The organism is Pedobacter xixiisoli, assembly GCF_900215335.1.
Classification (GTDB): Bacteria; Bacteroidota; Bacteroidia; order Sphingobacteriales; family Sphingobacteriaceae; genus Pedobacter; species Pedobacter xixiisoli.
In genome coordinates this window covers 230,687-288,357 of sequence record NZ_OCMT01000005.1, presented here as the reverse complement: position 1 = coordinate 288,357, position 57,671 = coordinate 230,687, and the positions used below count along the sequence as shown (strand labels likewise).

Below are 57,671 nucleotides of genomic sequence, written 5' to 3'. Positions count from 1 at the left end.
TTTAACTGGGCTATCTTCTGTTACAGGTAATTGATCTGGCTGACCATAAACCGTACAAGAGGAAGAAAAAACAAAGTTGGTTTTTGGATAAGCCGTCAATAAGTTAATCAAGCTATAGAAGTTGTTTTTGTAATACTTCAATGGTTGCTCTACAGACTCGCCTACCGCTTTATAAGCTGCAAAATGAATAATTCCAGAAAGATCTTGGTTCTGTTTTGCAAAACCTTCTACTGCAGTTTCATCCTGTAAATCTAACTCAACAAAGTCAAAACGCTTACCTGTAATTTGCTCTAACTGATCTAAAATCTTAATATTAGAGTTAGAAAGGTTATCAACAATGATCACTTCGTAGCCTGCATTATGTAATTCTACAACAGTGTGGGAACCGATATACCCCGTTCCTCCGGTAACTAAAATTTTAGACATGCTTATTTATTATAGGTAGTGAAATCTTTATGGTCTATTTTCGCTAGCGCTTCTGGCGATAACGATTTAAAATATTCGTAAGTAATTTTCAAGCCTTCTGCCCTATTCACTTTAGGTTCCCATTTCAGCAATTCTCTTGCTTTCGTGATATCAGGTCTACGTTGCTTAGGATCATCTTGCGGTAATGGTTTGTAAACAATTTTTTGGTCTGTGCCGGTCAACTTGATGATCTCTTCGCAGAATTGCTTGATCGTAATTTCATCAGGGTTACCAATATTTACAGGACTAGCATAGTCTGACTGTAACAAGCGATAAATACCTTCAATCAAATCATCTACATAACAGAAAGAACGAGTTTGGCTACCATCACCAAAAACGGTTAAATCTTCGCCTCTCAAAGCTTGACCAATGAATGCAGGCAAAACACGTCCGTCATTTAGTCGCATACGAGGCCCATAGGTGTTGAAAATACGCACAATACGGGTTTCAACTCCATGAAAAGTATGATAAGCCATGGTAATTGCTTCTTGGAAACGCTTTGCTTCATCGTAAACACCACGAGGACCTACTGGATTTACATTACCCCAATATTCTTCTGGCTGAGGGTTCACATTCGGATCTCCATACACCTCAGAAGTAGATGCAATTAACATTCTAGCTCCTTTAGCCTTTGCTAATCCAAGTAAATTATGCGTACCTAAAGAACCTACTTTTAAGGTTTGAATTGGGATTTTAAGGTAATCGATTGGACTTGCAGGCGACGCAAAATGTAGGATATAATCTAAATTTCCAGGAACGTGAACGAACTTAGAAACATCGTGATTATAAAACTCGAAATTCTCCAATTTAAAAAGATGTTCGATATTGGCCAAATCTCCAGTAATCAGGTTGTCCATACCAATCACATGGCATCCTTCTTTAATGAATCTATCGCAAAGGTGTGATCCTAAAAATCCAGCAGCACCTGTTATTAATACTCTTTTACGTTCCATCTAGCTTACAATTTTACGACCTATGCTGTTATAATAATATCCTAAATCAATCATTTTTTGGAGATCAAAAAGGTTACGTCCATCAAATACAACTTTATTCTTTAACACTTCTTCCATTTTCTCGAAATCAGGGTTACGGAATACAGACCATTCTGTAGCAATCAATAATGCATCTGCACCTTCTAATGCCTCATACTGATCTTTAGCATAGCCGATTTTATCTCCCAGCAAGGCTCTAACGTTCCCCATAGCCTCAGGATCAAAAACAGTTACTTCTGCGCCGCCTGCTAACAAATCATTAATGATATACAAAGCAGGTGCTTCTCTAATGTCGTCAGTTTCTGGCTTAAAAGCTAAACCCCAAAGAGCAAATTTCTTTCCCTTTACGTCGCCTTTATAATATTTTAAAACTTTATCTGTTAAAACGGTTTTTTGTTTTTCGTTTACATCCATTACGGCTTTCAAGATTTTGAAGTCATATTTATGTTCTACTGCTGCTTTTTCTAAAGCCTGTACATCTTTAGGGAAACAACTGCCTCCGTAGCCAATACCTGGGAACAAAAATCTTTTACCAATTCTGTCATCAGAGCCAATTCCTTTACGCACCGCATCTACATCTGCTCCTACAATTTCGCAAAGATTTGCTACTTCATTCATAAAAGTAATTTTAGTTGCTAAGAATGAGTTGGCAGCATATTTAGTCAATTCAGAAGAGCGCTCGTCCATGTAATAAATTGGATTTCCTTGACGCACGTAAGGAGCGTACAGCTCACCCATTAACTTCTTCGCTTTTTCGCTTCCAGTGCCAATCACCACACGGTCTGGCTTCATGAAATCATCCACCGCTACTCCTTCACGTAAAAACTCTGGATTAGAAACTACATCAACCTCTATATTGGTATGCTCTTTGAAAACCGCAGCTACTTTATCTGCTGTACCAACCGGCACCGTAGATTTATTTACGATTACTTTATATTCCGTGATTAATTTAGAAATATCTTTTGCAGCACCTAAAATGTAAGACAGGTCTGCAGCACCGTCGCCTCCTGGAGGGGTAGGCAATGCCATGAAAATGATTTGTGCATCTTCAATTCCTTCTGCCAAGTTAGTGGTGAAAGATAAGCGGCCTTGCGCTATATTACGGTGAAAAAGTACATCTAGACCTGGCTCATAAATCGGCAGTTGACCTGCTTTCATTTTATTAACCTTTTCTTCAACGATATCTACGCAGATTACGTTATTGCCTGTTTCGGCCAAACACGTACCTGTTACCAAACCTACGTAACCTGTACCAATTACAGCTATCTTCATATATTATGGAATGTTTTTAACATTAATATTTATCTTCGACGAAGATAATAAATTATGCAGCAAATATGTATTGGCTTTACAACATTAGTATTTTAATTTACGAGCTATTGGTTAGGTTAGCATCGTTGTTTAATGCGAAGGCCAAGCTACTTATTGGGGGCAGAAGAAAAATTTTTGACCAGATCGCAATTAAAACGCAAAACTTGGAACATCCCATTTGGTTTCATTTTGCCTCATTAGGAGAATTTGAGCAAGGGAGGCCAGTATTAGAAAAAATCAAGTCCCTAAACGCCGAAGAGAAAATCATAATCACTTTTTTTTCTCCATCCGGATACGAAATTAGAAAAAATTACACTTTGGCTGAAGGGATTTTCTACATGCCTCTAGACACTACTGCTAACGCTAAAAAATTTATTGAACTTGTAAATCCTAAGATAGCAATCTTCACCAAATATGAATTTTGGCCCAATTATTTTACAGAACTAGCTTTAAAACAAATACCATTATACATCATATCTGGCATTTTTAGGCCGAATCAAGTTTTTTTCAAATGGTACGGTGGATTTTATAGAAACTTGTTGAAATCTGTTGATTATTTCTTTGTACAGAACGAAGAAAGTGCTGCCCTACTCAAAAGCATTGGTATCAACAATATCAATATTAGTGGCGACACTAGGTTTGATCGAGTTTTCGAAAATGCACAACAACCAAAACAGCTACCTATTATTAAGCAATTTTGTGCAAATGCACCAGTTTTAATTGCAGGAAGCACTTGGCCAGATGACGAAAAATTATTGGTTGATTTAGCTACAAAATATCCTAATTGGAAAATAATTATCGCCCCACATGAAATTCATGAATCTCATATCTCAGAAATTGAAAAACTATTTCCCCAGGCAACAAAGTTTTCAGAACTAAATCCAATGAAACCAGATCATCAGGTTCTGATTATAGATAACATTGGAATGCTGTCTTCGCTATATCAATATGGGAAAATTGCTTATATAGGTGGAGGATTTGGGATTGGTATTCACAACACATTAGAAGCAGCAGCTTTTGGCTTGCCGGTAATTTTTGGACCTAACTACCATAAATTTCAAGAAGCTAAAGACTTGATTAATATCAGAGCTGCCAAAAGTATCTGCAATACAGGAGAGCTAGTTTCCGCATTTGAGTATTTTAACAAAAATGAAAATGGAAAAATTGCTTCAAGCTATGTCGCTGAGAAAAAAGGTGCTACAGATATAATTATCGAAAAAATTTCAAGTTAGATCTTATCTACTCTTACCCAGTCCATGCCAGCGGCGATAGCTCCTTGAACACCCAAATCTGCATCTTCAAATACGATACATTTATTGGGATCTATCCCCAAAGCGTCTGCAGCAGCTAAAAATGGATCTGGAGCAGGTTTTCCTTTTGGAGTTTCGCCAGCACAAACCATCACATCGATTAAATCAATTAAACCTAAAACAGTTAAAGTTTTAGTAACTGTTTTTCTGCTTCCACCAGATACTACTGCTATTTTAACCTTGCCAACATGATTTTTAAGATGCTCGGCAACGTAGGCAATAGGCTGCGTTTTTTCTATGTATTTATCGATGAAGATTTGAGATTTTTCGCTCGCAAAAGTATCTGGTAATGCCACGCCGTACCTCTTAGTGATTTCTTTTGCGAAGATTGCAGTTGGCATCCCTGCAAATTCATCAATCATGTTTAAATCTAGGGCGATGCCATAATTAGCCGCAACTTCCTCATAAGCCAATTTGTGCGCCATCATGTTATCTGCCAAAGTACCATCGCAATCATACAAAAAAGCTTGATAGTCACCTTCTGTTCTTTTGGTTAAAAGTTCTAGTTTTTCTAAGTGATCTTCCATTTATATAGACATTTCGGCTAGTGCATCAATAAATCTAGGATCATCATTTAAGCTTTCTACCAACTGTACGTGCTCCCCTCCTAGTTCCTTAAATTCTTCGTGGTACTCTACCGTGATTTCATATAGCGTTTCTAAGCAGTCAGCCACAAAAGCAGGGCTAAAAACCAACAATCTCTTTTTACCTTCCGATGCTAATTTTTTAAGAGTATCAGTAGTATATGGTTGTATCCAAGGCTCTTTCCCTAGGCGAGATTGATAACAAACAGAGTAATCTTCACGAGTAATACCAAGTTTTGCTGCTAAAAGTTTTGCTGTATTATGGCATTGCGCTGAGTAGCAGAACTTATTAGCATCGTTATAGTTATCGCAGCAGTTATTCACTTTCAGACAATATTTCCCCGTATGGTCAGATTTAGTCATCTGTCTTTGCGGCAATCCGTGGAAGCTAAATAAGACATGGTCATAATTTTCTAATCCGTGCTTTCTTGCATTGTCTGCAAAAATTTCCAGCATTAAATCATTATCATGAAAAGAATTCACAAAAGATACTGGTGGAATTGTTGGCCATTTGCTAATTAATTCCATTACCAACTGTAGTACCGAACCAGTACTTGCAGATGCATATTGAGGAAAAAGTGGAATAACTTTGATGCTGCTTACCAAACCCTTTTTCAACTTTTCTAACGCATTTTCGATAGATGGACTTTGGTATCGCATTGCCAACTCTACTTGATATTCTTTACCTAGTTTATCTTGTAGCATTTGAGCTTGCAATTCACTATAATATAATAATGGCGACCCGTTTTCACTCCAGATTTCTTTATACAACTTCGAAGTTTTCGGGCTACGAAAAGGAACAATTATACCTTTCACCAATAAGGTTCTATTTAGCTTAGGGATGTCGATTACTCGCTCATCCATTAAAAATTGGTCAAGATATTTTCTTACGTCTTTTACTTCTGGACTATCTGGTGTGCCCAGATTAACTAACAGTATACCTTTTTTAGCCATTATTTATTATTTGCCGCAAATATAGCTTGATTTACGATTTTAGATGTATGATTTTAGATTTTAAGACATGAAGGAGACACAAAACAGTTCTCGATTGGCAGTTTCCAATCAAAGTGCCTAGAAACAATTAAAAACTCTCCAATTGTGCTTTCACCTGTTCCATTAACCACATAGGTGTTGATGTTGCACCACAAATACCAATTTTGTCATTGGTTTGAAACCAAGTGTAGTCTAATTCTTCTACATTAGAAATGAAGTAGGAATTATCATTGTATTTTTTGCACACATCGTAAAGCACTTTACCGTTTGATGATTTTTTGCCCGACACAAAAACAATTTTATCGAAGTCACTTACAAATTTTTCTAATTCATCATAACGATTAGAAACTTGTCTGCAAATGGTATCATTAGCTTTTACTTCGTAACCCCTACTAATTAATTCTTCTTTAATTTGGTAAAATTTATCTACGCTTTTAGTCGTTTGGCTGTATAGGGTAAATTTATTGGGAAGCTCCACATTATCCAGCTCAGCAATATCCATAAACACTAAAGCTTCACCATCAGTTTGACCTTGCAAACCAATTACCTCTGCGTGTCCATGTTTTCCAAAAATGAGAATTTTCTCGCCATCATCATGTGTGTTCTTGATACGATTCTGCAGTTTTAGCACTACAGGGCAAGAAGCATCAATAAGGGTTAGGTTATTTGTTAAAGCCAATTCATAAGTTGAAGGAGCTTCACCATGTGCTCTAATTAGCACCTTTTCGTTGTGTAATTGCTGAAGTTTTTCGTGATCGATAATCCTCAATCCTTTTACCTTCAATCGCTCTACTTCTTCATCATTATGCACAATATCACCCAAACAATAAAGATATTCTTCATTATCCAAGATATCTTCTGCCATATCTATAGCGTAAACTACACCAAAACAAAAACCTGAAGACTTATCTATTGTAACCTTTAAATTATAGCTCATCATAACCTCTTACCTAACAAAGGTACACAGAAGAAGTTTAATTTAAGGAAAATTTTTAACATCGGATAAAATTAATATATTTGTTAACGATATTAAAAGAGATGTGGGAATTTAATTTAGAAGACTTAGTAGAACTACAACCACACATAGATAGGCTGTACGAAAAAAAAGCGAAGATTAATCAATCAAGACCTTTGCCCAACGCTGTATTGCACAAAATAAAGGAACAACTTAACTTAGAATGGACTTACAACTCCAATAGCATTGAAGGAAACACGCTCAATCTTCGTGAAACACAGTTAATTTTAGAAGAGGGCATTACTGTTGGCGGGAAATCACTAAGAGAACATTTTGAAGTGGTAAACCACGAAAAAGCAATAGATTACCTATACAATTTAGTTAATCCAGATTATACCTTAAGGAGCATTGATATTTTAAATCTGCATAGCTACATTTTAAAAAATATTGAAGATGAATACGCTGGCAGATTGAGAAACGGGGGTGTTCGTATTGTTGGCGCTAATTTTACGCCACCAAGCGCTAAAAAAGTTCCAGATTTACTTGACGAACTAGTTTCTTTCACCAATGAAAACCCAATTGGTGCAGATGATTTAGTGTTGGCAACGTTATTTCATCATAAGTTAGCCTGGATACATCCATTTTTTGACGGAAACGGGCGCACAGTTCGTTTAGCGATGAATTTATTGTTAATGAGAAAAGGATTTCCACCCGCTATTATCCTTAAAAATGACAGAAAGAAATACTACGATGCACTTAATCAAGCTAACAATGGCAGCTATCATAAACTCTGCCTATTAATGTTACAGGCTACAGAGCGTTCGTTAAATATGTATATCAACGCAATGCCTGGCAATAGCTACGATGATTATGAACCAATCTCTAGCATCGTATCAGAGCCTGATTTTCCTTATGGACAAGAATATGTTAGCCTATTAGCACGAACGGGCAAAATAGATGCATATAAAGAGGGCAAAAATTGGCTTACCACAAAAGAAGCCATAGAGGAATATGTAGTTAATAGAAAAAGAAAAAGGTAGAATCATCAGACGGGCTAGTGCTACACAGAAATAGTACTAGCTCAAATAAACCCTGTCTTCTTCACCTTCTACATCCATAATTACATCTACATGTTCCTTAAGTACCGTAGCCAGCTCTAAACCAACAAAATCTGTTGCAATTGGAAAAATTTTATGGCTTCTATCCACCAAAACCACTGTTCTGATTTTCTTGTGGGGAGTATTCAAAAACACACCCAAACCATAAGCAAGGGTTTTACCACTGTTCAGTACATCATCTACCAAAATAATGACTTTGTTTTTCCAGTTGCTTTCTGGCAAATCGGTTTTGGCGATTAACTTGCTGCTTTGTTTTTCTAAATCTACACGCAATAAGGTGGTTTTAAATTCAGAAATTTCTTTTAGTGTTTTTTCTAAACGAACAGCCAATTTATAACCTCTATCCCATATTCCAGCAAGTACAATTTCTTTCTCATCCATATTATCTTCTAATATCTGATAAGCAATTCTATTGATTTTTTGCTGGATTTGCTTCTTATCTAAAATGAGTAATTGATTTTGGGGCATCTTGCTGAGATTTATTATACAAAAGAACGATTTTAAGCTTCAATATCAAATATCGATTTTTTTTTAGTTATTGGTGCAACGTTTGGCAGTTAACGTGCGTCTAATGATTAAACCAATTTTCGAAACATCATGAGAAATTCTTTTCTTTTAAAAATTAGCGGTCTATTTATTGCCTGCTTCATCACGTTAAATGTATCGGCGCAAAGCTCTAAAACTGTAAGTGTCAAAAATTTCAACAGTATTGGCGTAAGCAGTGGCATCGACTTGTTTTTAACCCAAGGCAGTACCGAATCCTTAGTTATTAAAGGTTTAGAAGATGTAATTAAAGATGTAGTTATTGAACAAGAAGGGAATAATCTAACCATTAAATATAAAGAAGGCATTAATTGGGGACGTTTATTTAAAGGTACCTCTATACAAGTTCACGTTACCTTCAAGAAGTTGAACAGTATTTCTGCTTCTGGTGGTAGCGATGTAGAAACTCAAAACACCATCAACACCGATAAAATAAGCATTAAATCTTCTGGAGGTGCTGACATGGATTTAAGTATTGTTTGCAAAGACATCACTATTGCTTCTAGCGGCGGTAGCGACATCAACCTAAAAGGTTCGGCAGAAAACATGGTTTTAAACACTAGCGGCGGTAGTGATGTAGATGCTTTTGAGTTTAAAGTGAACTACGCAAAGGTAAATACCAGTGGAGGTTCGGATGCTAACGTTTTCGTAAATAAAGGATTGACAGCAAATGCTACTGGCGGTAGCGATATACATTATAAAGGCAGTGCTGCATTAAAGAAAGTATCAAACTCTAAGAGTGCTGATATTATACACGTAAATTAATCACTAGCGGATACCAAATAGGAAAATTTAGTTTAGTTAATAGTTAAGTGCCAATACCGCGGATGCAGTATTGGCCTTTTTTATTTCTATATAATTTACTTATGATTTGACTAAGAACCCCTGTAGAAACGGGATAAGTATAGTGTTATTAGTTTTTTGAATAAGGATAGTAAATAAAATTAGCTCCTTCAGGTACAATTACAAAAACGCACATAAAATCTTCTGGCTTTTTGTAGTTTTTAAGAAAATGTTCTTTCTTTTCAGGCTTGATAATTCCTTTTTCTATAAATTCTTCTAAAGTAGAAGCCTGTATTGTCCAGTTGGTATTTAACTCTTCTCTGTTTAAAATCATTTCTCCCAACTTCACCTCGTGTTGATGCGCTATGAAAATTGGTGCAGCTGATATGCCTTCTACCATAATTTCTACGGCCACCTCTTTGATGGAGTCAACATAGAACTCTAAATCCTTTTCTAAACTTAATAAAGGACTTTGCTTTTTTTCTTCTTTTTGTTCCCCATTAGGATTTCCACCTCCTAACAATTCTTCCGATTCCATATCTTAAAACTTGATTTCGTTTTTATTAATTATAAATTGATCATCTGCCAAACTATCAGTAAGCAGGTAATATTTATTGTTTTTTTCTTCTATACGCTTAGCTAAAGGATATTCATCGGCACAAAAGTACATGCTACCCTTTTTGAGCATTTTCCAAGTATTGTCTTTCATGCTAAATAGATTGATACTTGCCCAACAACTGCTAAACCATTCTGGTCTAAGTAATAACTCAGGTTGATTATCGCCATCTAAATCCTTAACTAAATAAATATCTGCACCAATGGCCTGCTTAAAATTTAAGGCTGGCCATTTTTTGTTACTAAAGAGTACATTGATTTCGAACACTTTCTTTTCTTGCAACGTAGGATCTTGCGCTACTTTCGGTTTAATGACAAAGGCTGTATCTTTTTCGCTAAGCAGCAACGTATCCACCAAAGTCGTATCTGCATCCATCCTAAAAGTTTTGGTGCTCACCTCCACTTCTTTCGTTTCTCCGTTTCTACAGGCAAACATTACCCCTACCAACAGTAGCAAAAAACAATATCTTTTCATCTGCATCATAAAAGCTATTTGATATTCAATTCACTCTGTAACAGAAGGAAATTATTTAAGTTTTAGCAAAACCACATTTTCTACGTGTTGCGTATGCGGAAACATATCCACAGGTTTAATACGAACCACTTCATATTTTTCGGTAAGCAAAGCTAAATCTCTAGCCTGCGTTGCCGCATTACAACTTACGTAAACAATCTTCTCTGCTTCCATCTCTAACAAACGGTCTACCACATCTTGGTGCATTCCAGCTCTGGGCGGGTCGGTTATTACCACATCTGGCTTGCCATGTTCTGCTATAAAATCTCTTGTCAGGATGTCTTTCATATCACCGGCATAAAAGATAGTATTATCAATTCCGTTAAGTTGAGAATTGAACTTCGCATCTTCAATTGCAGACGGCACATATTCTACACCAACCACTTGTTTTGCACTATGCGCTACAAAATTAGCGATGGTTCCCGCTCCGGTGTATAAGTCGTAAACCAGTTCATCGCCTTTTAAGTCAGCAAATTCTTTAGTAATGCGATACAGCTCGTAAGCCTGCTCAGAGTTAGTTTGATAGAAGGATTTGATACCGATTTTGTATTTCACACTTTTTCCATTACCTAGAGGCATTTCCTCGAAAATATGGTCACGACCAGCGTAAGTGATTACCTCTTGATCAAAAATTGTATCGTTCTTTTTATGATTTACAATGTACTGCAACGATGTAATTTCTGGGAAAGTGGCTTTCAGGTATTCCATTAAGCCATCAATCTTTGCTTGTTCAGCATAAGCGAAAACCACACCGACCATTACTTCTCCAGTGCTAGAGGTACGGATAATTAGGTTACGCATTTCTCCTTCGTGATTACGTAAATCGTAAAAACTTAAGTTGTGTGCCAACGCATAATCACGAACCTTTAAACGAATTTGATTGCTTGGGTCTGCTTGTAAATAGCAATGCTCAACTCCTAAAATTTTGTCAAACCTGCCAGGAACGTGAAAACCCAAAGCATTCATTTCTCTTCCTTCAGGTTGGTCAGCCATATCCGCAGCATCTAGCCAACGTTTATTAGAGAAAGTATATTCTAACTTATTACGATAATATTGATTTTCAGTAGAACCTAAAATTGGTTCGATATTACTTACATCTATTTTACCTAAACGTTGTAAAGCAGACTCTACACTTTTCTGTTTGTAAGTCAATTGCGCATCGTACTGCATGTGCTGCCATTTACAACCGCCGCAAGTACCAAAATGGCTACAAAAAGCATCTTGTCGCAAAGCGGATGGCGTATGTAAAGTTTCAATTACCGCTTCTGCAAAGTTTTTCTTTTTCTTTACCAAACGTACATCAACTACATCGCCAGGAACGGCCTTATCAACGAAGATTACCAATTCATCGGCTTTGCCCACCCCTTTGCCTTCTTCGGCAATATCAATAATACTTAAACCAGAAATCCTGATAGGTTCAGTATTTTTTCTTTTTCTGCTCATTGGCGCAAATATACGACGTTTATTTAATGATTGAATTTTGAATGATTAAATGACTAAATACGTAAAGTTGGGACAAAGTAATAGCTAACAGACCAATTGCCTGAAAATTAAAATAGAAAATCAGCTGTGCAAATTAACCTTCAAAAATGCTTAGAATTAAACCTAAAACACCATCGCTAAGATTAAAGTTCACATCAAACTGCTCGTCAACTCTTACAGAAATTTCTAATATTTCTTGACTCATAATTATAATGCTATTATTACAAATTTAATAAAAAATGAACCAAAAACCAAATCGGTATATGTTATAATTTTGTTAATTATAAGTAATCAGAAGATGTACAGATTTTATACATGGGCAAAGATGTAAAGGTTTAAGGGAATAATGTAACGTACACCTGATTCTGTGTAGCTAATTTTGTTTCATTAAAGAAAACCATGAAAACGGAAAACCCTATATATATTCCTTTAGAAAATGTAGACAGTGAACATTGTGCGCTCATCGTCGACAAAGGACTATCAGAAATCAAAGAAATCACTTCTCACACAGTAGAATTGAATAACCACAGAGCTTTAATTACGGCTAAAAAATATCCAGAAGAAGCAGTACAAGCTGCCGTGAAACAGATTAGAGATTTAGGTTATGAGGTAACTACTGTTAAACAAACATTTCCTGTTACCAATATGTCTTGCGCTTCTTGTGCGGCTAATACGGAAGCTACTTTAAATAATCAGGTTGGTGTGGTAAAAGCAGAAGTAAATTATGCGAATACTTCGGCAAAGGTAGAATACATTCCTAGCTTGGTAACGGCACAAGCAATGAAAGAAGCAGTGCAAGCTGCAGGTTATGACTTGCTTATCGACGACAGTAACGAAGCAAAAGAATCGCTTGCTGACATCAAGGCAAATCAATATCAGGCATTAAGAAAACGAGCTATCGGCGCATTAATTTTAGCTGTTCCTTTATTTGTTATTGGGATGTTTTTTATGGATATGCCTTATGGAAACTACATCATGTGGGCTTTAGCTACGCCAATGATTTTCATTTATGGCAGTCAGTTTTTTGTAGGCGCTTGGAAGCAGGCTAAACATCGCTCTGCGAATATGGACACTTTAGTTGCCATAAGTACCGGAACAGCTTATATCTACAGCGTACTCATTACATTATTCCCAGATTTTATGCACCGCATGGGCATTCATTCTCATGTTTATTTTGAGGCGGCTGGTATTGTCATTGCATTTATCCTTCTAGGAAAGCTATTGGAAGAAAAAGCGAAGGGAAATACTTCATCAGCCATTAAAAAGTTGATTGGCTTACAACCTAAACATGTTACGATAGTTCATGAGAACGGGCATCAAATGCAAGTTTCTATCAGCTCAGTTAATGTTGGTGACATCCTTTTAGTGAAACCTGGCGAGCGTATTGCCGTTGATGGATTGGTGGTTAATGGCAGTTCTTATCTTGATGAAAGTATGATTAGTGGCGAACCGATTCCTGTTTCGAAAACCGAAGGGTCTGCTGTGTTTGGGGGAACAATTAATCAAAAAGGAAGTTTTCAGTTTAAAGCCGAAAAAGTTGGAAGCGATACTATTTTGGCCCACATCATTAAAATGGTGGAAGATGCGCAAGGCAGTAAAGCGCCTGTGCAAAAATTAGTGGATAAAATTGCCGCTGTGTTTGTCCCGATTGTAATTGGCATTGCTATTTTAAGCTTACTAATTTGGATGATTTTAGGTGGTGAGAGCGGTTTAAGCCAAGGCATTGTTGCTTTTGTAACGGTATTGGTAATCGCCTGTCCTTGTGCTTTAGGTTTGGCTACGCCTACAGCCATCATGGTTGGTGTGGGCAAAGGTGCAGAAAAAGGTATTTTAATTAAGGATGCAGAAAGCTTAGAACTGGCAAAGAAGGTAAATGCCATTATCCTTGATAAAACGGGTACCATTACCGAAGGCAAGCCGAAAGTAACTGCTATTAAATGGTTCGAAGAATTTAATGAACAACATCAGAACATTCTTTATAGCATTGAAAAATCATCGGAGCATCCTTTAGCAGATGCGATTACCGAACACTTAAAAGATAAGTCTCAGTTCTTACAGGGCATTGCTGTAGAAAACATCAGCGGACAAGGTATAGAAGGAAAGTTTGAGCAAAGCGTCTACATTATTGGCAACGAACTGCTAGTCAAAAAGCGAGAGGTTGAAATCTCGTCAGAAGTTAAAAACTGGGTTGACCAACAATTGGAAGCTGCCCAAACGTTAGTGCTTTTCTGTAACAATAAAAGAGTGCTCGCTGCCATTGCTATCGCCGACCAAATTAAAGCTACTTCTAAACAAGCTGTACAGCAGCTGCAAAAAGATGGAATTACGGTTTATATGCTCACTGGTGATAATGAACAGACTGCTAGAGCAGTAGCCGACCAACTTGGTATTAATGAATATAGAGCAAATGTATTACCTGCCGACAAAGCTGCTTTTACGAAAAAACTTCAAGAGAGCGGCAAGGTTGTAGCGATGGTGGGCGATGGTATAAATGATAGTACGGCACTTGCCCAAGCCGATGTAAGTATTGCGATGGGCAAAGGAAGCGATATTGCCATGGACGTAGCAAAAATGACGATTATTTCTTCTGATTTGACGAAAATTCCAGAGGCGATACATTTATCTAAAAACACAGTTCAAGCGATTAAACAGAATCTATTCTGGGCATTTATTTATAATATTATTGGCATTCCAATTGCGGCCGGCATATTATTTCCAATTAATGGATTTTTATTAGACCCCATGTGGGCTGGTGCGGCAATGGCATTAAGCTCGGTAAGTGTAGTGAGCAATAGTTTGAGATTGAAATATAAAGTTTAACTGATTAATTGTTTAAATCGGTTAATTTCAAAATCAACAGCAGCTTAACGAACTACTCAAAAACTTTTTAATTTTTACTTTTAAAATTTTACTTAACAAATGGATACATTAAAATTTAAAACAACGATAAACTGCGGCGCTTGTGTTGCCAAAGTTACACCAGTACTTAACGAGCAAGAAAATGTAAATAGCTGGTCAGTAGACACGGAAAATCCCGATAAGGTTTTGACCATAGAAGGAGAGCATATTGACGAGGCTGATTTGATAAAATCTTTATCGAAGATTGGGTATAAAGCCGAGAGAATTTAGCATTTTAATTAACCATTAAGAAATGAAGATGAATTAAGAGTTACCCCTTAATGTTTCTTAATTTCTTAATGGTTTTTACTCAACACTACTTTAATTCCGTCATTAAATTTGGGTAATCGGTTACGATACCGTCAACACCTAGGTTTTTGAGATAAACGATATCTTTCACTGTGTTCACCGTCCACGGGATAATTTTTACACCCGCAGCATGGCACTTATCTACCAAACCTTTGCCCACCAAAGGCATATATGGACTATAAATTGTCGGGGTAAACCCCAAAGCTTTGATGTTATTTTCGAAATCTTCTTTCTCATCAATACCTAATGAAGTTGGTATATGAGGATATTTTTCATGGAGATATTGCAAGCTACGGATATCAAAAGAGTGAATCGTTACTCGTTTCTCTAACTTCTTCGTTTTAATGATTTCCATTACCAATTCCACATACTCTTCTGGACTTGGCTGAAACTCTCCATCGCCTTTACGGATTAGCTTTGTCTCTATATTATAGTGTGGTTTAGTTTTCTTTTTCTTGGCCGAAAAAATTTCAACTTTATCTATCAAATCATTAAGCAAAGGCTTTTCTACCCTAAATTTTTCTTGGTGCGGAAAACGAGCATTTGGCTTTGAACCTACATCGAACTGTCTAACCTCATCGTAATTCATTTTATAGATGTTGAATTTCTTCTCGTTCTTTAAAGTAATTTCTTCACCGCTGGGGGAAATACTGATGGTGTGATTAAAATAAGGTTCCTGAGAAACCACCACCTGTTTATCTTTGGTAATCACGACTTCCATCTTTAATGTAGTTGCTCCATTTTCCAAAGCTTTAATCATACTAGGAATAGTATTTTCTGGCATTAAACCTCTTGCGCCACGGTTGCCCTGCACTTCAAAAAGTACAGTCTTTTTTTGGGCAAATGAAATTTGAATGGTAACGGCTAGTAATAAAATAGGAAGTATAAATTTTCTCATCATATCTAAATTAACGAACTAATACGTAAAAAAGGATAGCTACAAGTATAATAGTTTTACTTAAAAATATTGGATTTAAAAGGCTGTAAAACTAAAAAAGGATTTCAACTGACGTTAAAATCCTTAATTTATATTTGATATTTGGTTTGATTAATTACCTTTCTGCAACAGTAAATATCTGAGCAATGATATTCCAATTTGCATCTGCTTGTCGCTCCCAAATAAACACATAATTAAAACTTTCACGTAAATCTGCTTTGTAATCGATAGTTGCTAAACCGTAAGTATAAGCAAAGTCTCCACCTAAAGCCTTGTCAGCCTGAGTAGTTTTCAGGTTAATTTTATCGATTACTCGGTTATTAAATGCTAAAATTCCGTCCTTACCAATAATTGCTTCAGTTCCTGGAAACAACAAACGAGCATCAGGATTAATAAAACCAGAAAAAGCTTGAACTCCGTGAGTTTTAAGCATAGTATTTAAGGTTTTTTCTGTGCTATAGATAATATCAGTTGCTGTTTTTAAATCTTTTGCAGAAGCAAATTTTGGGCTATGAGTACCAACTGGCTCTATAAATAGATTTTTAGGTTCTTTTCCTTTAATTGGTTTAATTGCATCTGCACCCAAATCAATAATCAACTGCCATTCTCCGTCTTTACCTCTCCACACTGATAAATAATGACCAAAAGTTTTTTTCTCGCCTCCAGCAATGTAAGAACCAGATGTAAAACCCCAGTCTCTGCTTTTAGATAAACGAGCATAGTTAGGCTCCCAAGTTAGTTCTTTAGTATCTGGAGCAGTTGCGAAGAATTTCTTAGCATTGATTGCATTTGGACGGAAAACGATACCATCAGGTGCTGAAAATTCTGTAAAAGCAGCATTTACACCACTTTTTGCAGCTTTTTGAGCAAATGCCTTTTCGGTATTTACTAAAGATTTTACCGTACCATCCGACTTTTGTGCATATACGTTTGCAGTTACGGCAACTGCTAATATTGAAAGATATATTTTGTTCATGATTATTTTTTGTGTTACGAATTTAAAATTTGAACTCCTTTGAAGAATAAAAAGTAATTAACAATTACACATTTCGACTATTGGATGATAGATTTATGGTCGATAAATAATAGCTATCGACCATAGAACTATCAACTATTGACTAAATTTTTCTCTATAAATTGTTTCCAGCACTGTTTGTCCAACTGCTTTCAACGTATTTCTATCGATGTTATTTAAGTTATCTAATTGTGTATGCCAATTGCTGTAAAAACCTGACGCATCAGAATAATGGATGATATCGATAGCGGGAATTCCAGCCTGATTAATCCAATAGTGGTCGTCTATTAATGTGCCAGAAGTTACGTTGATAAAATAGTTACCATAACCTATTTCGCTAGCAATGCTCCAAACTTTGCTGATTACACTTGGTGCGTATTTTCTAGAAACTTCATCTTGTGTAAATTGTGCATTTGCACCACCCACCATATCTAAGTTAATGGCAAACAATGGCTTATACCCCTTTACTGACTGGCTTTTAGCCCAATGTTGGGATCCTAAACACCAGGTGGTTTCATGGGTAGTTTCATCATTAGCACTTCCGTAATCTTCCAAATCCCATAAGATAAAATCTACGCCTACTTCTGGTTGTTTTTGTTGAATTTGACGAGCCATTTCCAAAATTACTGCCACTCCGCTGGCACCATCATTAGCAGCATCAAATTGTTTATCCCTCATTCCCATGTTAGGATCTTCATCCGAAAAAGGACGTGCATCCCAATGGGCAGTAATCAAAACTCGTTTTGTTTTTTCTGGATAAAAAGCAGCTATGATGTTTTTAAGCTGGTGCGTTTTACCATCATAAGTTTTTGCCGTAGCTTGCTGAACAGACACCTCGCCACCAAAAGATTTCAGCTTTGCTACCAAATATTCTGCAGTTTTAGCATGTGCTGGTGTAGATGGAATACGAGGGCCAAAATCTACCTGAGCTTTGGTATAGGCATAAGCACTATCTGCATCGAAATTTGGAGATTGCAGGTTTACTTCAGCTGTTGCTACTTCGTCTGTTGGCTTATTTTGCTGGCAGGACTGTAGCGCCAACAGAGCCAAAAACGATACAATTATCCGATTGAATTTCATTATATTATTTAATTTTTACGCATTAAGATTGCTTCGTCGTACCTCCTCGCAATGACGAGTAATCTTTTACATTTTACTCCAAGTAGTGCCTTCTTTACTATCTTTTAATTGGATGCCAATTTTTTGCAGTCCCAAACGTATAGAATCTGAAGTAGCATAATCTTTATTTTCTTTTGCTTCTTTACGAAGGTCAATTACCATTTCCAAAATTTCATTCAATTCTAGATTACTACTTTCTTCATCTTTCAATCCAAAAATTTCAAATACAAAATCGTTGATTAATGCTTTTAACTTCTCTAGCTCCTCTGCGGTAATTTTAGCAGAACCATCATAAACCGTATTGATAATTCTGGCGGCTTCGAATAATTCCGCAATAGCTACCGGACTATTGAAGTCATCATTCATGGCATTTACACAGTTTTCCTTGATAGGGTCAATAGCCACATTTCCATCAGTAGAAGCTACCAATTTTGGCAATAATGCTACAGCGTTCATCAATCTTCTAAAGCCTTTTTCCGAAGCTTCCAACGCATCATTGCTAAAATCTAAAGTACTGCGATAATGTGCTTGCAACATAAAGAATTTAACCGTCATTGGGCTATAACCTTTACGCAGCAGCGGATGGTCCCCAGTGAACAATTCTCCCGGTAAAAAACCATTGCCAGCAGATTTAGACATGCGGGTACCATTTACCGTAAGCATATTGGTGTGCATCCAATATTTTGCTGGCTGATGACTTGAACAAGCTTCTGATTGTGCAATTTCGTTGGTATGATGCGTTGCCGCTAAATCCATTCCACCACCATGAATATCAAACTCGCTGCCCAAATATTTAGCGCTCATGGCAGAGCATTCAATATGCCATCCTGGAAAGCCCATGCCCCATGGTGATTGCCATTGCATTAAAGTTTCTGGTTTGGCCTTAATCCAAAGCGCAAAATCTAAACGTCCTTTTTTATCATCCTGACCACTTAACTCTCTAGTATTTTCTAAAAGGTCTTCTAGTTTGCGGTTCGTTAAAATGGTGTAATTATATTCTTTGCTATATTTCTCTACATCAAAATAAATGGTGCCATCTACTTCATAGCCATAGCCATTATCGATGATTTTTTTCACCATTTCGATTTGCTCAATGATATGCCCCGTTGCAGTTGGCTCAATACTAGGAGGCTGCGTATTAAACATCCTTAGTACATCGTGAAAACCCAAAGTATATTTTTGCACAATTTCCATTGGCTCCAATTGCTCCAATTTAGCACGTTTTGCAAATTTATCATCGCCCTCATCCCTATCACCTTCTAAGTGGCCAGCATCGGTAATATTGCGCACATAACGCACCTTATAACCACTATATTTAAGGTAACGGAAAATTAAATCGAATGAAATGAAAGTACGACAGTTACCCAAATGAACATCACTGTAAACGGTTGGACCGCATACATACATACCAACATTTGGTGCATTTATAGGTTCAAAAACTTCCTTTTTACGGGTTAATGTGTTGTATAACTGTAACTCTTGTATCATGTTGCAAATGTATAATTTTTAGATAGTAAAAGATGTTAAGACAATGTCTAAATTTAATCTTAGATGCTTAGGTTTTTTCCTTTTTGAAAAGCAATTTCAGTATTTCTTGGTTTCCGAAAGCCCCGTTTTCCGCTTTACTCACCCGATTTTAGATCGGGATCGTGTTCGCTGCAACCGGGTTTAGTAAACAAAAATACTACAACTTCGCTAACACTTAACATCGCTTAATCTTTCTAGACTTTATATTTCGGGGAAACATTAACAAGTAGAAGCTAATGTGTTAATAATCCTCATCATCGTTTTGTAGCGAGAAATTAAGTCTCAAATCACTTCTCACAGGGAAATGATCCGATAGCTTATCTTGTGAAATATGATGATTGATAACATCGAAATCTTTTGTGGTGGCAATATAATCTATTTGAAAATTCGGAAAAGCTCCGTTATATGTTTTGCCAAAGCCTCGTCCCTTTTCTTTAAAAGAATTTTTTAACGAATGTGTAATTTGGCCCACGCAATAAGAAGCAGGCGTATCATTGAAATCTCCAGCAATTACATACGGTATTTTGCAATGTTGCATTTCGCTTTTCATCATCGCAACTTGCTCACTTCTTCTCTGAAAAGCGGCTTTAAGCATCCCAGCAATCCTTCTGGAAGATTTATACTCAGGCCCCATTTTCTTCGCTACCTTGTCTATATATTCGTAATCTTCTTTTTGAAAAGAAATGGACTGAAAATGAACATTATAAATTCGAAAAACCTGTCCCTTTACATCAACGTCTGCATAAATGCTTCCATTTCCTGCAAATTCACCAAACGAAACCTTTCCTTTATCTTTAATAGGATAGCGAGAAAAAATGGCCAAACCTGCCGCTTCATAATTGTTGTCTACAGAAGGCACAAAGTAGTAGTGTTTTAACTTCAGTCTCTTTTTAATACTGTCTATCAAATCGTATTCACCTTTTCGTCTGGTAAAAAATTCTTGAAAACAGATAATGTCCGGGTGCTGATTTTCGATGACTTTAATAATTTGGTCTTTGGTAGAAACATCATTATTTTCTCCATATTTTTTGAATTGATGCACATTATAAGTCATCATTCTTACATAGTGTTCACTATCCTTTACCGTACTTCCTTCTTCACCAAAAAACTGAAAAGTTGCGGTAAAAGTTTTCCAGCCAAGGGCGATAAAAGCAAGCGTAGCAATACCGAACAGCACTCTGCGGCGAAGAAACCACAACAGTACAAAAAGCAAATTTGCTATCAATAAAAAAGGATAAGCTAAACCCGCAAATGCAATCCAAATTTCATCTCTAGGATCGGTTTGACCAGCAAGCATGCCTACGCCCAACCCAATTGCTGCAAGCACAGCGAAGAAAAGGATGAACCTATCTAATAAAGAAAGCTTTACTTTGTTACTCATTAATTTTTGCTCGCGTCGAATAAAATTTGTTTCTCTTTAGTTGTCAATTTGTCGTAGCCACTTTTCGAAATCTTATCTAAAATCGCATCAATTTCGGCTTGATTTGACACTACTGTTTTCTTTTTCGGAGCGTTGTTTTTAATCACTTTTAATGTAGGCTTCTTTACTAAAAAGTTGCTTAAATCAGTTCCATTTTGAAGTAGCTTAATAAAAACAAAGCCGAACAAAGCGCCTCCCAAGTGCGCTAAACTTCCACCAATATTTCCTGACCCGGGAGAAGTACCCACAATATCAATCAGTATATAAACCAGCAATAAGTATTTTAACTTTACATCTCCAAAAAGCAGCAAACGTATACTGTAGTTTGGAACCAATGTAGCAACGGCACTAAAAATAGCCATTACCGCAGCAGAAGCACCAATTAAGGTGGCACCGCCAGCATTTAATTGCGGACTCAAATTATAAATTAAAGCAAAGGCTAAAGCCCCAGCAATTGCTCCTCCCCAATAAACGACTTGGAACTGTCTAGGTTTTAAGAAATCTAAAAAAAGATTCCCCATCCAATACAACCAAAGCAAATTAAATAAAATGTGAAATAAGCCTTTATGAAAAAAAACATAGGTTACGAATGTATAAAAACGAACTGGCCATTGAGAAAAATCAGCTGGAAATGCCAAGTATTGGCGTATCAAATCATCTCCCAATCCTCTTGCCAAAAACAAAGAACCAATGCCAACCAGTAAAAATACAATCACATTGATTCCAATGTAAAGCATTGCTGGATTGCCTGATTTGAAAACCTTATCGGTAATCTCTTTAAAACCGTTGTTATTCATAGTATTTATAAAATCTGTCTTTATCGTTCCATATTTTAGCTAAAATGAAACCAATTAATGCACCACCTAAATGTGCGAAGTGCGCTACAGTGTCACCAGGTATACGTGCTACACCTAAAAACAATTCTATAACGATGTAAATTGGTATAAAATATTTGGCTTTTACTGGAAAAGGAACAAAAATTAACATCATTTCCATATTTGGATAAATTACCGCAAAAGCTGTCATGATACCGAAAATTGCTCCAGAAGCTCCTACCATACCACCAAAGTAAACCGCATGTAACGTAGAAGCTTGGCTATCTGTATATACGGCAGGATTGTATTTTCCCTCTGCCAACATATCGAGCGGTAAGTTACCATGATTAATTACAGCTCCAGTAATTTGATATAGTTCTATTCCTTGTACTACCCATTGCAAGGCTAAAGCTCCTAAACCTGTTATAAAATAAAAGTTGATGAACTTTTTAGCGCCCCACTTCTGCTCCAAAATACCTCCAAACATAAACAGCCCGAACATATTAAAGAATATATGCTGAAAACTACCATGCATAAACATATAAGTAATTGGCTGCCAAATTCGAAACTTAGGCGAATCAAAATAATGTGCTCCCAAAATATCAGCTAAATCTTTTCCTTGCTGTTCAAACACCAACGTTGCCAAAAAGAAAATCCCATTAATAATTAACAGGTTTTTTACAACTGGCGGTATATTAATCCCATTCATCATTATTTTTCAAATTTTTGAGCAAGCTCCGCCAAAGTTATGGTTTGTATAGCTGACTTGCCATTGATACTGAAATTTGGAGTCTTACAGGCAAAAAGCTCATCAATCAGCGTGTTCATTTCTTGCTGGCTCAATGCTGTACCCGCTTTAATCGCACTATTTCTAGCCATACTCCTTGCCAAAGCATCCCGCTTGGTTAACTTTAATTCTTGCTGCGAATTTTTGAAACCTTCAATTAGATGTTCAAAAAGTTGCGTTTCGTTAATATTGGTACTGCCCAAATCAACCGGAATACCTTCTATAACCAATGTATTTTTACCGAACTCCCGAACATCGAAACCTAAGCTCTTGATATCCTCCAACAAACTTTTAGCCAATTCGAAATCTCCAGGGCTTAGGTTTACTGTTTGCGGGAACAGACTTTGTTGCGAAGCTCCTTTTCTATCTTCCAAATGCAACAGGAAACGTTCGTACAAAATACGTTCGTGAGCGGCTTGTTGGTCGATGACCATTACACCAGATTTAATTTGTGAAACGATATAGCGATTATGAATCTGCATATAGAGCTTGTTCATTACTGCTGGCATTTCCTCCTCCTTCTCATCATCTAGCTCAATAGTAGCTTGCGCTGCCTGCTGATAGTTTGCTATTTCGTAAAGCGAGCCCCAATTTTGGCTTACTTCTTTAGGCTGATATTGTTCCTTAAAATAAGTTGAATTATCTCTTGGTGCCGATGGTGCTTTTGGCGAGCTGAAAGGATTAAAATCTGGATTGAAGGCAATACTTGGCGGCACAATATCTTCTGGAGCTTTATGCGTAATCATATTGCTAAAAGCAGTTTCTTGGTTAAAATCTAAAGTAGGACTGATATTAAATCTGCCCAAACTTCTCTTTACTGCCGAATGGATAATAGCATAAATCGATTTTTCATCCAAATATTTGATTTCCGTTTTTGTTGGATGCACATTTACGTCAATCTTAGATGGGTCAATCTCAATAAAAAGCACATATAAAGGAAAATTATCATCAGGTAATAACTCTGAATATGCCTTATTTACAGCATGGTTTAGATAATTATCCTTAATGAATCTATCATTAACGAAAAAGAATTGCTCGCCACGGGTTTTCTTTGCAAACTCGGGCTTACCGATATAGCCTTTTAGGTTAATAATGGTAGTTTCTTCCTCAACAGGAATTAAACGTTCATTATAATTGTTGCCAAATAAATGTACAATACGCTGCTTGATGGTTGCTGCTGGCAAACGGAAAATCTCGTTACCATCATGATGCAAACTAAAAGCGATGTGTGGTTTTGCTAAAGCTACACGCTGAAACTCGTCGATGATGTAACGCATTTCGGTGGGATTGCTCTTTAAGAAATTACGTCGGGCTGGTGTATTGTAGAATAGGTTTTTTACCGAAATGCTGGTGCCATTTGAAGATGCTGTGGGCTCTTGTTTTACAATCGAAGAACCTTCTATTTCTATCAGAGTTCCTACTTCATCTTCGTGACGTTTGGTCTTCATTTCTACTTGGGCAATTGCCGCAATTGAAGCCATTGCCTCGCCTCTAAAACCCATAGTACGGATAGCGAATAAATCTTCTGCCTTGCGAACTTTTGAGGTTGCATGACGCTCGAAGCACATACGGGCATCGGTAACACTCATGCCACAGCCGTTGTCTATTACCTGAAGAAGTGCCTTACCAGCATCTTTAACAATGAGCTGTATCTTATCGGCACCGGCATCTAAAGCGTTCTCAAGCAATTCCTTTACCGCCGAAGCCGGCCTCTGCACTACTTCTCCTGCCGCAATTTGATTGGCTACACTATCGGGTAAAAGTTGGATGATATCAGACATTTATTTCGCTTTGTAAAGCCGCTAATTTAACGAAAATAAGGCGGACAAGCTTAGCTTGTTTTCACTTTACTGATACTAAATGACTTAAAGGTGGCATTCAAATAAATTAAATTAATCAAGCTCCAATAATCAAAATCTTATGCTTGGCAACATATTTCCTAAACAACTAACCAGCAAACAAACTAAACACCTACACAAAATTGTAAAATCTTAACATAGGTCAACGCCAATTCATTTTAAAATTAGATACCTTTACGCTAACTATAAATTATTCAACAATGAAATTAAAAATCACTTCTATTTTAATGTTAGCTCTTGTGGCTAGCTTTTCTTTCTTCGCTTTTAAGCCAAAGGCTGATGTTTACACTGTAGACGTAACTAAATCTACTGTAAACTGGGAAGGTAAAAAATTCTCTGGTTCACACACTGGAACTATCGCTTTAACTTCTGGAAACTTACAATTTAACGGTAAAAATTTAGCAGGTGGCGGTTTTATTGCTAATATGACCTCTATACAAACTATGGATGGTGACAAACCAAGCCCGAATTTAGACAAGCATTTGAAAAATGATGATTTCTTTGGTGTAGAAAAATTCCCAGCAGCGAACTTCGTAATCAAAAAAGTTGAAGGCACTGGTACAGATGTAAAAATCACTGGAGATTTAACTATCAAAGGAAAAACCAACTCTATCTCTTTCCCAGCAAAACTTACTTGGAATGCAGATAAAACTGTAACTGCTGTTGCTGAAAAAATAACTGTAGACAGAACTAAATATGGTATCGAATACAAATCAAAATCTATCTTCAGTAGTATTGGCGATAACTTCATCTATGATGATTTCACTCTCGCTGTTAAATTAGTAGCAAAAAAATAATATCCTATTAAATAGGTATTTAGAAATCCAAGTATAACTTGGATTTTTTTTTGTTAAATAATTTAATGTATCTTTAGTAATCCACTTATGAAATATACTTTCACAGCGGTTAACAAGTATTTCATAAAAGCAAGATGCAACGTACACCTTCTTCTAAAATTAATCTCTTGGTCATCGATGATGACGACATCAACATTTTCATCATCAGCAAAATTGTTGAGAAAACAGGGTACGATGTAGAAATATGCGCAAAACATAATGGGCAGCTCGCCATCGACTACATTAAGGACCTTTTATCGGACAACCAAAATTTACCAGACCTAGTTTTGATAGACATTAATATGCCTATTTTAAATGGTTGGGAATTTATTGAAGCTTTTGAAGCCCTAGATCTAAAAGCAGATAACGATATGTATATGCTTTCTTCGTCTGTTTATGAGAACGATATTGAAAAAGCAAAAAGTTACAAATCTGTTAAGGGATTTATTTCGAAACCTTTATCGATTGACAGATTAAAGGAGTTGCTGGAAGCGGTAAACTAAAATCATCAAAAGTATTTATTTAGGAAATTAAGATTTTAGTAGCTAGTCTTTATTCAATAATGCTTGAGGAGAGTGGTTTTTCTATCAATAGCAATTTTAAACCATTAAGAAATTAAGAAACATTAAGCTTTTCTTAACTAATCTTAATTCCTTAATTTTTCATAAAAAAATAAAGCTCTCTATAAGTAAAATTGTAAAACTTTAAGGAGTTGGGAAATATTAAATTTTCCTTAAATAGTTATCTTTCAATTTCAACCTAAATAATTTTAAACTTTTCGTCTTCGAATTCTACAAAAGCCTGCGTTTTTGACTTAGAGTGATAAAAAAGGCATTTCCACTTTTCTGCTGCTGCTTTACGACCAAATTCGTCTCTCAATTCCATCGCCTTGCGACCATCAAAATCGTACTTAGCCACAAATTTCCTAATCAATTCTTCTGGTTCCGGCAATACATCTCCACCAAAAAACACCTTATCTTCTCCATCATCAATTAGAAATACCTGATGATATGGACAATGTGCGCCAGTAAATTCGTAACTGATTTCGTCGGTTAAAGTACCACTATCTTCTATCAAATGAATTTGGGCATTGCGTTGTACAAAATCGAAAATATCGGTATGATATGACGAAGATTTACTAGAAAAAGCTGTTTCCCATTCACCACGCTGCATTACATAGGTAGCATTAGGAAAACTCAATTCCATTTTTCCATTGTAATGATGCACCATACCGCCCGAATGGTCGAAATGTAAATGCGACATTAATACCAATTCTACATCATCTGGGTCGAAACCAGCCTTTTTAATATTTTCATGCAAATGAAGTTTACCCTCCTCGTTGCTATATCCTAAACCCGTATCAAACAATACCAAACTGTTTTCCAGTTTTACCAGAAATGGCTGAACGTTAATGAATAAAGAAGCAGGTCTATCCTTCGGATTATCTTTGGCAGGATCGAAAGGCACGAATTTCTTGCTTGCATCTACTGAATACGAACCTTCTGATAAGGTAAAAACTTGTATCGCCATCTCTTTTTACGTAGGGAATTTTATGATATATTTACAGGTTGCAAATATAACTAAGGACGCACGATTATATGTCTTCGTAGTATAAAAAATGTAAAGACACATGATCACGTGTCTCAACGATAACCAATAAAGACACAAAATCATGTGTGTCAACATAACCAGTAAAGACGCATAATTATGCGTCTAAACAAATAAAAACTACAATGGAAAAAAGGTGGGTACATCATCAACATACAAATCGTGAGGTAATAGATGAACTATCCCATCAGTTAACCATAGATAGGAATCTAGCAGAAATCTTAGTGAACCGTGGTATAGCTACTTTTGAAGAAGCTAGGCATTTTTTCAGGCCTCAATTAGCCCACCTTCACGACCCGTTTTTAATGAAGGATATGGAAGCTGCTATCGACAGAATTGATTTAGCGATTTCCAAGGAGCAGAAAATTTTAATTTATGGTGATTATGATGTGGATGGAACTACTGCAGTAGCGCTAGCTTACCAATTTTTTCATCAGTTCACTAAAAATATTGCCTACTATATCCCAGATAGACACAGCGAAGGCTACGGAATTTCTACACAAGGCATTGATTATGCAAACACCAATGGTTTTGATTTAATCATCGCTTTAGATTGTGGTATTCGTTCTAATGATAAAGTAGCCTACGCAAATTCATTAGGCATCGATTTTATCATTTGCGACCACCACTTGCCGGCAGCAGAAATACCCAACGCAGTAGCTGTTTTAGACCCAAAACGCAACGATTGCGAATATCCATTTAAGGAACTTTCGGGATGTGGCATTGGTTTTAAGCTGGCGCAAGCTTATTGTATTGCCAAAGATTTACCAGACGAGCTGTATGAAAGATATTTGGACTTGTGCATGGTCAGTATTGCTGCCGATATTGTTCCCATTGTAGATGAAAATCGAGTGATGGCGTACTATGGCTTGCTTAAATTAAATGAAAATCCATCTACTGGATTAAAAGCATTGATGCAGATTTCAGGTAAAACCGAAAACTACTCTATTATGGATGTGGTATTTATGTTGGCCCCTCGTATAAATGCCGCAGGGCGGATGGGACATGCCAACGAAGCAGTGAAAATGCTGCTTAGTGAAGAAGATTTTATTGCAGATGAACAAAGTGCGCTCATCAACCTACAAAATACAGAACGTAAGAGTTTCGATAAGGATATTACCCTAGAAGCACTGGCCATTATTGAACAAGATGAAGTATTGATTAATCGAAAAACTACGGTGGTGTTTCAGGAAAGCTGGAACAAAGGAGTAATTGGCATTGTGGCTTCTCGGTTAACGGAAAAATACTACCGACCAACCATCGTTTTAACTCATTCTAACGGTAATTATACAGGTTCAGCTCGCTCTGTTGTAGGCTACGACTTATACGAAGCCTTGGTAGAATGCAGCGATTTATTGATTCAATTTGGTGGACATAAATATGCGGCAGGTTTAACCATTGCGCCAGAAAATTTATCAACTTTTGCTGATAGATTTGAACAAGTAGTGTCTAATAGCATAGATCCAGCCTTATTAATTCCAGAAATTAACATTGATGCAGAAATAGATTTTGCACAGATAAATGGCAAGTTTTTCAGGGTACTTTCGCAAATGGCACCATTTGGCCCTTTGAATATGGCACCGGTATTTACCACTAAAAATGTGACTCTAGCTAGTGCTGCGCAAATTGTGGGTACAAATCATCTAAAAATAAATGTAAAACAACAAAATTCGACTATTTTTGAAGCTATCGGTTTTAATCTTGGAGAATTTGAAAAATTGTTAAAACCAAACCAGCCATTTTCTATTTGTTATACGATAGAAGAAAATAACTGGAAAGATAAAAAGCGAATACAACTAAATATAAAAGGAATTAGATTGAAGTAGTTAGGTATCAGTGGTCAGTCGTAAATCTAATATCGTAAATCGTAAATATAAATGATTCTAAAAGCCGAGCATCTCATTAAAAAATACAAGCAACGTACTGTTGTTAACGATGTTTCATTTGAAGTTAGTCAAGGAGAAATTGTGGGTTTATTAGGGCCGAATGGGGCAGGAAAGACAACATCGTTTTACATGATTGTGGGCTTGATTAAGCCAAATGAAGGCAATATTTTTTTAGATGGCGAAGACATTACCAAAGACCCAATGTACCGCCGTGCTCAAAAAGGGATTGGTTATTTAGCGCAAGAAGCGAGTGTGTTTCGCAAGCTAACAGTAGAAGATAACATTATGGCCATTTTAGAAATGACCAAACTAAATAAAGAGGAACGCAAGGAAAAACTGGAAGAGCTCATCAACGAATTTAGCTTACACAAGGTGAGAAAAAACCGTGGTGATTTACTTTCTGGTGGTGAGCGCAGACGTACCGAAATTGCTAGAGCATTGGCGGCTAATCCTAACTTTATCTTATTAGACGAACCTTTTGCCGGAGTTGACCCTATCGCGGTAGAAGAAATTCAGAGCATTGTTGCCAAATTAAAGCAAAAAAACATCGGCATTTTAATTACCGACCATAACGTACAAGAAACTTTATCCATTACCGACAGAGCTTATCTACTTTTTGAAGGTAAAATCTTAGAATCTGGAACGCCAGAAGTATTGGCAGCAAATGAAATGGTACGAAAGGTTTACCTAGGTTCTAACTTCGTTCTACGTAGAAAAAACCTATAAAAGAATATCTGATGGCGATAGTAAATTCAATTTTTACGTGGTATATGAAAAAGCGAATCCATCAGATTGAGCTTTTCATGAAATACCCATTAGATGTACAGGATGAGTGGTTACACACGCTAATTTCTAGTGCAGAAAACACGGAGTGGGGAAAGCGTTACGATTACAAATCTATTTTAACCGTTCAACAGTTTAAGGAACGAGTACCTATACAAAATTACGACACCCTTAAGCCTTACATCGAAAGGATGTTGCAAGGCGAACAAAATATTTTGTGGCCTTCAGAAATTAAGTGGTTTGCAAAATCATCAGGCACTACTAGCGATAGAAGTAAATTCATTCCAGTATCTGAGGAAGCATTGGAAGAATGCCATTTTAAAGGTGGTAAGGACATGCTTTCCATCTATTGCAACAACCGCCCCAATGCACAAATGTTTACTGGAAAAGGTTTAGTTTTAGGTGGAAGCCATCAAATTAATCAGCTTTGTGAAGACATCCATTTTGGAGATTTATCTGCCGTACTGATTAAAAACTTACCGGTTTGGGCCGAGTATTATCGTACGCCAAATATGTCTATCGCCTTGATGGATAACTACGAGGAAAAGATAGACCGTATGGCCGAGGCAACCATCAAAGAAAATGTAACAAACATTTCTGGCGTACCTACTTGGACTATTGTTCTGGCAAAAAAAGTAATGGAAATTACTGGCACCAAAAATTTGTTGGAAGTTTGGCCAAATCTTGAAGCTTATTTCCACGGAGCGGTGAATTTTGCACCTTACAGAGCGCAATTCAAAGAGCTCATTCCATCTCCAGATATGTATTATTTGGAGACCTACAACGCCTCGGAAGGTTTCTTCGGCATACAAGACCAATCTTATTCTGAAGAGCTATTGCTGATGTTGGACTATGGTATCTACTACGAATTTTTACCAATAGAACATTTAGATGATGAAAATCCTAAAACGCTTTCGTTAGACCAAGTAGAGCTGAACAAAAATTATGCTATCATCATTAGTACCAATGCTGGTTTGTGGCGTTATTTAATTGGAGATACTGTTCAATTTACTTCTATAAATCCTTTTAGGATTAAGATTACTGGGCGCACCAAACATTTCATTAATGCTTTTGGTGAGGAAGTGATTATAGATAATGCTGAAAACGCATTAACGAAAGCTTGTGCTGCAACTAATGCCAAAATAAAAGATTACACTGCCTGCCCTATTTACTTTAGTGGCGAAGAAGCAGGTGGCCACGAGTGGATTATTGAGTTTGAGCAGCAGCCGACAGATTTTGAACAATTTGTAGATGTAATGGATGATACTTTACGTGAAGTAAATTCTGATTACGACGCCAAACGTTTTAAGGACATGGCACTGAAAAGACCTACAGTCCACAATGCACCAAAAGACACTTTTTATAAATGGCTGAAAGAAAAAGGTAAGCTCGGTGGTCAACATAAAGTGCCTCGTTTAGCTAACAACCGAGAGTATGTTGATGATATTTTAAAGTTGCTTTAGTTTAGGTATGCTTATTGATAGTTACTCATAAACATATCAGATGAATTTCAAAAAACTAATGTTTAGCTATTTTGCTTTTAGTAAGATTGCAGGAACTTTGATTAAAGATAAAGGCAAAACCTTAAGCAAAATTCAAGAAGGTTTCGCCAAAGCAAACGAAAATAAAGGTGCACTGACTAACGTATGGGAACAGTTACAACTGCTTTTCTCTCTAGCTAAAGATTATACCAGCGGTACTTACACAGCCATCCCTAAAACCACCATGATATCAGTTTTGGCGGCGCTGCTTTATTTTATTTCTCCTTTAGATTTAATACCAGATTTTTTAGTAGGACTAGGATTTTTGGACGATGCTGTAATTTTAGGATTTGTTGTTAAAAAGGTAGCTAAAGAATTGGAGAAATACCAAGCTTGGAAACAACTTAGCAACTCAAAAGAACAACCCATTAAAATCATACATATTTAGTAAGTTGTTGTAACAGTTTGGTTTTACTTTTATTTTAAGTAAATTTAGTTAACTAAGCAACCTCCAAATATGAAAACTGTTCAACAAATCTTCAACACAAAACCTTTAGAGATTTTTAGTGTAGTGCCAAATACTTCGGTTTTAGATGCACTAAAGTTAATGACAGAAAAGAACATTAGTGCTTTGCTCATTATGGAAGAAGGACAATTACTTGGCATTTTTACGGAACGCGACTATGCCCGAAAAATCGTTTTACAGGGCAAGGCATCTAAAGACACTCCAATTAGCGAAGTAATGACTGCTAATCCAATTACTGTAGCTGCAACAGATAGCATTGATTTGTGCATGCAAGTTATGACCGACAAACATATTAGGCATTTACCAGTGGTAGCAGCAAATCAAGCTGTTGGCATGGTATCTATTGGCGATGTGGTAAAATTTATTATCGCAGATCAAAAACAGACTATTTCGCAGCTAGAGAGTTACATTAATAGCTAGGAGTTGTAATATAACCAACAACTAGACGGCTTTCGGTTTCGATTTCCATATCAACAAACATAACAGCATAGAAAGCAGCGCAGATCCAATCCAGAAAATAGAAATGAGTGTAAAGTCGTAGTTGACTTGGGTGCCCACAATTGCTTTTCCATTTGCAATGAGCTTTCCACTAATGATATCCTGCAGACCAGCACCAATGTAACTGGCTACACCAACCACACCCAATGCAGCACCGGTTGCTTGTTTAGGTGCAATATCTACAGCCATCAATCCGCCCAAAAAGCAAACTAAACCGCCAATAGAAATACCAAAAACTACCATCGACAAGGCAAATAACCAAACATAATCTTTAGAAACACTTAAAAAAAGTGTTATGGCTAATGTATTTAAAATTCCGAATAGTAAAGCAGGAACATTTCTACTTCCTTTGAAAAATCTATCTGAAACAAAGCCAGATAGTATGGTACCGATGATACCACAAACGGAGCTAATAGAAATGATGGAACTTGCTTCTACAATAGAAAAACCTTTGGCATTTTCTAAGTAAAAAACGCCCCAACTGTTAATTGCATATCTACTAATGTACATAAATGAACTCGACAATGCCAAAATCCAAATCGCTGGATTTTTTAAAACCGCAATTTGTTGCTTTGCTACAGAGGCATCATTTTGGTGCGCCACTTTTTCTTCCTTCAACAAATAAATTCCTTTGCTTTCTGGGCTTTCATATAAAAATGAGATGATAATAATTGCTCCAATAATACCGAACATGCCAGCTCCCCAAAAACCCCATTGCCAACCCGCAGCAGTTACTGCAAAAGAGATGACGATAAAAGTAATGCTTTCGCCTATGTTGTGACTTGCACTCCAAAATCCATAAAAACTTCCTCTTTCTTTTCCGCTAAACCATCTGGAAATGGCAATCACACTTGGTGGCGCACCCATACTTTGGAACCATCCATTAAATGCCCAAAGTATAATAAAGAGCACAAAAGAAACTTTAAAACCTAAAGCTATACATAACAAAGCTGAGCATAGTAAACCAAAGGACATGAACACCCTGATATTTACTCGATCTGCCAAAAAACCATTAACAAACTTGCCTCCTGCATAACTAAAAAATAACGCAGAACCCACTATTCCTAGTTCTGTTTCGGATAATATGCCTTCTTTTACCAGCGGCGTTTTAACTACGTTTAAACATAAACGGCAAACGTAGTATAAGCCATAGCCAATGGTGGCAGATAAGAAAACATGCCATTTCAATCTGCTATAGTATTTCTTTTGTTCTTCTTCCGATAGCTGTTCTTCCATTTCGGGAATAGGGTTAAAAAAACTTCTCATTAGTTGTTTAGGTTAAGGAATAGCGAAGCTTACTTTACTGCTATCACGAGGCAGCAAAGCAAGCTTAACTATGGTTAGTTTTATTTATAGTAAGTTTGGTTCTACTTACTTAGCATATTGAGGTCTGTGATGTAATTGGCATACTTAAAATCATCTAAATATACCTGTGCGGCATTATTGGTATTGCTCAAGCCCATAAACATAAAAGCGTTTAATGTTGCATTCGCATCCATTTCCGAAGTCACAAAATTTGAATCTCCAGCAGCTTTTAAAAGTAAATTGTTATTGATCCAAATGTGCGATGCACCAGGTAAGATTGAATATTTTTCGTTATTCTTTACATATCTCCTAGCTCCTGTAGAATTGTTGGCATAGATCTGCACATCATATTCTCCACCAGTTACAAAGCTAACTTTTGGGTTCAGCGTTGCATCTACTGCAACCAAACTTTTATCCTTTTGTTGAATACTTAATTGGTAACCGTTTGGCGTAATATCCCACCACATAATTAAAAAAACGGGCAGTGCTGCGGTAGGACTAAAATTAACATTATTAGAAAACTGGGAAGCATTTAAAGACGGTAATGCCGTATTCCAATCCATGGTACTGGCATCTCTGCCTAGTGCAAATTTATAAGTACCTGCTGTACCAGCCTGCAATTTCATTTGGTAGCCAATGCTGAACAAATTTGTACCATCGATATTAAGTATAGAGAACTTACTGGTAGAAGTTGACGGCGGTGCTTTAAAAAGTAGTCTGGCACCCGAGCCGATAGTAGCAGTGTTGGTTAAGGTAAACCCTCCTACATTACTATTTCCAGTCCATATACGAGCTATCTGACTACTTGTTGGTGCTGGCAATAATGCATGTATGTGACCCGCAATGCCATCATTAGCAGATAATGCTCCAGCAGCAGATGTAGGCGATAAATTACCTTCTGTTTGTCCAAAGTCGTAAATCCAGTTTTTTTGATAATTGCCTACCACTACACTTAACTTACATACAGAGGTAGCATCCTTATAAGTTGCCTTGATATCTACCGCACCAGTTTTGTAAGCGGTAATCATTCCGGTAACACTTACGGTTGCTACGGAAGCATCTGAAGAACTCCAAACAACTTCTTGTGCAGGTACACCAGTCACGCTCAACTGTCTTTCTTCGCCTATACCAAGGATCACAATATCTTCAGAAAGCGTAACAGTTACCGCTGCTGTATTGTCTTTTTTACAAGAAATCAATGTTAGCACTAACAGTGCAAAACAGGATAATATTCTTAAAAATTTCATCATGATTACTTACTTATAAACTTGGTTGTAAAATGATCTTCTTTGGTGTTTAGGACTCCCACATAAACTCCTGAACCTAGTTTTGCAGGTATAGCCAGCTGGTTCGCTCCCTCGGTTAGTCTTACTTTTTCACGTAACAAACATTGACCGGATAAATTATAAATTTCAAGCGCAGCACTTTCGCTAGTTAAAGAATTAATCGACAATCGTACTGAATTTGTATTTGCTACGTAGATGTTGAAATCGCTTTTAGCAAAGCCCATTTTTGCAGATGCGGTAGCTAACGTATCGGCCTTACCATTAAAATCTGACTGTACCAGCTTGTAATAGTTATTTCCTATTAATGGCGAATTATCCGTCGTACTATAATTAGTTAGCGTGGATGTATTGCCTTTTCCTGTTATTGTTTTGATGAGCTTAGGAGCTTGATCTGCATCTCCAGACCTAAAAATTTCAAACTTCGCATTGTCTTTTTCTGACAAGGTTTTCCAGTTTAGTAATACGCCATTGTTTTGCTTTGTTGCCGAAAATCCGTCTAAAACTACTGGTAAGACGTTGATATTTTCTAGATAATTGGCATAAACGAAATCATCTAGGTAGGCTCGTGCATCATGCACTGCAGAATCATCTGGATCTGTATTGTTATAGCCCAAAAAGATAAAGGCATTTAACGCGGCGTTAGCTGCCAAACCTGTACCAGCATCCTTAAAATTAGGATCGTTAGCAGCAAACAACAACTGAGTATTGTTTATCCAAATATGGCAAGAGCGTGCCGCCACAGTTTGTGTAACGCCCATTTTGGTATAGGTAGCGCTTGCTGAACCATTATTTGCATATAGCTGCACATCATAAATACCTCCATTTACAAAAGAAACAGATGGGTTTAGCGTAGGATTTAATGTCTCCCAACCATCAAAAGATACATTGTTATCTGAGCTTGCCTGTTTTCTAATTTTTAAGGTATAATTGGATGAACTTAAATCCCATTGCATTAGCAAAAATGATGGAAGATTGGTAAGCATATCATTAAAGTTAGTGCCATTAGAGAGTTGGGTAGAACCTGAGGCTGTACTCCAATTGATCGTAGACACATCTCTACCTACGGCAAACCTATAGCGTGCATTTGTACCCGTCTCAAATTTGATTTTAAAACCCACACTCATTACAGCGGTTCCATCAATATTCAATATCGAGAATTTTGTAGTTGAAGATGTAGGCGCTGGATTAAAAAGCAATTTCGCTCCCGAACCCAATGTACCAGATGTAGAAAGCGTGTAGCCACCCACGTTACTGTTTCCAGTCCAAACCCTAGCTATTTGTCCATCTGCTGGGGCAGGCAACAAAGAATGAATATGGGTAGGATCTCCATCGTTAGCAGATAGTATGCCTGCAGCTGCGGTTGGAGAAAGGTTTCCTGTAGCAGTTCCAAAATCGTACGTCCAGCTTTTGTTCTGCGCTTTAGTATATCCCGCAAATAGAACACACATCAATAATAGTTGTAAGCATTTTTTCATCGCTCAATTTTTTTGTTTTGAATTATTAATTTATTCCGTGTTTAGATAAAGTTTCCTTGATAATTGGGTAGATGTAATTGACCATTCTTTCGAAGCCCAAATCGTTGGGATGTGTACCGTCTACAGAGCCTTCATGATCGAAACCCAACATCTTTTCTGATGTGATGAAGTACAAATCTTTTACATTGGCCTGCAATAATTTTAACACTTCACTTTGGATTGCCAAGTTTTGATTTCTCACGTTTTCGCCCATTTTTTTGTCTACAAAACCTCTTTCGCGTATCACACTTTGCATTACAATTATTGGTGCTTTAGGATGTTTTTTACGAATTGTATTTACCAGATAAGCCGTTCTTTCTTTAATTTCTTGAGGAGTAGAATTAGGTACGCAATCTAAAATATAGGCATCAGCCTCAACAGAGGCAACCATATCTGCCACCGCAGGTTCCATTTTGGCGCTCCCGCTAAAACCTAGGTTAATAAAGTTGATACCGCTAAGTCTAGAAAGCTTGGCAGGATAGGCCATTCCAGGTCTACTTGCTGATGCACCTTGCACAATGCTAGAACCATAAATAAGTACCTTATGCTTAAATGGATTTGAGCCAGACTCGATTTTAGCTTTGTTATCCACACCAATTTCTAACTGCCTAATTACATCGTATAAAGGCAAATACAGTAAAAATTCCTTCTCCGTATTATCCATGTTATTGATAATTACCTCATCGCTACACAACGCAGTATTTTTACCAATTCCAGCAAATTGCCACTTGCCATCAATTTTCACATACAAGTCCAATCCTTTATTGGCTATTGGCGTGAGATAAGGGTTAGGCCTACTTCTAGACACGCACCATTTAGCCGAGATAGATGTACTGTTTGTTTTAAAAGAAATGGCCAAACCCGCAGTATTTGACAACAACTGAACTATGCGTGGCGGCAAACCTTTGTATCTATTGGTATCTAATCGGTGATAAAAAGAGTCTGTTTCTTGCGCCTTCCCCACCATTGTAAATTGCTTGGCGGGATAAAATTTAACTTGCGCACTTACATTTTGCAGCAGCGTTGCTAAAACAACTGTGTATAATAATCTCTTAAGCATAATCTTATTTTTTTTCTTTTTTTAGGATTAATAAGGTTGGGTAATGGTCGGACATGTAATCAGTAAGTTGATCCTTTACGATGAACATATCCACACAATCTGGTTTGGCATTTTTGTTTACCCATATATAATCTATACGTGTATAGTTGTTATGGTTCTTCATTTTTGTAGGGGCACTTTTATCGTAGTGCTTATTGAAGATTCTATAGGTATCATAAAACCCTGCATCTAATACTTTTTGAATTGTGGTATAATCTATCTTTCCGTTTTTCAGATAAGTATTACCCGGATTATTCTTCTCTGAATTTACCAGCGCCTTCATTTTTTCAGGGTTGTTATCGTAATACTGTTTATCTTCTGGAGACATGTTATTAAAATCTCCCATCATGATTATTTTCTCATTTTTTGGGATATCGTTGACTAGTTTTAAGACCACACTATCCACTTCTTTTATCCTTTGCTGATAGGTATAAGAAACCAAGTGTGTGATAATGAAATTGTAGTCGAGTATTTTGCCAGATAAGATGCCGTGTCGCATTCCGTCTTTAATTTTCTTTACGTTACTGATCGGGTATTTTGATAAGAGACCTAGAGGATAACCTTCTTCCTTGTGCATTACTGCATAGGGAAAACCCATTTTTTTGGCGAACTCCTCCAATCTTTTTGGGTTAAAACCATTCAATTCTTGGATAGCTATTACATCAGGTTTACGCTCATTGATCCACTCTTGAAAAGCTAGCTCTATCGCAAGATCTCCGCTAAACCCTTTCAAAACATTGCAAGAAAGAATCTTTAATACATCAGGATTAGGTATATCTGTTTTTCCAAAAAGTGATGCTGTTTTTTGATAAGAGGATATACTCCCAGTTCCCCAAACAGGATCCAATTTTTCGGCTTTACCTGCATTGGCATTTTTTTGAGGGATTTTCCTAACCAGCTTTTTAATGTAATTGGCGTAGACGAAATCATCGAAATAAGCTTTTGCATTGTCGGTTCCCTCTCCCAAAAAAACAAAAGCATTAATTATTTCTTTTGCAGGCAATTCGGCAGTGAAGAAATTAGGTTCTCCAGCAGATTTAAGTAAAAGCTTGTCATCAATCCATATTTGTGACGCACCTGCGGCAATTTTATATTCCTTCGCTTGATGGAAATACATTGTTTCTTCTGCGGTGTTATTGGCATAAACCTGCACTCTGTATTCCTTGCCATTCACAAAAGATATTGCTGGATTCAATGATGCATCTATCCCAGACAAACTTTTATCTTTTTGCTGTACGGATAATCGATAACCAGTTTTAGAAATATCCCATTGCAGAATTAGAAATGTAGGTAGTGCCGCCGTAGCACTAAAATTATAGGCATTTGAAAAAGGTGTCTTACCATCTACATCTTTCCCAATGGCAAACTTATAGTTCCCCTTGCTTCCTGAGTCAAATTTTACGTGGAAGCTAACGGCGAACAACGGTGTTCCATTGATACGGGTGATAGAGAATTTATTAGTGGAGGAACCTTGCGGAGCAGTCATCACCAATTTCGCCCCTGTTCCAAATTCAGTCCCAGAATCAGACACATTGAAGCCCCCATTATTTTCTTTATTGTTTCCTACTCTTAAACTAATAACTTGAGATTCGGCAGGAATAGGAAGCAATTCATTCGTTTCGTTTCTTGATATGGTTACACTTGTATTTTTAGTATCGTTAACCACTCCATTTAAAGAGCCAAACCCGTACTCCCATTTTTTTTGTGCGCTTACCTTAGCAATTAACACACTATAAAGAGCGCATAGTAATAGTATCTTTTTCATCATTTTTGATTGAAATAGTTCCTGATTTTAAGTTTTGAGATGAGTTATCGCTTTTTATAAATAAACACCATTGGATAATGATCTGAAGCGTAATCTGTGAACTCGTCTTTTATCATGTAAGATTTGGCAAAGTCGTTCGAAAGTGCTTTGTTCACAAAAATGTAGTCTATCCGAGTGTAGTTATTATGCGTTCTTAACTTAGTGGGAGCACTTTTTTCGTAGCCTGTTCTGAACATTTTCCAAGTGTCATAAAAGCCATTATCCAACAATGTCTGTATTACTGTGTAATCTATCTTCCCATTATTCAGGATTTTAGTCCCTGGATTATTGATTTCACTCTGCGCTACCAAATTCATTTTAGCAGTATTGTCATAATCTTTAGCATCTTGAGGCGACATGTTATTGAAATCGCCCATCATCAGTATCTTCTCTTTATCGCTAACCTTATTCACACGATCCATAATGATGCTCATTTCTTGCTGCCTTTTTTCGTAAGTAGCAGCGTTTAAATGCACTACAAAAAAGTGATAGCCTAGAATTTGAGCTTCTATGAGATGCAGATCTGAAGGCACAGTTTTGATATTGGTGATAGGATAACGCGACACCAAAGCTACCGGCAAGCCAGATTCATGAAACATTACCGTATACGGATAACCAATTTCTGCAGCAAAAGTCTTCAGGCTTGCTTTGGTAAAATATTTCATTTCCTGAAAAGCAATTACGTCGGCTTTTAAGGTATCTGCCCATTTCTTAAAGTTGGTAATAGTCGTTTCATCGCCTCTAAATCCTTCATAAATATTATAAGAAAGCACTTTTATAGGCTCGTACTCAGTACTAGCAGGTTCTCCTTTTTTCTTACAAGCAAGTACGGTTAACGCCACTAGTAAAAAACAAGCTACTTTAACGAAATAACATTTCCTTAGTTGTTGTCCCACCATACCCTTGTTTTTAAATTATCGCCACCAATTCTTGCCGCTACTTCTCTGTAATTTTCTTTATTGGTTGCCTTAACAATCAATGGATATTCTAATCTACGAGGTAAAATTCCGTCATTACCCACTGCTGGACCAATAGGCAAGTTTGGATAGCCCGTACGGCGGTAGTCATTCCATGCCTCGAAACCTGAAAAGAAAAGCGCAATGTATTTTTGGTTCATTAAACGCTCCATGGTGTTGTTAAACTTTACCGTACTTCTGGCCAAATAGGTTGTTCCGGCACCGCCATCCCAAGTGCAATTCCATTGCCTCCATGATGCCTCGATACCTTTATTATAATAAGTTTCTGCACTTCCGCTTATCCATCCTTTTAAAGCTGCTTCAGACAAATTGAACATTACTTCCGAATAGGTCAACAATGGATATGGATAATCCTGCAATTGTAGCGTAGCAGCGTACGTAGATGCCCCAACACCGCCATTCACCGCAAATTCAGCAGCTTGTGTTTGTGTATATCCGCTAGGAATGCCGTTGTAACCGCCGTCCCTGTTTTTAGTTGCATATCTGAACCGTCTACCATCAACAGTAGTATTCATCAGATCCATCAGTGGTTTACCTAAACGTCTGTTACCACTAAACTCTGCATCTCTCCAGGTTGAAAAAGTATTGATAAATGGACTAATACCAGTGTTTTTCATCATCGCTTCATCCTCATTTCTCTCAAACAATGGGTACTTTGTTGGATTACCTAGCATTTCTGCAATTTCCGCTCTGCTGTTCATCTCCGGCCTATCAGATAATCTCAATAACAAACGTAATCGTAGCGCATTCGTAAATTTCTTCCACTTGATCACATCATTATTGTAAATCAGATCTGTACCTTCAAATGCTAGATTTTCTTTAAACAAATCATTAGCTCTCTTTAAATCGGCTAGTAAGCTCTCATAAATACTCTTTTGGGTATCAAATTTTGGATAGTACAATTCATCATCTCCTTTAAATGCTTCGGTGTAAGGAATATCTCCAAATATGTCCGTAAGGTTTGATACCAACCAAGCTTTCATCACCAAGGCTGCCCCCATATTGTTACTATCCTTTATCTTCTCTGCCAACTGATACATTTCTTGCATGTCGTAAGCTCGTCTGTAAAGGTTTGTCCACAAGTAATCAGGTTCGTTTTCTCTAAATATGTAGCGGGCGAAATCATTTAAGGTGCCCGTTTCTACCGTATACTGCATTAATTCGTTATGAATACGATGTGCTCTTAAGGTGATGGCCCAGTGTCCGTAATATTGAGCTGGTGCTAACAATGTTCCTGGAGCTACGTTTTCCAAACGGTTGGGATCATTGTTTAAATTGTCGAAATCTTTGGAACAAGAAACTAAGGCTCCAATAATCAACACTACCATGATCAGCTTCATCTTGCTAATAATTTTCATACAATGATATTTTAAAAAGTTACTTTAAGAACTGCGCCCATGCTTCTAGTAGAAGGGAATTGCGCTGTTTCGAAGCCTGGTTCTATTCTATTTCTATTTAAGGTTGCTATTTCAGGATCGTATAATGGGAAACTTGTAAACAATAACAAGTCGCGTCCGTACAGACTAAATGATGCCGACTTAAAAGCTTTTATTTTACTCAGCAATTTTTGACTAAACTTATATTCTACACTTACTTCACGCAGCTTGATAAATGAAGCATCGAAAGTATTTCCTTCTACGTTATCTCTGAAATATTTTGCGATGTAGTAATTTGGAGCATCTGCAACAATATCATTAGGACGATAGCTACCGTCTGCATTTCGCACTACTCCTTCGCCTACAATACCTTCGTACCTACCGGGCAAAGTTGATTTCAGCTTGCCGAATCCCCCAAGAACTGAGTGTGAGAAGGAATATATTTTTCCGCCTTTTTGGCCATCCACAAGAAAACTAAAGCTCCAATTCTTATAATTAAATTTGTTTTGGATGCCCGCTTTCCAATCTGGCACTGCCGAGCCAATGTATTTAATTGTCTCTGTATCTATGATCGGATACCCGCTTGCGTCATGCACAATTTGTCCATCCGGAGATCTCAAATATCCTGACCCATAAATATCACCAACGGCCCCGCCTACTCTTGCTTCAATATATCCTCTAGGTCCGGTAGCCATAATAATAGACTCTACACCTGGCGCAAGTTCTCTAATTAAACTCTTATTGGTAGACCAAGTAATGGTGCTTTTCCATTTCAATTTACTTCTATTACTCAAGGGACTGATACCCATAGCAGCTTCCCAACCTATATTATTGATTAAACCTGCATTGAATATTCTATGTGTATAACCTGTACTGGGATCATTAGGCACTTCTAAAATTTGGTTTCGGCTATTTGAATTGTAGTAAGTAAGGTCTAGACTTAACCTGTTCTTGAAAAATCGGATATCTAAACCCAATTCACGGTTAGTAATGATCTCTGGTTTTAAATCTTCTCCGCCTGGGCGAGTAGTAGGACTGCTGTAACTTCCTCCAAAACCTGTGTTAGAAAAATATCGTCCAACACGATAAGGTTCGGTATCGTTACCTACCTGTGCAGAAGATGCTTTTAGCTTCAGATAGGACAGCGCTTTAATTGCCGACATGTCGAACATCTCGGTAAATATGGCACTCCCCGATGCGGAGTAGTAAAAATAAGATCTATTAGCTTTAGGTAGTGCACTCGAAACATCGTTACGACCAGAAATATCTAAGAAGAGATAAGTTTTATAATTGAACTGAGCCAAGCCATATAAACTGTTCACCACCTTTGTATATCTGGTATTATCTATTAAAGGGCGATCTTTTGAGTTTGCTAGAGTGTAAAGGGCGGGGTAGCTTAATCGCTCTGCAATAGTGTTATTATTTTGTGATTCTTGTCTGGTAGAGCTACCACCTGCAGTAAACAACATTCCTACATTCTTAGATAATTTTTCATTGTACTTATACAAGAAATCGATGTTCTGCTCTTTCATCCCTACATTTTGTTCTTGGTATCTACCGTTAGTAAAGCGAATAGAGCTGAAAGGTCTTCTAAAAGTACGAAAGGAAGTGCTCTTGTCTAAACCGCCTCGTAATTGGATATCCATTTTCTTACTAATGATATACGATGCCGTGATATTCCCAAAAAGGCGATCATAGTTTACGGTATTCAAATTTTCATAAGTCGTAAAATATGGGTTGTCTATAGAAGTAAGCAATCTGTTATTTTGCGCTATACCTTCTTGGCCTGGCTTCCAATAATTTTCGTACCAACTAAAAGGCACACTCGGATGGGTAAACATCAAGGCATACATGTAGGTGTTGGAGTTGTACCCTGCCAGAGGCAAATTGTCGCTACCCTTGTGATAGTAGTTAAATCTAGTATTAACCTGAAATTTATTAAGCTTACTATTGCTAGAAAACGAGAGTCTATTGTAAGTAAAACCAGTATTTGGAACGATATATTCGTTGCGTTGATCGTTGTATGAAAACCTCACCGCATTTCTACTATCGCCTCCAGCTAGCGATACTGTATTGTTATACGTTACCCCCGTTCTGAAGGCATCTTTCAAAAAATTTTTATCAGCTACCCAAGGTGTGCGCTCAGTAGCCATAGTTTGAGTTACTGGGTCATACTGATAATACAACTGTCCGTTAAATTTTGGGCCCCAACTGTGAGATGAGTGTGTAGCCGCTCCATCTGGGCTAGTAGCAAAAGAGTAATAGTCTTGCTTTCCTGGTGCGCCATCTCCGTATTCCATTTGGTAATCTGGAAATCTCAGAATTTTATCTATCGTAACTCCAGAGTTAAGGCCAACAGTAAAGCGTTCGTTTTTTTCTTCGTTAGATTTGGTTGTAATTAAAATAGCACCCGAAGCTGCCCTCGATCCGTATAAAGCTGCTGCAGAAGGGCCTCTTAATATCGAAACTTCTTTAATGTCATCTGGATTGATATCGCCTAGTGCATTTCCGTAGTCTACAGGCGTTTCCGAATTTCCTGCGGCACCATAACTTTGCCCATTATTACTGATCATTCCAGAAGTTACTGGTACACCGTCAATCACTAACAATGGCTCGCCTTTATCTAAATCTAGAGAATTCTGCCCTCTTAAAGTAATACGTACGGAACCTCCTGGTCCAGCCCCTGCCCTAGAAATGTTAAGACCAGGAACCTTACCTGAGAGTGCATTTACCCAGTTAGTAGGCGCCGTTTGAGCTATGTCATCACCTTCAATTTTAGTAATGGCATAACCTAGTGATTTCTCTTCCCTTTTTATCCCTAAAGCAGTTACCACTACTTCACTGAGGTCGTTCTGTTGCTCTTGTAAAACTACAGTTAGGTTATTTTTTGTTCCTACCACAACTTCTTGCGTGATAAACCCCAAAAATGAAAATGTCAATATACTTTTAGGGCCAGATGCCTTAATGATAAAATCACCATCTACACCCGAAATCACTCCACCTACCAATCTATCCTTAACTCTAATATTTACACCCTGTATACCATTTCCATCTTTATCTACAACCTTACCTTTTACATCAATATCTTGGTTAAGTTTTGCTTTAAGTGTAATTGTTTTCCCATTAATGATGTAGGTAAGAGGTTGATTAACTAATAACCTATCCATTACCTGTGTAATAGAGGCATTTTTAATTCGGATAGAAACAGGCTTAATCTTTTTTAATAAATCTGCACTGTAGAGAAAATCGTATCCACTTTGTCGTTTAATATTTATAAATACGCTTTCTATGGCTTCAGCATCGGTTTGCAAGCTAATTTGTTGCGCATAAGTTGCTGCGCTTACTTGTAAGATTGCAGCAAAGACAAACACCATTATTAATTTCATGGTACGATAAAATTTCGGGTAAATGCAAGAGTACCTGCTGCAATTAAATGCAGTATTTTTTTTATACATTTGAATGTTAGGTTTAAATATCTATTGATTGCTATATCGGTTCAATTAACCCTGACATAATCCCTGGATACGGTGCGAACGTCTCCAGGGTTTTTATTTTCAGGCTATCATTAGTAGAGCTAGTCCATAACGATTACCCTCCTTTCTTCAGACGAAACGCCCTCTTCTATTTTAAATTTAACGAGCCCAGTAAGCTCCAATCCTTTTAGTAATTCTTCTAAATTTTTCGATTTATCGTAAATACCTCCAAATAATTTACCTTCTATCCCATCTTCGTAAACCACTCTTACCTTATACCACCTCGCTATTTGATTCATCACTTCTACGATAGAATTCTCTTTGAAAAGAAAATATCCGTTTTTCCATGAAAGAGCTTGCAATGTATTTGCCTTTTGTAGAATGATATTGCTTGAATTTCCTTCCGTCACTGCCTGATAACCGGGCTTCAACAATTTTTGATTGCCTAGATAGGCTAACTGAACAGAACCTTCTAATAACACGGTACGAACTGGCCCGTCTTCCGCATAAGAAGAAACATTAAAGTGAGTTCCTAAAACACGCACCTCTGTGTTTCTTACTTTTACTTTGAACGGCATCCTTTCGTTTTTAGCCACTTCAAAATAAGCCTCACCGGTTAACTCAACTAACCGTTCATCTCCACTAAAGTGAGATGGATAGCTAAGTGAAGAAGCGGCGTTCAACCAAACTTTAGTACCATCGGCTAAGGTTAGTTTATAAGTAGCACCTTTAGGAATAGAGATTTTATTTAGTGACTTGTTATTTCCTATTAATTGACCAGAAGTATGGTAAGATAGTTCTCCATTCTTCACCTTCCTAATTTCTAATCCATCATCTTCCGACAATACTCCACTCTTTATCTCATCTAGTGGAACCATAGTGCCGTCAGCCAAGGTAAGTACCGTTACCGTTGTATCTATTTTTTTAGCGACAGGTTTATTAACTCGATTAGCTAGCTTAGGTTTTTCAATTGATATTTCTTTATTTTGCTTAAGGGTTAAAAACACACCTATAGATACAATTACAACGGCGGCGGCGACGTATCTGTACCATAATTTAAAGCTGCGTTTTGTATCTATTTCTTTTTCTATACGATTGCTTATTCTAGTTTTAAGTGCGAAATCTTCTGTTGTTTCTTGAGCGTCAATCAACTGAAAACTGTCTTCATAATCAAATAATTGCTTTACTTCTTCTGTATTGCATTTACCGTCTATATATTTTTGATATAGCTTAATATATTCCTCTGAAGTCATTTATAAATTGGTATTTATCTTTATAGAGGTATAAATAGAATCTCAACACACATAAAAAGAATATTTTTTTTTTCTGCAGCCACAAGTTCACTTTTAGTTTACAGCTACTTAACATCACATGAATAATTTTGCAGAAACAACAGGTTTATTTGATTATCGTCTACAAATAATTACTTTTATCATATCAAACCTGATATAATACCTTGGAGAATGTCCGAATACCAAACAAGTGATGAAGCTTTATGGATAGCGACTCAAAATAATGACTATAAAGCATTTCATACTTTATTCAATCGTTATTGGAAGAAGCTACATTCTACTGTTTTACACTATATTAACGACCCTGAAACGGCGGAACATATAGTGCAAGATGTATTTGTGGTATTATGGAAAAGAAGAGAGCATCTAAAAATAGAGAAATTCGCCAATTATATTCATGTAACGGCTAGATACCACGTTTTTAAGGAATTAAAAGCAAAAAAGAAATCTTTGGTAAGCTACGTAGACGACTATCAAGCTTATGAAGGAGGAACTACAACCAATTTGGGTGAGCTTAAACTAAATTACAAAGATTTCGAAAATCAAGTGGGTAGTTTTCTATCTCCTCTCCCTAAAAGATGTAGAGAGATTTTTTGGCTGAGCAGGATAGAAAATCTTTCTAATGATGAAATTGCTGAGAAGTTCGGGATATCTAAACGGTCTGTAGAAAATCAAATTACCACTGCTTTAAAGCATATCAGGAACTCAAACCTGAATATTACTTCAGCAGCTTTTACATTTGCACTACTGACAAGCCTCATATAAAAATAGGGAGACTAATCTCCCCATTTCCATTCGCCAGCTATTTTTAGCGGTTCTTTTAATTTCTGACTTTCTAAAAATGCTTTCAAATCAGCATCTGAAAACCTGTTCACAGGAATTTTTGCGGTATTTGCCAAAGCATAAGTAAGCATAGCAGAATAACGTACCGTGTTTTTCATTCCTTGCGCATCTACCAAGTGAAAACCATCGCCATCTGAGTGATAAAACGGTCCAGAATTGTTCGGTAGTTTTCCTCCTGCACCACCACCAGTTGGCACGCCTTCTAGCATAAATGGTTGATGGTCGCTATGTAAACCTGCCCCTGCGTGAAATAAGTTTTTAAAACCTGTATCAATCTTCACTACTTCTGCTCCCCAGCTTTTAAATAGCGGTTCCATTTCTTTTCTAGTAGTCGAAAATCCTTTTGGATCGTTGGTCATATCGTAATTCAACATGAAACGAACTTGGTTTAAAGTTTTATCTTTTGATCCTTGTGCCACATAAGCCTTAGAGCCTAATAGACCTTGCTCCTCGCCCATAAACATCACAAATTCTACCGTGCGTTTGGTTTGCAATTTCAATTTCTTGAAGGTTCTAGCCATATCGATAATTGAGAAAGAACCGATGCCATTATCAATAGCGCCAGTAGCCAAATCCCAACTATCTAGGTGACCGCCTACTACAATTTTTTCGTTAGGGAATTCGGTTCCTTTTAAAGTAGCAATTACATTTCTGGCTTTAATCATTCCCGAGAAATTGGTCATCTCTATTTGCGCAAATTGAGGTGCAGTTTTAAGTTTTGCTTTCAACGCCATACCATCTTCTAAACCAATGCAAACCGCCGGAATTGGAATTAATTTACCAGTCACCGAAGCCGTACCTGTAAGTAAAACGCCGTTTTCCACTTTGTTAATGATAACCACACCAATGGCTCCATATTTAGTTGCGATGGATGTTTTTTCTGAGCGATGTAAAGATGCAGTACCAGCTGGTGAACCAGGCAATACTCCTATATAAATCAAGGCAATCTTCCCTTTCACTTTATCTTTCAATGGTTGATAATCGGCTTCTAAGCCATTGCCAACATCTATAAGCTCGCCAGTTACATTTGCCTTAACCGGAGAATGGGCCAAAGTCACTGCTTTAACTGCTGATAAATTACCTTTATCTCCACCAACTTTAACCGTCAATGTTTTTCTATCCCAGCTTTCTACTTCAAATGGTTGATATTTCACGTCAAAACCGTAAGACTTGAAGAGATTGTATGCAAGTTCCTCTGCTTTTGCACCATTAGCAGAACCCGTTAAACGATGCCCGATTTTCTCCGTAGCATTTTTTAAGTTCTGATAAGCCTCCGAATTACTTTGAACTTCGGTGTTAATCTGTTTGAATGCGTTAGAAAAATTGTCTTGGGCTTTGGCATTAAACATTAAAGCAGCAAGACCAGTAAAAAGGATGATTTTCTTCATGTAATCGTTATAGTTTAGCTAGATTGAAGTTAGCATTTTAACCGCGTAAACATATTTTATCATTTAAATTTTACATTCATTTTGCTCGTAAATAGGTCGTCATTTCGACTGGAGTAAAACGAAATGGAGAAATCTTTGAACTTAAATCCAAAGATTTCTCGACTTCACTACGTTTCGCTCGAAATGACGAGCACCTGCCTAATTACTTGGAGGAGGCAAAAAAGTCTTGCTAGCTTGTTTCCTTGTGTAATACCTAATCACAAAGAAGGCAATCACACCAGCTACAACAAACAGCCACAACTGAGACAAGAACAAAATAAACTCTTTGAAATACATCCAACCATCAACCAAGTTCAAACCCAGTCTTCTAAAGAAATCTGGTTTATAATCGTAGATATTATCATTAGCTACAATCATTGTTTTAATGGTATTTGGTTGATAAAAGCTCAAAGTGATAGTGCTATATCTTACTTGTTTATCTATACTCAAATTCTCGATTTTCTTTTCTATATAATCATCTTTGATATCTAATGAGCTTTCTACATTAGCGCCTTTTTTTGTTGCTATTTTATTGATTTGCTCTACAGCCTCTTTTCTATTTTCGACCTTTAGCTTATTCGATAAATAGGACAAGCTTTTATCTTCCATCTTTAACGATTGGTTATCAACAAAAACTGCAATACCAGCAATTTGATTGGTAAAATCATCCAATTTCTCAGAAGGAACTCTAGCGACTAAATAGCCTTCTGTCCTGTAAGAAGTGATTTCCTTAAGTGAATCTGCACTGAATCGGACCTTTTCTGTATTTTGAATAGAGCTGTTTACAGAAAATTCCATCACCAAGCCTCCTTGTTTTTTAATGACGTTACTCAAATCTTCTTTGGTTCGTTGCACATCTTTAACCCTAAACCGCATATCTGCAGTTTTAGTCATTTTTTCGACTAGCTCTCCGTTTGCAATTGATTCGGCAGCAATGGTATCTGCGGCAGCGTAATCAGCTGTTTCAGCTTTATGTTCGGAACTACACCCTGCAAATACAATTGCAGCCATAGCGATAATGGCAAAATGTCTTTTCATCTTGTTAAAGTTTTAAGTAATACTCATCCTTTTAACAAAATTGTCTTAAGCATGCTAATTCCTTAAGGAAGACAATTTGTATAGAGGTTTTATGCTTAATGCTAAAAACTGATTAAGGTAACCCATTTCAGTTTTCACTTGCTAGTTTCTCATTTTTGGCAATAACGAAAAAATCCCCTCTGGACCAACCATAAGGGGATTTTTTATTTATCTAAATATTTTTTTGAAGCTAAGCCATCAAGATTGATACACTTGCTTTTTCAATTCAAATTTGAATATTACGACTTACTTGAACCTAAAATTCTAAAAACACCTTTGCAACAAATTACTGTTCCAACAGCCAAAATTGCCCAAGATAAAAGTGATAACCAAAGTGCATCAAAAGCGAAACGTAAGAAAGTACCTACCACGCAGATTACTACACCAACTAAAATTGTCATATAGATAGATGGCTGATTTGCCGTATCAATGCTGTTTTCTCTTTCTTTAGCATCCATGATTTATTCGTTTTAATTTTGTTTAGCGCAAAAATAACATTTCTTCTATAAAAAGCACGATAAATTAATAACTTTTAAGCTTTTGCAAACGTTGTTTAGCTTTCTCTTGTTCGGTAAACTTTCCTTCTTTGTAGAGCAATTTTTCCCAATCGCCATACATTGGGTTAGGCAACACAATAAATTTTGTTCCGAACAAGTGTTGATTGGCATCTACTTGCTCTTTAGTGTCTTTTCCTTCACGATAAAAAACGTTAGAAAAATCGCTTAAATTATCTCCACAAAGCAGTAATACATTGTACTTAGCTAGTATTTTATCCCTACGTTCCTGCTTATCAGAAGTGGTACTTTTGGTAAGCACATGCGCCTCATCTACGTAAGGAAATCCCAATTTCTTCAAGTTTTCAATGGTACCTTTTCTATCTGCCTCATCACGATTAGTAACATAAAAAGTTTCTACATTCTTGCTCTCTGCAAATTTTAAGAATGACAAAGCTCCTGGTACAGTATCAGCCATGGCTTTTGCGGTCCAAGCGGCCCAATCTGCGGGCACATAACTCACACCATGCTGAATTTCATATCCTTGAAAACGAGAATTGTCTATGATCGTTTCATCAGCATCCACAATAATGCAGTTAGGTTTACCATTTTGATTTTCCCACAAAGCCTCTTTTAAAGACAGCCTAGCAAAGTTGTACGCTTGAAAAGCCAAAGCTCTATACTCGCCACTATGTTGCTGCCACAACACCGCATTTGTCCAATCTCTTTCCGGCCCTGCTTTTTGAGCCGAAGCAATTACTGGAAAAGCCAACAGAGCAATTATTAAAAGTTTAAATCTCATATTTCAATAGTATGATGCAAAGATAAAAAACATAATCATTTTGGATTTACCGATTGAAATTTAAACTAAACATTCTTACTTCTTGTAGATATGCAACTCCAAAGAATTCTCGGCTGCGCTCGAAATGACGAAGAAACGAAGGCAGATTCAAGTTCCAATAAAAAACCCTCACCGAAAAACGATGAGGGTTAGTATTTTTTTATTATCCTTCGACAACTTGTCCCGAGTATTCGGGAAGCTCAGGAAGACAAAGCGCAATGAACTATTGAACAAATGAACTAATTATCCATTCAATGCAGCTGCACCACTTACAATCTCAGTTAACTCAGTTGTAATAGCCGCCTGACGTGCTTGGTTATAAGACAATTTCAATGCTTTCAATAAATCTCCAGCATTTTCAGTTGCTTTATCCATTGATGTCATACGAGCACCATGTTCAGAAGCATGAGAATCTAACACCGCTTTGTACAACTGAATTTTGATTGATTTAGGAATCAACTGAGAAACAATCTCTTCTTGATTTGGCTCCAAAATATAATCAACATTAGCAGCACCTTTAACTTCAACTACCGCATCTGCTTTAGGCAAAGGTAATAACTGCTCTGTAGTAATAATTTGTACGGCAGCATTTTTAAACTGATTGTACACCAACTCCACCTTATCAAACTCACCTTTTTCGAAACCAGCCATAATAGCATCGGTAATTTTAGTTACGTTTTCGAAAGTAAGCGCTTGGTAAACATCATTGTTATTACCAATAACTTTGTAACTACGTTTCTCGTAAAAATCTTGTGTCTTTTTACCAATAGAAACGATACTTACATTACCATTTTTAAGCTGCTCGCTATATTTTTCGGCAATTAAATTATTTGTGGCCTTAATCACGTTCATGTTAAAAGCACCAGCTAATCCTCTGTTCGAAGATACAGTAACGATCAACACTTTATTAGGCACTCTCTCGTCAGTAAACGGAGAGGTGGAACCTTCTAAACTTGCCGAAAGATTTCCTAAAATCTCTTTCAACTTGGTTGCGTAAGGACGTAATTGAATGATTGCATTAGTAGCACGCTTCAACTTCGCTGCCGATACCATTTTCATTGCTTTGGTAATCTGCTGAGTTGACTGCACAGAGGCAATACGATTTCTTACTTCTTTTAAATTGGCCATTTGTTATTCAGTGAGTATCAAGATTTGAGTATCAAGTATCAAGATTTAGATCATGTCTAGTCTCGATACTTGATACTTACTACTCGATACTTATTAGTATTTACTTGAAATTTCTTTTGCTACAGTTTCCAACACACCTGTAATCGTGTCATCAAATTTACCAGCTTTTAACGCTGCTAAAGTTTCTGGATGACGCAATTCTAATGCTTGCAAATAATCAGCTTCAAATTCTCTAACCTTGTTTACAGGTACGCTACGCATTAAGTTTTTAGTACCAGCGTAAACCATAGCAACTTGATTTTCTACTTTAAACGGAGTAAACTGCGCTTGTTTCAAAAACTCAACGTTACGAGCACCTTTATCTAATACAGATTTTGTAGCCGCATCTAAATCAGAACCGAATTTAGAGAAAGCCTCTAGCTCACGGTATTGTGCTTGGTCTAACTTTAAAGTACCAGCAACTTTCTTCATTGATTTAATTTGTGCGTTACCACCTACACGAGATACCGAGATACCTACGTTAATAGCCGGACGGATACCAGAGTTAAACAAGTTAGACTCTAAGAAAATCTGACCATCAGTAATCGAAATTACGTTAGTAGGGATATATGCAGAAACGTCACCAGCTTGAGTTTCGATAATTGGCAATGCAGTTAACGAACCACCACCTTTAACGATACCTTTGATAGACTCAGGCAAATCGTTCATGTTTCTAGCGATATCATCGTTAGCGTTGATTTTCGCAGCTCTTTCTAACAAACGACTGTGTAAATAGAACACGTCACCTGGATAAGCCTCACGACCTGGAGGACGTTTCAATAATAATGAAACCTCACGGTAAGCCACAGCTTGTTTAGACAAATCATCATAAACAATTAATGCCGGACGACCTGTGTCACGGAAGAACTCACCAATAGCAGCACCAGCAAATGGAGCATAGAACTGCAAAGGAGCAGGCTCAGCAGCAGATGCAGCAACAACAACAGTATAAGCCATTGCACCGTTTTCTTCTAAAGTACGTACAACGTTTGCTACTGTACTTGCTTTTTGACCACAAGCTACATAGATACAGAAAACTGGCTGACCAGCTTCATAAAATTCTTTTTGGTTGATGATCGTATCGATACAAACCGCAGTTTTACCAATTTGACGGTCACCAATAACCAACTCACGTTGACCACGACCAATTGGAATCATTGCATCGATAGCTTTGATACCAGTTTGTAATGGTTCGTTTACCGGCTGACGATAGATTACCCCTGGAGCTTTACGCTCTAAAGGCATTTCGTAAGTTGCACCAGCGATAGGTCCTTTACCATCAATTGGCTCGCCTAATGTGTTTACCACACGACCAAGCATGCCTTCGCCAACTTTAATCGAAGCAATTTTTTTAGTACGTTTAATCGTATCACCTTCTTTGATTTCGTCAGATGGGCCTAATAATACCACACCCACGTTATCTTCTTCAAGGTTTAATACAATTCCTTGCAAACCGTTTGCAAACTCAACAAGCTCACCACTTTGAACTTTAGTTAAGCCGTAAACACGAGCAATACCATCGCCCACTTGCAATACAGTACCAACTTCTTCAAGTTCAGCTTCTGATTTGAAGCCGGCCAATTGCTGTCTGATAATTGCCGAAACTTCGTCTGGTCTTACCTCTACCATAATTTTATGTTATTTTGATATCTTTTTGTAAATGTAATCTCTTACTCTTTTGTTATTTCAGTCCCGCTTTACACTTCAATCTGTTTTACTCCTTCGACAAGCTCAGGATGACAAACAGGATTTTCGCTTCAATCGGGTTTATATTACTTATTGCTATAGTTCTTCTTAAAGTTCCAGTACCCCTCAAAATTCATATCTTGATACTCGATACTCAAATCTAGATACTAATTAGCAAATTCCTTTTTCAACTTTGTTAAGCCACTTGCAATGCTGGCATCAAATTGCTTATCACCAACTTTCAAGATAAAACCACCAATTAAAGCAGGATTTACTTTCTCTTTCAGTACAACTTCACTAGCATTTAATTCCTTTTTAACTAAGGCAACCACTTCTGCTTTGTTAGCTTCGGTTAGTTCGCTTGCCGAAGTTACTTCTGCAGTAACAATACCTTTAATAGCATTGTATTGCGCAATAAATTGCTCCGATGTATCATATAAGATAGAACTACGACCTTTGCTTACTACCAGTTTAAAGAAACTAGCGGTAATGGCGTGTACTTTACCTCCAAAAATCCCTTGCAAAATACCTTGCTTTTTATCCAAAGGCACAATTGGGTTTTTAAGGATAGCTTCTAACTCAGAATGATCGTCTACTACCTTCTCAAAAAACACCATATCATTTTTCACTTCTTCTACTGCGTTTTGCTCTTTAGAAAGATCTAACAATGATTTTGCGTACCTAGCTCCTGCTTTACTTGACATATCTTTGTGTTACGAGTTAACAGTTGCCAGTTGCGGGTACTCATAACCCATAACTCGCAACCCATAACTATTTTAGTTTAATTCAACGTCTTTTAACAAATTGTTAACCAACTCTTGTTGCTTAGCTTTATCGTCTAATTGCGTACGTAAAACACGTTCAGCAATATCTAAAGACAAAGCAGAAACCTGACCTTTTAATTCAGCCAAAGCAGCTTTCTTTTGGTTTTCGATTTCGATACGAGCTTTTTCAATCAATTTAGCTCCTTCAGCTTGCGCTTGAGTTTTAGCTTCGTTAACGATACCATCTTTTAAAGCCTTCGCTTCTTTCAAGATTTGATCGCGTTCTTCACGAGCTTGTTTCATCAACTCTTCGTTCTGAGAACTTAAACGAGCCATTTCTTGTCTAGCCAATTCAGCTTTGTTTAAAGCCTCATCAATGCTTTGCTCACGATCGTGGATACCTTTCATAATTGGTTTCCAAGCGAACTTGCCCAATAAAAACACTAATACTAAAAACGCAATAGTATTCCAAACTAACAGACCAACTTCAGGAATTAATAAATCCATCTTATATAATTAATATCTTTTAATGTTAAACTTTCTTTAAATAAGCACCTTAACGGCAACCCCGAAAAGGTGCTTATCTTAAAACTCTTCTTTGATTATTTTGCGATCAAAGAAACTACTACTGCGAATAACGCAACAGCCTCGATGAAGGCAGCAGCGATAAGCATAGCAGTTTGAATTTTTGAAGCGGCTTCTGGTTGACGAGCGATAGATTCCATTGCAGATCCACCGATTTTACCGATACCTAATCCAGCGCCAATTGCAGCTAAGCCTGCGCCGATTGCAGCTAATGTTCCAGTCATTTTTCTGATTTATTTATTATTGTTTAACAATTATGTTCTAATTAATGGTGCTCCTCTACCGCCATACCAATAAACAAGGCCGATAGAATAGTGAATATAAATGCTTGAATAAACGCTACCAAAAACTCAATTAGACCAATGAACACTGCAAAGAAGATCGAAGCAGGCGCAACCGCGTAAGAGTTAAAGATAAAGATCAAGCACAATAGTGACATTACCAAGATGTGACCCGCTGTAATGTTTGCGAACAAACGAATAGCTAGAGCGATAGGTTTAGTAAACATACCGAAAATCTCCACAGGAATCATCAATGGTTTTAACCACCAAGGCACTGGAGGGTTTAAAATGTGTCCCCAGTAATATTTATTTGCTTTAAAAGTAGTAATCAAGAAAGTAGCAGCTGCCAAAACAACAGTTAAAGCAATGTTACCAGTTACGTTAGCACCTCCCGGAAAGAAAGGAACCAAACCTAACATATTGTTTAACCAGATAAAGAAAAACACAGATAACAAATAAGGCATGAAAGCAGCATATTTATGACCTAGGTTTGGTCTAGCAATATCGTCACGAACAAATAGAATGATTGGCTCTAAGAAAGACTGAACACCTTTTGGCGCTTTCCCAGCTCTCTTCTTATAACCAGCAGCAACAGTAGTAAATACAATTACCAAAATGATAATCGACAACAACATACTGAATACGTTTTTAGTAATTGAAAAATCTAAAGGACGAACGTTAGTTACCGTTTCCTCACCTTTTTCGTTAGTTACATGCGAAACGTAAGAACCGTGCGCATCTGCAGTTGCGTTAGCGTAATAGATTTTATTATGAGCAATAGCAAAACGTTGTCCGTTTTTCTCTACCACAACTTTACCAGCATCATCAAACTGGAAAGCAGAAGAGCTGAAAGTAACCAAACCGTTGTCAGTCCATAAAATAATTGGCAAGTGTAAAGTTACACCGTGATCACCATGACCAAACAAAGTGAAGAAATGACTATCGCTAATGTGATGAAAAATAAATGATGTAATATCAAATCCTTTTTCTTCTTTTCCATGCTCTTCGCCATGTGTTACCGGAGCAACAACTTCATGACCAGCCGCTGCTACGCTATCTGTTTGCGCAAAAGCACCAGTCGTAAATCCTAAAAACGCAGAAAAAAGCGCAAAAACAACAATTAGCCTTCTAACTTTTGACACAAAAACTCGGTTATAATCCATTTACTCGCAGATTTTTACTATTTATTTTGGTGGCGCAAGTTACGTAACAAACCTAATATTTCAAAGAGGGTAAACAATAAATATAAAGAAAAAAAATTCAGGGCAAATGCCATATCCCCTTTAGTCTGTTTCAAGCTGTAAATCAGCACAAAAGACATAGCGAATAACATCTTAATAATTATCGCCCCCAAAATAGCAAAAACCCCAATCTCTGGTTTTTTCTGGATACCAAAATAGGCCAACAAATAAGCGATTAACGTTAGACCGCACAAAAAGCCAAAAATCAACCAAAACTGAGCAGCAATTGCCTGAGGAAAAAAATACCTTAGGAGCATAGCAAGACCTGCCAGCAAAACTGAATACAGCAAATAAGCGGGAATAAATTTTCTTAAAACCACAATGTTTAAATTTTATGCAAAGGTAATCAATACATATAAACCCGGTGATTACTTCTCCTTATTTAGGGAACGAATCACCTGATAAAGTGAAGCAGCTACGCCCACAATACCAAAAACAGCAGTAAATAGAGAATTATCGATATGTTGGTGCTCATCTAGCTTGTAACCTACAAACACGAAGACTCCAATAGTAGCCAACATTTGAAATGCGATGCCACTATATTTAATATAATTAGGCGTAGGTTTATTCTTAGGGTCAATCATTATACCTAATAGTTTTAGTAAATTGCAATCAAATATTAAGAATATATGAGCGAATAAAATATTTTTGCATATATATTGTTATAGTATAAATAATTTAAAATTCATTGAACACCTACAGAAAACATCTAACCAGCGCCACTCTATGCAGCCTGTTGCTTGCATTAATTTTAGGCTGCTCTTCTCAAAAAGACACTGCTGTAAACAGAAAGCTGCAAAATCTGTCTGCAAGATATAACCTAATTTATAATTCTAATGTTTTATTGGATGAATATTTAGAGGGTGTGAATCAAAGCAGGAAAGATAATTTCGACAATTTTCTACCACTTTACCATGCGCCTGCAATTGCTGACGCTGCCACCACAGCTGGAACGAAGATCAAGGAACTAGACGAAGTAGACCAAAAGGCCAGAACTATAATTGCTGAAAAAAACGTAAGTAATTATATAGATGACGCCTACATCCTTTTAGGTAAAACCAACTTTTTTCAAGGAAAATATTATAACGCACAAGCTTATTTCGACTACGTGGCAAGCGCTTACCAAAAAAATCACAAAGTCTATTTAAATGCGCTAAACTGGAAAGCTCG

General features: G+C 37.0%; 55 protein-coding genes (2 of these 55 running past the window's edge). 14 read left to right on the top strand and 41 right to left on the bottom strand.

Annotation, left to right across the window (positions count from 1 at the left end):
- The 3 genes in view from galE to CRO54_RS20855 are tightly spaced (at most 2 nt apart) and all read right to left on the bottom strand, a layout consistent with a single transcriptional unit that may run on beyond the window.
- Nucleotides 1-426: the 5' portion of a UDP-glucose 4-epimerase GalE gene (gene galE, locus CRO54_RS20865; RefSeq protein ID WP_097134046.1), read on the bottom strand. Its footprint begins 591 nt before the window's first position; only the first 426 of its 1,017 coding nucleotides appear in the window; it begins with the start codon at nt 424-426; the stop codon falls past the left edge of the window.
- Nucleotides 427-428: 2 nt separating this feature from the next.
- A complete protein-coding gene (locus CRO54_RS20860) occupies nt 429-1,418 on the bottom strand; it encodes a UDP-glucuronic acid decarboxylase family protein (RefSeq protein ID WP_097134045.1) in 990 nt (329 codons plus the stop codon).
- A complete protein-coding gene (locus CRO54_RS20855; RefSeq protein WP_097134044.1) occupies nt 1,419-2,729 on the bottom strand; it encodes a UDP-glucose dehydrogenase family protein in 1,311 nt (436 codons plus the stop codon). It lies immediately after the preceding gene.
- Nucleotides 2,730-2,794: 65 nt separating this feature from the next.
- On the opposite strand from CRO54_RS20855, the gene CRO54_RS20850 reads away from it, so the two are divergent.
- On the top strand, nt 2,795-4,000 hold the full coding sequence (locus CRO54_RS20850; protein WP_097134043.1) for a 3-deoxy-D-manno-octulosonic acid transferase: 1,206 nt from the start codon (nt 2,795-2,797) through the stop codon (nt 3,998-4,000).
- Here CRO54_RS20850 and CRO54_RS20845 read toward each other — a convergent pair.
- The 3 genes from CRO54_RS20845 to CRO54_RS20835 form a co-directional block, all read right to left on the bottom strand.
- Nucleotides 3,997-4,605 (bottom strand): HAD family hydrolase, encoded by a 609-nt coding sequence (locus CRO54_RS20845; protein ID WP_097134042.1) that lies wholly within the window; start codon nt 4,603-4,605, stop codon nt 3,997-3,999. The two genes, CRO54_RS20850 and CRO54_RS20845, sit on opposite strands and share 4 nt — an antisense overlap.
- Nucleotides 4,606-5,616, bottom strand: a complete 1,011-nt coding sequence (hemH, locus tag CRO54_RS20840) for a ferrochelatase (RefSeq protein WP_097134041.1) — start codon at nt 5,614-5,616, stop codon at nt 4,606-4,608.
- Nucleotides 5,617-5,743: 127 nt separating this feature from the next.
- The gene (locus CRO54_RS20835) at nt 5,744-6,592 is read right to left on the bottom strand and encodes a 4-hydroxy-3-methylbut-2-enyl diphosphate reductase (RefSeq protein WP_097134040.1); all 849 of its coding nucleotides are present in this window, start codon (nt 6,590-6,592) and stop codon (nt 5,744-5,746) included.
- A gap of 80 nt (nt 6,593-6,672) precedes the next feature.
- Between CRO54_RS20835 and CRO54_RS20830 the strand changes: the two genes are divergently transcribed.
- Nucleotides 6,673-7,650, top strand: a complete 978-nt coding sequence (locus CRO54_RS20830) for a Fic family protein (RefSeq protein WP_205944036.1) — start codon at nt 6,673-6,675, stop codon at nt 7,648-7,650.
- A 36-nt stretch (nt 7,651-7,686) separates the two neighbouring features.
- Here the strand turns inward: CRO54_RS20830 and CRO54_RS20825 are convergent, their stop codons facing one another.
- Nucleotides 7,687-8,196 (bottom strand): phosphoribosyltransferase family protein, encoded by a 510-nt coding sequence (locus tag CRO54_RS20825; protein ID WP_097134038.1) that lies wholly within the window; start codon nt 8,194-8,196, stop codon nt 7,687-7,689.
- A 129-nt stretch (nt 8,197-8,325) separates the two neighbouring features.
- Here CRO54_RS20825 and CRO54_RS20820 point away from each other — a divergent pair, with 129 nt between their 5' ends.
- Entirely contained in the window at nt 8,326-9,036 is a 711-nt protein-coding gene (locus CRO54_RS20820) for a head GIN domain-containing protein (RefSeq protein WP_097134037.1), read from the top strand.
- Between the two features lie 148 nt (nt 9,037-9,184).
- Here CRO54_RS20820 and CRO54_RS20815 read toward each other — a convergent pair whose 3' ends face one another.
- From CRO54_RS20815 to CRO54_RS20800, 4 genes are all read right to left on the bottom strand, one after another.
- Nucleotides 9,185-9,592, bottom strand: coding sequence for a hypothetical protein (locus CRO54_RS20815; RefSeq protein WP_097134036.1), 408 nt, complete (start codon nt 9,590-9,592; stop codon nt 9,185-9,187).
- Between the two features lie 3 nt (nt 9,593-9,595).
- Nucleotides 9,596-10,144: a hypothetical protein gene (locus CRO54_RS20810; protein ID WP_138765871.1), complete on the bottom strand. Its 549-nt coding sequence runs from the start codon at nt 10,142-10,144 to the stop codon at nt 9,596-9,598.
- Between the two features lie 51 nt (nt 10,145-10,195).
- Complete coding sequence (gene rlmD, locus CRO54_RS20805; protein ID WP_097134034.1) at nt 10,196-11,626, bottom strand: 23S rRNA (uracil(1939)-C(5))-methyltransferase RlmD; 1,431 nt, start codon at nt 11,624-11,626, stop codon at nt 10,196-10,198.
- Nucleotides 11,627-11,759: 133 nt separating this feature from the next.
- Nucleotides 11,760-11,870, bottom strand: coding sequence for a phenylalanyl-tRNA synthetase subunit alpha (locus CRO54_RS20800; protein ID WP_097134033.1), 111 nt, complete (start codon nt 11,868-11,870; stop codon nt 11,760-11,762).
- Between the two features lie 194 nt (nt 11,871-12,064).
- Here CRO54_RS20800 and CRO54_RS20795 point away from each other — a divergent pair, with 194 nt between their 5' ends.
- Both CRO54_RS20795 and CRO54_RS20790 read left to right on the top strand, forming a co-directional pair.
- Entirely contained in the window at nt 12,065-14,485 is a 2,421-nt protein-coding gene (locus tag CRO54_RS20795; protein WP_097134032.1) for a heavy metal translocating P-type ATPase, read from the top strand.
- Nucleotides 14,486-14,584: 99 nt separating this feature from the next.
- On the top strand, nt 14,585-14,794 hold the full coding sequence (locus CRO54_RS20790; protein WP_097134031.1) for a heavy-metal-associated domain-containing protein: 210 nt from the start codon (nt 14,585-14,587) through the stop codon (nt 14,792-14,794).
- Nucleotides 14,795-14,879: 85 nt separating this feature from the next.
- Here the strand turns inward: CRO54_RS20790 and CRO54_RS20785 are convergent, their stop codons facing one another.
- From CRO54_RS20785 to mutL, 8 genes are all read right to left on the bottom strand, one after another.
- On the bottom strand, nt 14,880-15,770 hold the full coding sequence (locus CRO54_RS20785) for a glycerophosphodiester phosphodiesterase family protein (protein ID WP_097134030.1): 891 nt from the start codon (nt 15,768-15,770) through the stop codon (nt 14,880-14,882).
- 154 nt (nt 15,771-15,924) lie between these two features.
- Nucleotides 15,925-16,785 (bottom strand): DUF4440 domain-containing protein, encoded by an 861-nt coding sequence (locus CRO54_RS20780; RefSeq protein WP_097134029.1) that lies wholly within the window; start codon nt 16,783-16,785, stop codon nt 15,925-15,927.
- 135 nt (nt 16,786-16,920) lie between these two features.
- Complete coding sequence (locus tag CRO54_RS20775; protein ID WP_205944035.1) at nt 16,921-17,904, bottom strand: M28 family peptidase; 984 nt, start codon at nt 17,902-17,904, stop codon at nt 16,921-16,923.
- Between the two features lie 66 nt (nt 17,905-17,970).
- Nucleotides 17,971-19,431, bottom strand: coding sequence for a cysteine--tRNA ligase (gene cysS / locus CRO54_RS20770; RefSeq protein ID WP_097134028.1), 1,461 nt, complete (start codon nt 19,429-19,431; stop codon nt 17,971-17,973).
- A gap of 280 nt (nt 19,432-19,711) precedes the next feature.
- Nucleotides 19,712-20,851 carry an endonuclease/exonuclease/phosphatase family protein gene (locus CRO54_RS20765; protein WP_097134027.1) on the bottom strand — a complete coding sequence of 380 codons (1,140 nt, stop codon included), beginning with the start codon at nt 20,849-20,851 and terminating at the stop codon, nt 19,712-19,714.
- The gene (locus CRO54_RS20760) at nt 20,851-21,687 is read right to left on the bottom strand and encodes a rhomboid family intramembrane serine protease (protein ID WP_097134026.1); all 837 of its coding nucleotides are present in this window, start codon (nt 21,685-21,687) and stop codon (nt 20,851-20,853) included. Before CRO54_RS20760 ends, CRO54_RS20765 begins: the two co-directional genes overlap by 1 nt.
- Entirely contained in the window at nt 21,680-22,414 is a 735-nt protein-coding gene (locus CRO54_RS20755; RefSeq protein WP_097134070.1) for a rhomboid family intramembrane serine protease, read from the bottom strand. Before CRO54_RS20755 ends, CRO54_RS20760 begins: the two co-directional genes overlap by 8 nt.
- A gap of 2 nt (nt 22,415-22,416) precedes the next feature.
- Nucleotides 22,417-24,273: a DNA mismatch repair endonuclease MutL gene (gene mutL, locus CRO54_RS20750; protein WP_097134025.1), complete on the bottom strand. Its 1,857-nt coding sequence runs from the start codon at nt 24,271-24,273 to the stop codon at nt 22,417-22,419.
- 278 nt (nt 24,274-24,551) lie between these two features.
- Here mutL and CRO54_RS20745 point away from each other — a divergent pair, with 278 nt between their 5' ends.
- Both CRO54_RS20745 and CRO54_RS20740 read left to right on the top strand, forming a co-directional pair.
- Entirely contained in the window at nt 24,552-25,148 is a 597-nt protein-coding gene (locus CRO54_RS20745) for a YceI family protein (protein WP_097134024.1), read from the top strand.
- A gap of 134 nt (nt 25,149-25,282) precedes the next feature.
- Complete coding sequence (locus CRO54_RS20740; RefSeq protein WP_097134023.1) at nt 25,283-25,690, top strand: response regulator; 408 nt, start codon at nt 25,283-25,285, stop codon at nt 25,688-25,690.
- 256 nt (nt 25,691-25,946) lie between these two features.
- On the opposite strand, the gene CRO54_RS20735 is transcribed toward CRO54_RS20740, so the two are convergent.
- Complete coding sequence (locus tag CRO54_RS20735) at nt 25,947-26,711, bottom strand: MBL fold metallo-hydrolase (protein WP_097134069.1); 765 nt, start codon at nt 26,709-26,711, stop codon at nt 25,947-25,949.
- 209 nt (nt 26,712-26,920) lie between these two features.
- Here CRO54_RS20735 and recJ point away from each other — a divergent pair, with 209 nt between their 5' ends.
- From recJ to CRO54_RS20710, 5 genes are all read left to right on the top strand, one after another.
- Complete coding sequence (gene recJ / locus CRO54_RS20730) at nt 26,921-28,621, top strand: single-stranded-DNA-specific exonuclease RecJ (RefSeq protein WP_097134022.1); 1,701 nt, start codon at nt 26,921-26,923, stop codon at nt 28,619-28,621.
- Nucleotides 28,622-28,672: 51 nt separating this feature from the next.
- Nucleotides 28,673-29,407 (top strand): LPS export ABC transporter ATP-binding protein, encoded by a 735-nt coding sequence (gene lptB / locus CRO54_RS20725; RefSeq protein WP_097134021.1) that lies wholly within the window; start codon nt 28,673-28,675, stop codon nt 29,405-29,407.
- A gap of 11 nt (nt 29,408-29,418) precedes the next feature.
- Nucleotides 29,419-30,927: a GH3 auxin-responsive promoter family protein gene (locus tag CRO54_RS20720; RefSeq protein ID WP_097134020.1), complete on the top strand. Its 1,509-nt coding sequence runs from the start codon at nt 29,419-29,421 to the stop codon at nt 30,925-30,927.
- A gap of 40 nt (nt 30,928-30,967) precedes the next feature.
- Nucleotides 30,968-31,393, top strand: a complete 426-nt coding sequence (locus tag CRO54_RS20715) for a YkvA family protein (RefSeq protein WP_097134019.1) — start codon at nt 30,968-30,970, stop codon at nt 31,391-31,393.
- Nucleotides 31,394-31,462: 69 nt separating this feature from the next.
- On the top strand, nt 31,463-31,891 hold the full coding sequence (locus CRO54_RS20710) for a CBS domain-containing protein (protein WP_097134018.1): 429 nt from the start codon (nt 31,463-31,465) through the stop codon (nt 31,889-31,891).
- Between the two features lie 21 nt (nt 31,892-31,912).
- Here CRO54_RS20710 and CRO54_RS20705 read toward each other — a convergent pair whose 3' ends face one another.
- The 9 genes from CRO54_RS20705 to CRO54_RS20665 all read right to left on the bottom strand — a co-directional run bounded on the left by CRO54_RS20705 (nt 31,913) and on the right by CRO54_RS20665 (nt 46,056).
- Nucleotides 31,913-33,235: an MFS transporter gene (locus CRO54_RS20705; RefSeq protein WP_097134017.1), complete on the bottom strand. Its 1,323-nt coding sequence runs from the start codon at nt 33,233-33,235 to the stop codon at nt 31,913-31,915.
- A 101-nt stretch (nt 33,236-33,336) separates the two neighbouring features.
- Nucleotides 33,337-34,521: an Ig-like domain-containing protein gene (locus CRO54_RS20700; RefSeq protein ID WP_179747354.1), complete on the bottom strand. Its 1,185-nt coding sequence runs from the start codon at nt 34,519-34,521 to the stop codon at nt 33,337-33,339.
- Between the two features lie 5 nt (nt 34,522-34,526).
- On the bottom strand, nt 34,527-36,035 hold the full coding sequence (locus CRO54_RS20695) for a T9SS type A sorting domain-containing protein (protein ID WP_097134015.1): 1,509 nt from the start codon (nt 36,033-36,035) through the stop codon (nt 34,527-34,529).
- Nucleotides 36,036-36,060: 25 nt separating this feature from the next.
- The gene (locus CRO54_RS20690; protein WP_097134014.1) at nt 36,061-37,134 is read right to left on the bottom strand and encodes an SGNH/GDSL hydrolase family protein; all 1,074 of its coding nucleotides are present in this window, start codon (nt 37,132-37,134) and stop codon (nt 36,061-36,063) included.
- 4 nt (nt 37,135-37,138) lie between these two features.
- Nucleotides 37,139-38,938, bottom strand: a complete 1,800-nt coding sequence (locus CRO54_RS20685; RefSeq protein WP_171047973.1) for an endonuclease/exonuclease/phosphatase family protein — start codon at nt 38,936-38,938, stop codon at nt 37,139-37,141.
- A 44-nt stretch (nt 38,939-38,982) separates the two neighbouring features.
- Nucleotides 38,983-39,873 carry an endonuclease/exonuclease/phosphatase family protein gene (locus CRO54_RS20680; protein WP_179747353.1) on the bottom strand — a complete coding sequence of 297 codons (891 nt, stop codon included), beginning with the start codon at nt 39,871-39,873 and terminating at the stop codon, nt 38,983-38,985.
- A complete protein-coding gene (locus CRO54_RS20675; protein WP_097134011.1) occupies nt 39,858-41,312 on the bottom strand; it encodes a SusD/RagB family nutrient-binding outer membrane lipoprotein in 1,455 nt (484 codons plus the stop codon). Before CRO54_RS20675 ends, CRO54_RS20680 begins: the two co-directional genes overlap by 16 nt.
- Nucleotides 41,313-41,323: 11 nt before the next feature.
- Nucleotides 41,324-44,716 (bottom strand): SusC/RagA family TonB-linked outer membrane protein, encoded by a 3,393-nt coding sequence (locus tag CRO54_RS20670; protein ID WP_171047972.1) that lies wholly within the window; start codon nt 44,714-44,716, stop codon nt 41,324-41,326.
- Nucleotides 44,717-44,904: 188 nt separating this feature from the next.
- Nucleotides 44,905-46,056 carry a FecR family protein gene (locus CRO54_RS20665; protein ID WP_097134009.1) on the bottom strand — a complete coding sequence of 384 codons (1,152 nt, stop codon included), beginning with the start codon at nt 46,054-46,056 and terminating at the stop codon, nt 44,905-44,907.
- Between the two features lie 210 nt (nt 46,057-46,266).
- On the opposite strand from CRO54_RS20665, the gene CRO54_RS20660 reads away from it, so the two are divergent.
- Nucleotides 46,267-46,860 (top strand): RNA polymerase sigma factor, encoded by a 594-nt coding sequence (locus CRO54_RS20660; RefSeq protein ID WP_097134008.1) that lies wholly within the window; start codon nt 46,267-46,269, stop codon nt 46,858-46,860.
- Between the two features lie 11 nt (nt 46,861-46,871).
- On the opposite strand, the gene CRO54_RS20655 is transcribed toward CRO54_RS20660, so the two are convergent.
- The 12 genes from CRO54_RS20655 to CRO54_RS20600 form a co-directional block, all read right to left on the bottom strand.
- Nucleotides 46,872-48,326 (bottom strand): M28 family peptidase, encoded by a 1,455-nt coding sequence (locus CRO54_RS20655; RefSeq protein WP_097134007.1) that lies wholly within the window; start codon nt 48,324-48,326, stop codon nt 46,872-46,874.
- 198 nt (nt 48,327-48,524) lie between these two features.
- Nucleotides 48,525-49,403 (bottom strand): DUF4349 domain-containing protein, encoded by an 879-nt coding sequence (locus CRO54_RS20650; protein ID WP_097134006.1) that lies wholly within the window; start codon nt 49,401-49,403, stop codon nt 48,525-48,527.
- 278 nt (nt 49,404-49,681) lie between these two features.
- Nucleotides 49,682-49,900 (bottom strand): hypothetical protein, encoded by a 219-nt coding sequence (locus CRO54_RS20645; RefSeq protein WP_097134005.1) that lies wholly within the window; start codon nt 49,898-49,900, stop codon nt 49,682-49,684.
- 64 nt (nt 49,901-49,964) lie between these two features.
- Nucleotides 49,965-50,738 carry a 5'-nucleotidase, lipoprotein e(P4) family gene (locus CRO54_RS20640; protein WP_097134004.1) on the bottom strand — a complete coding sequence of 258 codons (774 nt, stop codon included), beginning with the start codon at nt 50,736-50,738 and terminating at the stop codon, nt 49,965-49,967.
- A 282-nt stretch (nt 50,739-51,020) separates the two neighbouring features.
- Entirely contained in the window at nt 51,021-51,905 is an 885-nt protein-coding gene (gene atpG / locus CRO54_RS20635) for an ATP synthase F1 subunit gamma (protein WP_097134003.1), read from the bottom strand.
- 93 nt (nt 51,906-51,998) lie between these two features.
- Nucleotides 51,999-53,573 (bottom strand): F0F1 ATP synthase subunit alpha, encoded by a 1,575-nt coding sequence (gene atpA, locus CRO54_RS20630; RefSeq protein WP_097134002.1) that lies wholly within the window; start codon nt 53,571-53,573, stop codon nt 51,999-52,001.
- Between the two features lie 224 nt (nt 53,574-53,797).
- Nucleotides 53,798-54,334: an ATP synthase F1 subunit delta gene (atpH, locus tag CRO54_RS20625; protein ID WP_097134001.1), complete on the bottom strand. Its 537-nt coding sequence runs from the start codon at nt 54,332-54,334 to the stop codon at nt 53,798-53,800.
- 72 nt (nt 54,335-54,406) lie between these two features.
- On the bottom strand, nt 54,407-54,901 hold the full coding sequence (locus CRO54_RS20620; RefSeq protein ID WP_097134000.1) for a F0F1 ATP synthase subunit B: 495 nt from the start codon (nt 54,899-54,901) through the stop codon (nt 54,407-54,409).
- Nucleotides 54,902-54,996: 95 nt separating this feature from the next.
- Nucleotides 54,997-55,203, bottom strand: coding sequence for an ATP synthase F0 subunit C (gene atpE, locus CRO54_RS20615; protein ID WP_010601523.1), 207 nt, complete (start codon nt 55,201-55,203; stop codon nt 54,997-54,999).
- 41 nt (nt 55,204-55,244) lie between these two features.
- Complete coding sequence (gene atpB / locus CRO54_RS20610) at nt 55,245-56,423, bottom strand: F0F1 ATP synthase subunit A (protein WP_097133999.1); 1,179 nt, start codon at nt 56,421-56,423, stop codon at nt 55,245-55,247.
- Nucleotides 56,424-56,440: 17 nt separating this feature from the next.
- Entirely contained in the window at nt 56,441-56,821 is a 381-nt protein-coding gene (locus CRO54_RS20605; protein WP_240775174.1) for a hypothetical protein, read from the bottom strand.
- Between the two features lie 48 nt (nt 56,822-56,869).
- Entirely contained in the window at nt 56,870-57,085 is a 216-nt protein-coding gene (locus CRO54_RS20600; protein ID WP_097133998.1) for an AtpZ/AtpI family protein, read from the bottom strand.
- Between the two features lie 104 nt (nt 57,086-57,189).
- On the opposite strand from CRO54_RS20600, the gene porW reads away from it, so the two are divergent.
- Nucleotides 57,190-57,671 carry the 5' portion of a type IX secretion system periplasmic lipoprotein PorW/SprE gene (porW, locus tag CRO54_RS20595; RefSeq protein ID WP_138765870.1) on the top strand. The gene runs 2,530 nt beyond the window's last position, so the window shows 482 of its 3,012 coding nt (coding positions 1-482); it begins with the start codon at nt 57,190-57,192; its stop codon lies beyond the right edge, outside the window.

Coding starts and splice junctions, on each gene's coding strand:
- CRO54_RS20690 (WP_097134014.1), bottom strand. CDS start 37,134: ATGCTTAAGAGATTATTATACACAGTTGTTTTAGCAACGCTGCTGCAA.
- CRO54_RS20620 (WP_097134000.1), bottom strand. CDS start 54,901: ATGGATTTATTAATTCCTGAAGTTGGTCTGTTAGTTTGGAATACTATT.
- CRO54_RS20790 (WP_097134031.1), top strand. CDS start 14,585: ATGGATACATTAAAATTTAAAACAACGATAAACTGCGGCGCTTGTGTT.
- CRO54_RS20795 (WP_097134032.1), top strand. CDS start 12,065: ATGAAAACGGAAAACCCTATATATATTCCTTTAGAAAATGTAGACAGT.
- hemH (WP_097134041.1), bottom strand. CDS start 5,616: ATGGCTAAAAAAGGTATACTGTTAGTTAATCTGGGCACACCAGATAGT.
- CRO54_RS20855 (WP_097134044.1), bottom strand. CDS start 2,729: ATGAAGATAGCTGTAATTGGTACAGGTTACGTAGGTTTGGTAACAGGT.
- CRO54_RS20820 (WP_097134037.1), top strand. CDS start 8,326: ATGAGAAATTCTTTTCTTTTAAAAATTAGCGGTCTATTTATTGCCTGC.
- CRO54_RS20675 (WP_097134011.1), bottom strand. CDS start 41,312: ATGAAAATTATTAGCAAGATGAAGCTGATCATGGTAGTGTTGATTATT.
- CRO54_RS20845 (WP_097134042.1), bottom strand. CDS start 4,605: ATGGAAGATCACTTAGAAAAACTAGAACTTTTAACCAAAAGAACAGAA.
- rlmD (WP_097134034.1), bottom strand. CDS start 11,626: ATGAGCAGAAAAAGAAAAAATACTGAACCTATCAGGATTTCTGGTTTA.
- mutL (WP_097134025.1), bottom strand. CDS start 24,273: ATGTCTGATATCATCCAACTTTTACCCGATAGTGTAGCCAATCAAATT.
- CRO54_RS20710 (WP_097134018.1), top strand. CDS start 31,463: ATGAAAACTGTTCAACAAATCTTCAACACAAAACCTTTAGAGATTTTT.
- atpE (WP_010601523.1), bottom strand. CDS start 55,203: ATGACTGGAACATTAGCTGCAATCGGCGCAGGCTTAGCTGCAATTGGC.
- CRO54_RS20655 (WP_097134007.1), bottom strand. CDS start 48,326: ATGAAGAAAATCATCCTTTTTACTGGTCTTGCTGCTTTAATGTTTAAT.
- CRO54_RS20640 (WP_097134004.1), bottom strand. CDS start 50,738: ATGAGATTTAAACTTTTAATAATTGCTCTGTTGGCTTTTCCAGTAATT.
- CRO54_RS20835 (WP_097134040.1), bottom strand. CDS start 6,592: ATGAGCTATAATTTAAAGGTTACAATAGATAAGTCTTCAGGTTTTTGT.
- CRO54_RS20705 (WP_097134017.1), bottom strand. CDS start 33,235: ATGAGAAGTTTTTTTAACCCTATTCCCGAAATGGAAGAACAGCTATCG.
- CRO54_RS20775 (WP_205944035.1), bottom strand. CDS start 17,904: ATGAAATTCAATCGGATAATTGTATCGTTTTTGGCTCTGTTGGCGCTA.
- CRO54_RS20665 (WP_097134009.1), bottom strand. CDS start 46,056: ATGACTTCAGAGGAATATATTAAGCTATATCAAAAATATATAGACGGT.
- CRO54_RS20695 (WP_097134015.1), bottom strand. CDS start 36,035: ATGAAAAAATGCTTACAACTATTATTGATGTGTGTTCTATTTGCGGGA.
- CRO54_RS20600 (WP_097133998.1), bottom strand. CDS start 57,085: ATGATTGACCCTAAGAATAAACCTACGCCTAATTATATTAAATATAGT.
- atpH (WP_097134001.1), bottom strand. CDS start 54,334: ATGTCAAGTAAAGCAGGAGCTAGGTACGCAAAATCATTGTTAGATCTT.
- atpG (WP_097134003.1), bottom strand. CDS start 51,905: ATGGCCAATTTAAAAGAAGTAAGAAATCGTATTGCCTCTGTGCAGTCA.
- CRO54_RS20800 (WP_097134033.1), bottom strand. CDS start 11,870: ATGAGTCAAGAAATATTAGAAATTTCTGTAAGAGTTGACGAGCAGTTT.
- atpA (WP_097134002.1), bottom strand. CDS start 53,573: ATGGTAGAGGTAAGACCAGACGAAGTTTCGGCAATTATCAGACAGCAA.
- CRO54_RS20645 (WP_097134005.1), bottom strand. CDS start 49,900: ATGGATGCTAAAGAAAGAGAAAACAGCATTGATACGGCAAATCAGCCA.
- CRO54_RS20860 (WP_097134045.1), bottom strand. CDS start 1,418: ATGGAACGTAAAAGAGTATTAATAACAGGTGCTGCTGGATTTTTAGGA.
- CRO54_RS20670 (WP_171047972.1), bottom strand. CDS start 44,716: ATGAAATTAATAATGGTGTTTGTCTTTGCTGCAATCTTACAAGTAAGC.
- CRO54_RS20850 (WP_097134043.1), top strand. CDS start 2,795: ATGTATTGGCTTTACAACATTAGTATTTTAATTTACGAGCTATTGGTT.
- cysS (WP_097134028.1), bottom strand. CDS start 19,431: ATGATACAAGAGTTACAGTTATACAACACATTAACCCGTAAAAAGGAA.
- CRO54_RS20740 (WP_097134023.1), top strand. CDS start 25,283: ATGCAACGTACACCTTCTTCTAAAATTAATCTCTTGGTCATCGATGAT.
- CRO54_RS20815 (WP_097134036.1), bottom strand. CDS start 9,592: ATGGAATCGGAAGAATTGTTAGGAGGTGGAAATCCTAATGGGGAACAA.
- CRO54_RS20685 (WP_171047973.1), bottom strand. CDS start 38,938: ATGAAAAAGATACTATTACTATGCGCTCTTTATAGTGTGTTAATTGCT.
- CRO54_RS20720 (WP_097134020.1), top strand. CDS start 29,419: ATGGCGATAGTAAATTCAATTTTTACGTGGTATATGAAAAAGCGAATC.
- CRO54_RS20700 (WP_179747354.1), bottom strand. CDS start 34,521: ATGAAATTTTTAAGAATATTATCCTGTTTTGCACTGTTAGTGCTAACA.
- CRO54_RS20745 (WP_097134024.1), top strand. CDS start 24,552: ATGAAATTAAAAATCACTTCTATTTTAATGTTAGCTCTTGTGGCTAGC.
- CRO54_RS20650 (WP_097134006.1), bottom strand. CDS start 49,403: ATGAAAAGACATTTTGCCATTATCGCTATGGCTGCAATTGTATTTGCA.
- CRO54_RS20785 (WP_097134030.1), bottom strand. CDS start 15,770: ATGAGAAAATTTATACTTCCTATTTTATTACTAGCCGTTACCATTCAA.
- CRO54_RS20715 (WP_097134019.1), top strand. CDS start 30,968: ATGAATTTCAAAAAACTAATGTTTAGCTATTTTGCTTTTAGTAAGATT.
- CRO54_RS20810 (WP_138765871.1), bottom strand. CDS start 10,144: ATGAAAAGATATTGTTTTTTGCTACTGTTGGTAGGGGTAATGTTTGCC.
- lptB (WP_097134021.1), top strand. CDS start 28,673: ATGATTCTAAAAGCCGAGCATCTCATTAAAAAATACAAGCAACGTACT.
- CRO54_RS20825 (WP_097134038.1), bottom strand. CDS start 8,196: ATGCCCCAAAATCAATTACTCATTTTAGATAAGAAGCAAATCCAGCAA.
- CRO54_RS20765 (WP_097134027.1), bottom strand. CDS start 20,851: ATGAGTAACAAAGTAAAGCTTTCTTTATTAGATAGGTTCATCCTTTTC.
- recJ (WP_097134022.1), top strand. CDS start 26,921: ATGGAAAAAAGGTGGGTACATCATCAACATACAAATCGTGAGGTAATA.
- CRO54_RS20660 (WP_097134008.1), top strand. CDS start 46,267: ATGTCCGAATACCAAACAAGTGATGAAGCTTTATGGATAGCGACTCAA.
- CRO54_RS20780 (WP_097134029.1), bottom strand. CDS start 16,785: ATGAACAAAATATATCTTTCAATATTAGCAGTTGCCGTAACTGCAAAC.
- atpB (WP_097133999.1), bottom strand. CDS start 56,423: ATGGATTATAACCGAGTTTTTGTGTCAAAAGTTAGAAGGCTAATTGTT.
- CRO54_RS20760 (WP_097134026.1), bottom strand. CDS start 21,687: ATGAATAACAACGGTTTTAAAGAGATTACCGATAAGGTTTTCAAATCA.
- CRO54_RS20755 (WP_097134070.1), bottom strand. CDS start 22,414: ATGAATGGGATTAATATACCGCCAGTTGTAAAAAACCTGTTAATTATT.